General features: G+C 70.7%; 47 protein-coding genes and 4 pseudogenes (2 of these 51 only partly in view). 18 read left to right on the top strand and 33 right to left on the bottom strand.

The window, feature by feature from the left end; all coding sequences use genetic code 11:
• Positions 1-1,030, top strand: partial view of a hypothetical protein gene (locus ACFE8Y_RS01135; RefSeq protein WP_375462535.1) — the 3' portion only. It extends 260 nt beyond the left edge of the window; the window shows 1,030 of its 1,290 coding nt (coding positions 261-1,290); its start codon lies beyond the left edge, outside the window; its stop codon occupies positions 1,028-1,030.
• A 190-nt stretch (positions 1,031-1,220) separates the two neighbouring features.
• Positions 1,221-3,011: an HAD-IIIC family phosphatase gene (locus tag ACFE8Y_RS01130; RefSeq protein ID WP_375462534.1), complete on the top strand. Its 1,791-nt coding sequence runs from the start codon at positions 1,221-1,223 to the stop codon at positions 3,009-3,011.
• Positions 3,012-3,113: 102 nt separating this feature from the next.
• Here the strand turns inward: ACFE8Y_RS01130 and ACFE8Y_RS01125 are convergent, their stop codons facing one another.
• The 5 genes from ACFE8Y_RS01125 to ACFE8Y_RS01105 all read right to left on the bottom strand — a co-directional run bounded on the left by ACFE8Y_RS01125 (position 3,114) and on the right by ACFE8Y_RS01105 (position 8,777).
• Complete coding sequence (locus ACFE8Y_RS01125) at positions 3,114-4,151, bottom strand: tlde1 domain-containing protein (RefSeq protein ID WP_375462533.1); 1,038 nt, start codon at positions 4,149-4,151, stop codon at positions 3,114-3,116.
• Positions 4,152-4,683: 532 nt separating this feature from the next.
• Positions 4,684-5,403, bottom strand: a complete 720-nt coding sequence (locus tag ACFE8Y_RS01120; protein ID WP_375462532.1) for a DUF1194 domain-containing protein — start codon at positions 5,401-5,403, stop codon at positions 4,684-4,686.
• A gap of 129 nt (positions 5,404-5,532) precedes the next feature.
• Complete coding sequence (locus ACFE8Y_RS01115; protein WP_375462531.1) at positions 5,533-7,722, bottom strand: helicase-related protein; 2,190 nt, start codon at positions 7,720-7,722, stop codon at positions 5,533-5,535.
• Between the two features lie 50 nt (positions 7,723-7,772).
• Complete coding sequence (locus tag ACFE8Y_RS01110) at positions 7,773-8,147, bottom strand: thiol-disulfide oxidoreductase DCC family protein (RefSeq protein ID WP_375462530.1); 375 nt, start codon at positions 8,145-8,147, stop codon at positions 7,773-7,775.
• A gap of 99 nt (positions 8,148-8,246) precedes the next feature.
• Entirely contained in the window at positions 8,247-8,777 is a 531-nt protein-coding gene (locus ACFE8Y_RS01105) for a hypothetical protein (protein WP_375462529.1), read from the bottom strand.
• Positions 8,778-8,860: 83 nt separating this feature from the next.
• On the opposite strand from ACFE8Y_RS01105, the gene ACFE8Y_RS01100 reads away from it, so the two are divergent.
• Entirely contained in the window at positions 8,861-9,118 is a 258-nt protein-coding gene (locus ACFE8Y_RS01100) for a DUF6894 family protein (RefSeq protein WP_375462528.1), read from the top strand.
• 41 nt (positions 9,119-9,159) lie between these two features.
• On the opposite strand, the gene ACFE8Y_RS01095 is transcribed toward ACFE8Y_RS01100, so the two are convergent.
• The 4 genes and pseudogenes from ACFE8Y_RS01095 to ACFE8Y_RS01080 form a co-directional block, all read right to left on the bottom strand.
• Positions 9,160-9,618 carry a GNAT family N-acetyltransferase gene (locus tag ACFE8Y_RS01095; protein ID WP_375462527.1) on the bottom strand — a complete coding sequence of 153 codons (459 nt, stop codon included), beginning with the start codon at positions 9,616-9,618 and terminating at the stop codon, positions 9,160-9,162.
• Positions 9,619-10,174: 556 nt separating this feature from the next.
• Positions 10,175-10,618: a DMT family transporter gene (locus ACFE8Y_RS01090; RefSeq protein ID WP_375462526.1), complete on the bottom strand. Its 444-nt coding sequence runs from the start codon at positions 10,616-10,618 to the stop codon at positions 10,175-10,177.
• 94 nt (positions 10,619-10,712) lie between these two features.
• Positions 10,713-11,480 carry a trypsin-like serine protease gene (locus ACFE8Y_RS01085; protein ID WP_375462525.1) on the bottom strand — a complete coding sequence of 256 codons (768 nt, stop codon included), beginning with the start codon at positions 11,478-11,480 and terminating at the stop codon, positions 10,713-10,715.
• Positions 11,481-11,771: 291 nt separating this feature from the next.
• A pseudogene (locus ACFE8Y_RS01080) lies at positions 11,772-11,966 on the bottom strand (aspartate aminotransferase family protein); the annotation flags it as partial.
• A gap of 254 nt (positions 11,967-12,220) precedes the next feature.
• On the opposite strand from ACFE8Y_RS01080, the gene ACFE8Y_RS01075 reads away from it, so the two are divergent.
• Entirely contained in the window at positions 12,221-12,436 is a 216-nt protein-coding gene (locus tag ACFE8Y_RS01075; RefSeq protein ID WP_375462524.1) for a hypothetical protein, read from the top strand.
• A gap of 93 nt (positions 12,437-12,529) precedes the next feature.
• Here the strand turns inward: ACFE8Y_RS01075 and ACFE8Y_RS01070 are convergent, their stop codons facing one another.
• Complete coding sequence (locus tag ACFE8Y_RS01070; protein WP_375462552.1) at positions 12,530-12,811, bottom strand: transposase; 282 nt, start codon at positions 12,809-12,811, stop codon at positions 12,530-12,532.
• 47 nt (positions 12,812-12,858) lie between these two features.
• On the opposite strand from ACFE8Y_RS01070, the pseudogene ACFE8Y_RS01065 reads away from it, so the two are divergent.
• From ACFE8Y_RS01065 to ACFE8Y_RS01050, 4 genes and pseudogenes are all read left to right on the top strand, one after another.
• Positions 12,859-13,083, top strand: a pseudogene (locus ACFE8Y_RS01065) (HAMP domain-containing protein); the annotation flags it as partial.
• A 185-nt stretch (positions 13,084-13,268) separates the two neighbouring features.
• On the top strand, positions 13,269-13,556 hold the full coding sequence (locus ACFE8Y_RS01060) for a hypothetical protein (protein WP_375462523.1): 288 nt from the start codon (positions 13,269-13,271) through the stop codon (positions 13,554-13,556).
• Positions 13,557-13,695: 139 nt separating this feature from the next.
• Complete coding sequence (locus ACFE8Y_RS01055; RefSeq protein WP_375462522.1) at positions 13,696-14,994, top strand: efflux RND transporter periplasmic adaptor subunit; 1,299 nt, start codon at positions 13,696-13,698, stop codon at positions 14,992-14,994.
• 10 nt (positions 14,995-15,004) lie between these two features.
• Positions 15,005-18,256 (top strand): efflux RND transporter permease subunit, encoded by a 3,252-nt coding sequence (locus tag ACFE8Y_RS01050; protein ID WP_375462521.1) that lies wholly within the window; start codon positions 15,005-15,007, stop codon positions 18,254-18,256.
• A gap of 452 nt (positions 18,257-18,708) precedes the next feature.
• Here the strand turns inward: ACFE8Y_RS01050 and ACFE8Y_RS01045 are convergent, their stop codons facing one another.
• The 11 genes and pseudogenes from ACFE8Y_RS01045 to ACFE8Y_RS00995 form a co-directional block, all read right to left on the bottom strand.
• On the bottom strand, positions 18,709-21,876 hold the full coding sequence (locus ACFE8Y_RS01045) for an efflux RND transporter permease subunit (RefSeq protein WP_375462520.1): 3,168 nt from the start codon (positions 21,874-21,876) through the stop codon (positions 18,709-18,711).
• Positions 21,873-23,342, bottom strand: coding sequence for an efflux RND transporter periplasmic adaptor subunit (locus tag ACFE8Y_RS01040; protein WP_375462519.1), 1,470 nt, complete (start codon positions 23,340-23,342; stop codon positions 21,873-21,875). Before ACFE8Y_RS01040 ends, ACFE8Y_RS01045 begins: the two co-directional genes overlap by 4 nt.
• Positions 23,339-23,734: a FixH family protein gene (locus tag ACFE8Y_RS01035; protein ID WP_375462518.1), complete on the bottom strand. Its 396-nt coding sequence runs from the start codon at positions 23,732-23,734 to the stop codon at positions 23,339-23,341. The genes ACFE8Y_RS01040 and ACFE8Y_RS01035 overlap by 4 nt, the downstream gene beginning before the upstream one ends.
• Before the next feature lie 80 nt (positions 23,735-23,814).
• Positions 23,815-24,102, bottom strand: a complete 288-nt coding sequence (locus ACFE8Y_RS01030; protein WP_375462517.1) for a hypothetical protein — start codon at positions 24,100-24,102, stop codon at positions 23,815-23,817.
• 368 nt (positions 24,103-24,470) lie between these two features.
• Positions 24,471-24,701: pseudogene (locus ACFE8Y_RS01025) on the bottom strand (MFS transporter); the annotation flags it as partial.
• Between the two features lie 154 nt (positions 24,702-24,855).
• On the bottom strand, positions 24,856-27,333 hold the full coding sequence (gene gyrB, locus ACFE8Y_RS01020) for a DNA topoisomerase (ATP-hydrolyzing) subunit B (protein WP_375462516.1): 2,478 nt from the start codon (positions 27,331-27,333) through the stop codon (positions 24,856-24,858).
• Between the two features lie 179 nt (positions 27,334-27,512).
• The gene (locus tag ACFE8Y_RS01015; RefSeq protein ID WP_375462515.1) at positions 27,513-28,487 is read right to left on the bottom strand and encodes an aldo/keto reductase; all 975 of its coding nucleotides are present in this window, start codon (positions 28,485-28,487) and stop codon (positions 27,513-27,515) included.
• Between the two features lie 7 nt (positions 28,488-28,494).
• Positions 28,495-29,139, bottom strand: a complete 645-nt coding sequence (locus ACFE8Y_RS01010; RefSeq protein WP_375462514.1) for an MBL fold metallo-hydrolase — start codon at positions 29,137-29,139, stop codon at positions 28,495-28,497.
• A 103-nt stretch (positions 29,140-29,242) separates the two neighbouring features.
• Positions 29,243-29,608: a hypothetical protein gene (locus ACFE8Y_RS01005; RefSeq protein ID WP_375462513.1), complete on the bottom strand. Its 366-nt coding sequence runs from the start codon at positions 29,606-29,608 to the stop codon at positions 29,243-29,245.
• Between the two features lie 55 nt (positions 29,609-29,663).
• Positions 29,664-31,330: pseudogene (locus ACFE8Y_RS01000) on the bottom strand (alpha-amylase family protein).
• Positions 31,331-31,636: 306 nt separating this feature from the next.
• The gene (locus ACFE8Y_RS00995) at positions 31,637-32,641 is read right to left on the bottom strand and encodes a hypothetical protein (RefSeq protein WP_375462512.1); all 1,005 of its coding nucleotides are present in this window, start codon (positions 32,639-32,641) and stop codon (positions 31,637-31,639) included.
• Positions 32,642-32,902: 261 nt separating this feature from the next.
• On the opposite strand from ACFE8Y_RS00995, the gene ACFE8Y_RS00990 reads away from it, so the two are divergent.
• Positions 32,903-35,902 (top strand): penicillin-binding protein 1A, encoded by a 3,000-nt coding sequence (locus tag ACFE8Y_RS00990; protein ID WP_375462511.1) that lies wholly within the window; start codon positions 32,903-32,905, stop codon positions 35,900-35,902.
• 30 nt (positions 35,903-35,932) lie between these two features.
• Positions 35,933-37,000: a hypothetical protein gene (locus ACFE8Y_RS00985; RefSeq protein WP_375462510.1), complete on the top strand. Its 1,068-nt coding sequence runs from the start codon at positions 35,933-35,935 to the stop codon at positions 36,998-37,000.
• 65 nt (positions 37,001-37,065) lie between these two features.
• Here the strand turns inward: ACFE8Y_RS00985 and ACFE8Y_RS00980 are convergent, their stop codons facing one another.
• Positions 37,066-37,278, bottom strand: a complete 213-nt coding sequence (locus ACFE8Y_RS00980; protein WP_375462509.1) for a hypothetical protein — start codon at positions 37,276-37,278, stop codon at positions 37,066-37,068.
• A gap of 245 nt (positions 37,279-37,523) precedes the next feature.
• On the opposite strand from ACFE8Y_RS00980, the gene ACFE8Y_RS00975 reads away from it, so the two are divergent.
• A complete protein-coding gene (locus ACFE8Y_RS00975) occupies positions 37,524-37,772 on the top strand; it encodes a hypothetical protein (RefSeq protein ID WP_375462508.1) in 249 nt (82 codons plus the stop codon).
• A gap of 173 nt (positions 37,773-37,945) precedes the next feature.
• Positions 37,946-38,554: a hypothetical protein gene (locus ACFE8Y_RS00970; protein ID WP_375462507.1), complete on the top strand. Its 609-nt coding sequence runs from the start codon at positions 37,946-37,948 to the stop codon at positions 38,552-38,554.
• A 24-nt stretch (positions 38,555-38,578) separates the two neighbouring features.
• On the opposite strand, the gene ACFE8Y_RS00965 is transcribed toward ACFE8Y_RS00970, so the two are convergent.
• The gene (locus tag ACFE8Y_RS00965) at positions 38,579-39,262 is read right to left on the bottom strand and encodes a hemolysin III family protein (RefSeq protein ID WP_375462506.1); all 684 of its coding nucleotides are present in this window, start codon (positions 39,260-39,262) and stop codon (positions 38,579-38,581) included.
• 148 nt (positions 39,263-39,410) lie between these two features.
• Positions 39,411-40,547, bottom strand: a complete 1,137-nt coding sequence (locus ACFE8Y_RS00960) for a COX15/CtaA family protein (RefSeq protein WP_375462505.1) — start codon at positions 40,545-40,547, stop codon at positions 39,411-39,413.
• 144 nt (positions 40,548-40,691) lie between these two features.
• On the opposite strand from ACFE8Y_RS00960, the gene ACFE8Y_RS00955 reads away from it, so the two are divergent.
• A complete protein-coding gene (locus tag ACFE8Y_RS00955) occupies positions 40,692-40,898 on the top strand; it encodes a DUF2842 domain-containing protein (RefSeq protein WP_375462504.1) in 207 nt (68 codons plus the stop codon).
• A gap of 158 nt (positions 40,899-41,056) precedes the next feature.
• Positions 41,057-41,434: a hypothetical protein gene (locus ACFE8Y_RS00950; RefSeq protein WP_375462503.1), complete on the top strand. Its 378-nt coding sequence runs from the start codon at positions 41,057-41,059 to the stop codon at positions 41,432-41,434.
• Between the two features lie 65 nt (positions 41,435-41,499).
• Here the strand turns inward: ACFE8Y_RS00950 and ACFE8Y_RS00945 are convergent, their stop codons facing one another.
• Positions 41,500-42,561 (bottom strand): polysaccharide deacetylase family protein, encoded by a 1,062-nt coding sequence (locus ACFE8Y_RS00945; RefSeq protein ID WP_375462502.1) that lies wholly within the window; start codon positions 42,559-42,561, stop codon positions 41,500-41,502.
• Between the two features lie 295 nt (positions 42,562-42,856).
• Here ACFE8Y_RS00945 and ACFE8Y_RS00940 point away from each other — a divergent pair, with 295 nt between their 5' ends.
• Positions 42,857-44,059: a GNAT family N-acetyltransferase gene (locus tag ACFE8Y_RS00940; protein WP_375462501.1), complete on the top strand. Its 1,203-nt coding sequence runs from the start codon at positions 42,857-42,859 to the stop codon at positions 44,057-44,059.
• Between the two features lie 54 nt (positions 44,060-44,113).
• Here the strand turns inward: ACFE8Y_RS00940 and ACFE8Y_RS00935 are convergent, their stop codons facing one another.
• The gene (locus ACFE8Y_RS00935; protein WP_375462500.1) at positions 44,114-46,420 is read right to left on the bottom strand and encodes a GumC family protein; all 2,307 of its coding nucleotides are present in this window, start codon (positions 46,418-46,420) and stop codon (positions 44,114-44,116) included.
• Between the two features lie 187 nt (positions 46,421-46,607).
• Between ACFE8Y_RS00935 and ACFE8Y_RS00930 the strand changes: the two genes are divergently transcribed.
• The 3 genes from ACFE8Y_RS00930 to ACFE8Y_RS00920 all read left to right on the top strand — a co-directional run bounded on the left by ACFE8Y_RS00930 (position 46,608) and on the right by ACFE8Y_RS00920 (position 50,537).
• Positions 46,608-47,243 carry a polysaccharide biosynthesis/export family protein gene (locus tag ACFE8Y_RS00930; protein ID WP_375462499.1) on the top strand — a complete coding sequence of 212 codons (636 nt, stop codon included), beginning with the start codon at positions 46,608-46,610 and terminating at the stop codon, positions 47,241-47,243.
• Positions 47,244-47,603: 360 nt separating this feature from the next.
• Positions 47,604-48,812, top strand: a complete 1,209-nt coding sequence (locus tag ACFE8Y_RS00925; RefSeq protein ID WP_375462498.1) for a glycosyltransferase family 4 protein — start codon at positions 47,604-47,606, stop codon at positions 48,810-48,812.
• A 201-nt stretch (positions 48,813-49,013) separates the two neighbouring features.
• On the top strand, positions 49,014-50,537 hold the full coding sequence (locus ACFE8Y_RS00920) for an undecaprenyl-phosphate glucose phosphotransferase (RefSeq protein WP_375462497.1): 1,524 nt from the start codon (positions 49,014-49,016) through the stop codon (positions 50,535-50,537).
• 36 nt (positions 50,538-50,573) lie between these two features.
• Here the strand turns inward: ACFE8Y_RS00920 and ACFE8Y_RS00915 are convergent, their stop codons facing one another.
• The 7 genes from ACFE8Y_RS00915 to ACFE8Y_RS00885 form a co-directional block, all read right to left on the bottom strand.
• Positions 50,574-50,930 (bottom strand): hypothetical protein, encoded by a 357-nt coding sequence (locus ACFE8Y_RS00915; protein ID WP_375462496.1) that lies wholly within the window; start codon positions 50,928-50,930, stop codon positions 50,574-50,576.
• A 190-nt stretch (positions 50,931-51,120) separates the two neighbouring features.
• The gene (locus tag ACFE8Y_RS00910; protein WP_375462551.1) at positions 51,121-53,679 is read right to left on the bottom strand and encodes a TonB-dependent receptor; all 2,559 of its coding nucleotides are present in this window, start codon (positions 53,677-53,679) and stop codon (positions 51,121-51,123) included.
• Positions 53,680-54,003: 324 nt separating this feature from the next.
• Positions 54,004-54,627, bottom strand: a complete 624-nt coding sequence (locus tag ACFE8Y_RS00905; RefSeq protein WP_375462495.1) for a hypothetical protein — start codon at positions 54,625-54,627, stop codon at positions 54,004-54,006.
• Entirely contained in the window at positions 54,624-55,514 is an 891-nt protein-coding gene (locus ACFE8Y_RS00900; RefSeq protein ID WP_375462494.1) for an ABC transporter permease, read from the bottom strand. Before ACFE8Y_RS00900 ends, ACFE8Y_RS00905 begins: the two co-directional genes overlap by 4 nt.
• 53 nt (positions 55,515-55,567) lie before the next feature.
• Positions 55,568-56,314 (bottom strand): ABC transporter ATP-binding protein, encoded by a 747-nt coding sequence (locus ACFE8Y_RS00895; protein WP_375462493.1) that lies wholly within the window; start codon positions 56,312-56,314, stop codon positions 55,568-55,570.
• On the bottom strand, positions 56,311-56,547 hold the full coding sequence (locus ACFE8Y_RS00890; RefSeq protein WP_375462492.1) for a hypothetical protein: 237 nt from the start codon (positions 56,545-56,547) through the stop codon (positions 56,311-56,313). Before ACFE8Y_RS00890 ends, ACFE8Y_RS00895 begins: the two co-directional genes overlap by 4 nt.
• 176 nt (positions 56,548-56,723) lie before the next feature.
• Positions 56,724-57,003, bottom strand: the 3' portion of a protein-coding gene (locus tag ACFE8Y_RS00885) for a hypothetical protein (protein ID WP_375462550.1). The gene runs 116 nt beyond the window's last position; 280 of the gene's 396 nt are visible here — the last part of the coding sequence; its start codon lies beyond the right edge, outside the window; its stop codon occupies positions 56,724-56,726.

Genomic DNA, 57,003 nt, shown 5'->3' with positions numbered 1-57,003 from the left:
GCAGTTCCAGCGGATCGCCCGGCTGGCGCGGGGCGGCTACCGGTTCAGCCTCGTCTTCTACGACGGGCTCGATGCCGCGCCGCTCACCCCACCCCGGCGCTTTCCCGACATCGCCGCGTGGTGCGAGGGCGGCCTCGCGATCGTCGAGGGCAGCAACGAGCCCAACATCGCGACCGGGGGGAGCGAGCGGCCGCACGCGTCGGCCGAGCACCAGCGCGCCCTCTACCGGGCGGCCCGCGGCGATCCGCGGTTCCGCGCCGTCCAGGTCGCCGGCCCGAGCTACATCTTCGGCAACGTCGCGGCCGCCGAGAACCTCTCGGGCGCCGTCGATTTCGGCAACGTCCACGCCTATCCCGGCCTCGAACATCCGGAGACCGAGGGCAACGGCGACCTCCGCCGCTTCGTCGCGGCTGTGCGTCCGGTCTACGGCGCCGCGCCGATCCTCGCCACCGAGAACGGCTACCACACGGCGCTCGCCACCGGCAGCTTCCACCTGCCGGTCTCCGAGGCGATGCGGGCCCGATACATGCCGCGCCTCCTCCTCTGGAGCTTCCTCCAGGGCGTGCGGCGCACCTACCTCTACGAGCTGATCTGCTCGAACGATCGCGGCGAGGCCGACCCGGAGAGCCGCTTCGGGCTCCTGCGCTACGACGGATCGCCGACGCCGACCTTTCAAGCGGTCGCGAACCTGATGCGCCTGTTCCGGTCCGAGGGTGCCGCGACGAATGCCCCGGTCGAGGTCGCCCTGGAGGCCGGCCTCCCCGACCTGCAGGCCGCCCGCTTCCTGCGCCGCGACGGCACGATCCTCGTGCCGATCTGGCTCGGGGTCGGCAACTGGGACCGGGTGCTGCGCCGGCTCAAGGCCGACCTCGCCCCGCAGCCCGTCGGCCTGCGGCTCACGCGCCCGCCGCGGGCGGTGCGGCTCCATCGCTTCGCCGATGACGGCTCCGTGGCCACGGAAACCCTCGCCCCGGCGGAGCGCCTCACGTTCGGCGTCACGGACCGGCTCAGCGTGCTGGAACTGCGATAACGGCCTCGATCCCGGCGCGCCGCATCCGGGGCTTCGGAGGGGGGCATCCCGCGGCCCGGATTCCCTTCCCGACCCCGTCCCGCTAAGGCAGGGCCCGGAACGGGCGTGACCGGGACGGCGATCCGGACGGAACTTCAGGCAGCGCATGAACGTGCTTCGGAATCTGTGGCCGAAATCCCGGTCGGGACCGGTGAGCGCGCAGTCCCATCCGGAACCCGCGTCCGGAGCGCTGCCGAAGCCGAAGGCCGCCGACGAGTTCCGGGTCCCGCGCGATCTCAGGGTGAGCGCGACCGGCCTGAACCGCCTCCTCGTCGTCGGGTCGTGCCTCGTCGAGAACCTCCTGGCCGAGGTCGGACGCGCCAAGCAGCTCCACGGCGACTTCGTGCTGTTCAACAACCTCGGCGAGCTTCCCGCGAGCCCGCCGCAGGCCATCGCCGCCTACGACCTCCAGATCGTCCAGATCCCCCTGCGCAGCATCCTGCCGGACGTTCAGTTCGCGCGTCTCAAGCATCACCGTCCCGAGGATTACGAACTCGTCTTCCGGGAGACCGAAGAGCGCCTATCGCTATTCCTCGACGCGGCGATGCGGTGGAACCGGGAGACGGGCATCACCACGTTCGTCGTCAACTTCTTCAGGCCGCAGCAGGACCCGCTCGGGCGCCTGATGCCGCGGAACGACCTGCGCAGCTTCAGCCACTTCATGGAGCGGCTCAACGCCCGCCTCGCGGACGTCGTCGCGACCTACGCCAACAGCCACGTCCTAGATTTCGACGCGATCGCCGCCACGATCGGGCGCATGCACGTCCAGGACGATCATCTCTGGATGCTGAACCACAGCTCGACGCTGAGCGACTTCGACAGCGCCTACGACCGGAACCGGCTCGATCCGCCCCCGGCGATCAGCCGACAGTTCGATCTTAGGATCGCACCCTTCTTCGACGCGGTCTACGCCGAGATCGAGGCCATGGTCCGGACGCTGCGCGGGATCGACGCCGTCAAGCTCGTCATCGTCGACCTCGACGACACCCTCTGGCGCGGCGTGATCGCCGAGGCGGGCGAGCCCGATCCCTGCGCCTGCGAGGGCTGGCCGCTCGGGCTCGTCGAGGCGCTGTGCGTCCTCAAGACCCGCGGCATCGTCCTCGCGATCGCGAGCAAGAACGACGAGGCGATCATCCGCGGCCTGTGGGACGGGCTGTTCGGCGAGCGTCTGCCCCTGGAGCAGTTCGCCGTCGTCCGGATCAACTGGAACGCCAAGGCGGACAACGTCGCCGAGATCCTGGAGCAGGTGAACGTCCTGCCCGAAAGCGCGGTGTTCATCGACGACAACCCGGTCGAGCGGGACGCCGTGCGCCGGGCGTTCCCGGGCATCCGGACGCTGGGGGCCGACCTCTACGGCATCCGTCGGACGCTGCTGTGGTCGGCCGAGACGCAAGGCCCCTTCATCTCCGACGAATCCGGCCGCCGCACCGAGATGATCCAGGCCCAGGTCCGGCGCGAGGACACCCGCAAGGCCCTCTCGCGCGAGGAGTTCCTCGCCTCGCTCAACATCAGGATCACGCCCTGCGCGATCGGCGACGCGCAGCACGGTCGCTTCAGGCGCGCGTTCGAGCTGATCAACAAGACCAACCAGTTCAACACCACCGGCCGGCGCTGGACCGTCGAGGACATGGGGGCGGCCTTTCGCGACGGCCTGACGATCCACGCCTTCGAGGTCGCCGACAAGTTCACGGATTACGGCCTCGTCGGCGCCGCCGTGGTGATGGGCGACGCGATCGTTCAGGTCGTGATGAGCTGCCGCGTCTTCGGCCTCGACATCGAGACCGCGATGCTCGCGCACCTCACCGACGGGCTGCGCCGAGCCGGCCACGCGCAGGTCTCGGCGCTGTTCGTTGCCACCGACCGGAACAAGCCCTGCGCCGACCTCTACGCTAAGGCGGGGTTCGACCCGGTCGGCGATCGGTGGGTGCGCGCGTTGACGTGATGGCTCGGGCGGCTGTTCGGGCGTGAGCTTGATCGGGGGATGGTCGGACGGGGCCCAGCATCGTCCTCGATCGCTTGGCCGCGTTCGGCGCCCGCGTTCCGCTCAGCCGTCGCTGCGGCGAGCAACCGAGCGGCCGAACAGGCCGCCGAAGGAATGAGCCGGTCCGTCCTGCCAGCGCCCGGCGACGACGATCAGGCGCCGGACCTCGCCCCTCAGATAGGCCTGCAAGAACCGGTTGTAGTCGCGGAAGGACACGCAGCCGTTCGAGGCACCGCCGGGGCCGAGCATGTAGGTGTGGGCGAGCAGGCCGTCGCGGCCGTGAATGACGGCGCTGCCGCCGACGGGGTTGAGGCGGAGCGCCCGCACCCCGTGGAAGAGCTGCTCGCGCTCCGTGAGGTCGTAGGTGCCGGGCGGTGTCACGCCGCGCATCCGCAGGTGCGCGGAATCCGGGTTGTCCTGCCCTGCGCCGAGACCGGAATGGGCTTCGAGCACCTCGCCGCTCGGCAGGCGCACGATCCGGGCGCTGATGTCGTAGATCGCGGTTCCCGCCGTCGCCGCGGGATCGGGTTGGGGGATGAGCCGCCCGCGCGCACCGCCGATCGCGCCGTTCTCCAGCGCGGCGTAGGCGAGGGCGGGTGCCGGTTCCTTCCGCGCGCCGAACAGTTCCTCGAAGAACGAGGGGGCCTCGCCCGTCGCCGCCGGAAGCGCCGCGGTCCGCGTGCGCCGCGGGACCCGCCGCTCCGCCACGCGCGCGTCGAGGGTTTTCGCCAGCAGCTCGGAGGGGCGCGGCATCGGCAGCGGCACGATCCTGGCGACCTGCGCGGCCTCCGGTGCCGGCGACGGCCGCACCGTCCGGACGGCCTCGTGCGGGACGGGCGCGAGGGCGGCGAGGGTGACGGCGTCAGAGGTGACGCGGGCGGGTGCGGACGCCACCTGCAACGTCGCTTCAAGGGGAGCGCCCTGCCAGCCCCTGCGCGCCTCGGCTTCCAGCGCAGGGTTGGGATCGAACATCCAGTCGAAGCGCCCGGACTGTACGCGCGCGTCCCGCGCCGGCGCCGCGGCGTGCCGGTTGCCCGGTGCGGCCTCGTCCGCGGGCGGAAGGCCGGCCACGGTGACGAGGCAGAGTGTTGCGGCCAGCACGTTCCTCAGGAGGGAGCGGCGGCGCGCCCCGCGTCGGCGCGCGTTCGAGGCGAAACCGCATGACGGACGCGAAGGGTGGGGCATGCGGGCGCTACTCGGGATACGCGGTCCCCGCGCATGCGTCCTCCGACCGTTGCTGCGCGTGCCGAACCGTGCGGAGGTCTCGGCGCGCGAACAACGGAGCGGCGGGCTCGCCCGTGCAGGGATGGATGACCGTTGACTGATGCCGATTAGACGCGCGTTTGGTTAATCCCGGATAAATCGCGGGCACCGTTCGAACCGCGGTACGGGATCTTGCGCGGCCGCATTCGGGCCGGAACTTGGCGTCGGGTCCTTGGCTTGTCGCGGTTCCGGAGCCGAGAATGCGGGCGATGCACCGAGCGGACGGAGGCGGCTCTCAGTGCGCGCGGGCCCTCATAGCCGTTGATAGGCGCAAGAGCCGTCCCGCCGGATCGTGCGCCGGTCGATGTCTCCGACGACAGGCCGTCCCGCCCGGACGTCCTGCTCCCGGAACAGGAGCCGCCGCACGCGCTCAGGAGATCTCGCGCACGAGCTTGGCGATGAGCGCCCGCCCGAAGCTCTCGAAGCTCTCCGCGCTCATCACGAACGCGCCCTCGCCCCCGATCACGGTCTCGCGGTAGTAGGCCGCCAGCCCGCCCGGCGGGTTGGTGTGGGCGACGAGGTAGGGGGAGAGCCCGGTCGGATCGGTGAGGATCACGATGCCGTTGATCGTGATCCCCTGCGCCACCGCCGCGTCGCGCGCCTCGGAGATCGCGCGGCCGCCGTTGCTCGTCCCGTCGCCGGACACGTCGATCACCTGCCGGTCGGCCTGGAAGGGCGCGCCCGCGATGAGGCCGGCGGCGAAGTCGATGGCCGAGCCGACCGCCGTGCGGCCGGAAAACGAGCGCGGCGCGGCCTGGAGCTTGGCCGCGAAGGCGCGCGCGTCGGCGGCGCCCGCGATGATCGTCCAGTCGACGACGACGGTCTGATCCTCGGGACCTGCCCACTCGACGAGGGCGACCGCGATGCGTCCGGTCCGGCCCTCGGCGATGGCCCGCAGCACCCGCGGATCGCTGAAGGCGTCGGCGTAGCCGCGGCGTTCGAGCTGGAACTTCGGATCGTCGATGCTGAGCGACACGTCGACGGCGAGCACGAGGAGCACGTCCACGGTCTCCGCGGCGCGGGCGCCTTGACTGAGCCATGTCGCGAGGAGGATCAGGCCCAGCAGGGCGGATCGGAGCGGGCGGCGCATGGGTGAGCCTCGGGTGTCGCGGTGCGCAGCCAACGATGCGGCCGTCCGACCGATGCATCGAACCTGCCGCGGCGCCGGACGGGAGGGAATGCCGACCTCCGCATCGTCGTCCACGGCTGCTCCCCGGTGTCAGGCCGTCGCGCGCGACCGGCGCGGACCGGCCTCCGCGCCGGCTGCGGGGACGCGGGCGGCATCCGGGTCAGGTCGGGCCGCGAGCCTGCGCGTCGCCGTCTCGCGCAGGTGCTGCTCGATGGCCCCGTTTGCGCGGGTGCGCAGGGTCCGGGTCGCTTCGACGTCGTCGAAGGTGTCGGGGAAGCGCCGCGCCAGCCAGAGGTAGGCGCTGGCGAGCTTCACGGTCCGCTCCTGGTAGTCCAGCTCGCCGGCCGGGTTCGCGCGCAGCGCCGGCACGGCGGCGCCCGCGGCCCGCGCCTGCACCCAGCGCTCCAGCACCCCGGTCGAGGCCGGGTCGCGCCGGTCGATCGGGCAGACCGCGAAGGCGAACTTTTCCGGGATCGGCAACCGCGCCCGGTCGACGGCGCGCGCGGCCTCCAGGGCCTCCTCCATCGCCGAGGGCTGGAACGGCCCGCCCTCGTAGAAGGTGGCGCGGGCAAAGTGCGCCAGCACCGCGCCCAAGGATTCGGTGCCGAGTTCGGCCGCCGCCGCCTCGATGGCGACGAGGTCCGGGCGGACGTAGAACCGGGTGTCGGCGGCCGGCGCCGTCGGCGCGCCGGCGAGCGCGTCGCGGATCGGCCCGAGGGCGGTCGCGTCGGTGGCCGAGACGTGGCCCGCGTCCTGGTGGCCGAAGCGGCCGGCCCGGCCGGCGATCTGGCGGATCTCGGCGCTGGTGAGGGCCCGCTCTGCCGTGCCGTCCCACTTCGTCACCGCGGAGAAGACGACGCGCTTCAGCGGCCCGAGGTTGAGGCCCATGCCGATGGCGTCGGTGGTGACCAGCACCTCCGCCGCGCCGTCGCGGAAGCGCTGGGCCTCCGTGCGCCGCACCTCCGGCGAGAGCGCGCCGTAGATCGTGGCGACGCTGCGGCCTGCCGCGACCAGAACCGCGCGGTTCTCGTGCACGGCGCGCCGCGAGAACGCGACGACCGCGTCGCCCGGCTGCACCGCCTCCAGAGGCACGGGCGCGGCCAGCGCGACGAGCGGCGTCTTGCGCGAAAACGCCACCACGTCGAGGGACTCGCCCGCGGCCTCCGCCGCCCGGCGCACGTGGGACAGCGCCTCGTCCGAGCCGCAGACGATCACGGTGCGGGCCGGAATCCCGAACAGCGCGTTGGTCCAGGCCCAGCCCCGGTCGGGGTCCGACAGCATCTGGATCTCGTCGATCACCGCGACCTCGACCGGCCGGCGCAGGTCCGCGGTCTCGATGGTGCGCGCGGTGTGGGTCGGGTTCGCCGCGCCCAGCACCTCCTCGCCGGTGACCATGCCGGCGCGCAGGCCCCGCTCCAGCAGGGCCTCGTAGTTCTCCAGGGCGAGCAGGCGCAGCGGCGCGAGGTAGGTGCCGGTGGCGGCCTCACCCAGGGCCCGGAGCGCCGCGTAGGTCTTGCCCGAGTTCGTCGGCCCCATGTGGAAGACGATCCGCCGGTTCAGCCGGCGGGCGGGTACGAATTTCTCGATGTAGGCGCCGAAGCCGGCCCGGTCGCGCAGCCGCCGCCGGCCGGATTCCTCGCGCGCCACGACCTTGGCCCGGGTGCGCACCGCCTTGAGGGCGTCGGTGATGGCGTGCGCGAGGTTCGGCGCGGGGGAGAAGGTGCGCGCGCGCAGGGACCGGTCGAGGTGCGCGACGTAGGTCGGTGCGTCCGCCCCGAGGGCGAGGAGGTCGTCGCGGACCTGCTCGCGCAGGCGGGCCACCACGCGGTTGAGCGATGCGTCCGTGCGCGCCGCGGTCTCGCCGAGCGCGGTGCGCAGCGCGTCGCGGCGCCAGCCCGCATCGTTGCGCAGGCTCATCGCCTCCAGGATCGCCCCGGCCTCGTCGCCCGGGGCGACGTCGACGCGCAGGTCGAGCCGGCCGTCGTCGAGGAGCGGGAGCGTGACCCGGAGCCGCCAGTGGATCTCGCCGTCCCGTACCTCGGCCCGCAGCGCGGGGAGCGCTGCCCGAAGCGCCGCGACGCCGGTCTCGGCGAAGGCGCGGCGCGCGTCCACCGCGCGGAGCGCTGCCGCCACGATCGCGTCCTCGACGAACCCGTCGTACTCGGGGAGGTTCATCCGGGCACGCAGCGCGTCGCGGTCGACCGCGCGCGCCGGGATGCCGAGCCGGTGCAGGGCGTCCGCCAGGATGTCGGTCGTCAGGTGGATGCGCTTGCGTGCCATGCTCCACCCTCTCGGCCTGGACGCCCGGGATCAAGCCCGCGCAGGACTTGTCAACGGGCGCGCACGAGCAGCCGGGCAAGGCGCGGCCGCAGGGGCAGGAAGGCACGGTAGGCCGCCTCGGCCAGGGGCAGCACCGGCGCGAGCCGCACGAGGCGCCCGAGCCAGCGCCACGCGGGCAGGACGCTCCACAGCCGGGCGAAAGCCGCCGCCCCCGAGCACAGGCGGCCGTCGGCGTCGCGGACGTGGAAGCGGCGCCGCGCCGCATCCGGATCGAGTCCGGGACCGAGACGGCTGTCCGGGATCTCCGGAGCGACATCGACGAACGCGATGCGCTCGGCCCCGCGGCAGCGGCGGTAATGCCCGATCTCGGCCCGGCAGAGGGGGCAGGCCCCGTCGTAGTAGACAGTCAGCGTCTCGTCACCCACGAAGGACATCCCGCTGCCTCGACATCGGCGAGATAGGGTTTCACGCCGCCGCCCGCAGCGCGTCCGGACGCCGCGCGAGGTGGGCCGCCCGGACTTGGCCTACCGCAGATCGTAGGGATTGAACGGATCGAGCGCATCCCGCACGGCCGTGGCGGCCGGGTCGCGCCGCAGGGCGAGTTCGCGGTCGAGGCCGCGCACGAACGCCTCGCGTCCGGCCTCCAGCTCGCGCCCGAGGCCGGACTGAGCATCCGCCACCTCGACGTGGGCCGGGTCCGCGCTGACGAGGTAGTCGATCCCGCAGACCGGCTCGGCCGGTCGTCCCGGCGGCCGGAGCCGGTAGCAGAGGTGGACCCGCGTGAACGGCTCGTCCGCGCGCCGCTCGGCCCAGATCCGGGCCATGCGGAAGCTCCGCGGCCGCGCCCGTTCGGCGAAGGCCAGGGTCTGCGCCACGGTGACGTATCCGTCCGTGCGGTGGCTGCGCACGAGGCCGATCGTCCGCGCGGCGGAGGGATCGACCGGCTGCGCCGGCGCCCCCACGATCCCGGCGAGGACGACGACACCAATCCCGCCTCCGAGCCGGAGCCCGCGACCTCCGCGGGATCGGGTGCCGTGCGGGGTTGCTGCGCTCATGCCCATCACCATGTCCCGGCTCGCTCCCCGTCGGTTCGCGTCGCGGGCCGAGCGATGACCCGCATCCCGCGCGAGACGCCATCATGCCCCGTTACTTCTTCAACACCCAGATCGGCGCCGAGCGCATCGCCGACCCGGACGGGACGGACCTGCCCGACGCCGACCACGCCTGGGAGACGGCGCGGGACACGATCCGGGCCGCCCTGCGCGAGACGAACGATCAGGCGCGGCTGATGGCGGCGAGCCTCCTCGTCACCGACGCGACCGGCGACGTGGTGCTGGAGTTTCCGTTCGCCGAGGCCGTGCCGCTCTCCGGTGGCCGGGACGGCCTCGTGCCCTGAGACGCCGTGAGCCGGTCCCCGTGCGGCGTCTTTCCCATGGCCTACGCGCCGGGTCCCTTCTTGCGCAGGGGCCGCGTGACGCAGGTGCCGGCCTCGACGAAGCCCGCGGCCGCGCAGAAGGCGCGCAGGTCCGGCCGGTCGGCCGGCATCGTCATCTCCATCGCGTCGCAGCCGGCGACGCGGGCGGCCTGCGCGGCCGCCTTGAGCAGCAGGCGCCCGAGCCCGCGCCTGCGGTCGTCGGCGCCGACGTGCAGCATCGTGATCTGCGCCGTGCGGGCGGCGCCGGTCAGGGTCCGGTACCAGTGCAGCGCGACGAGGCCGCTCGGCGGTCCCCATTCCACCGCGACGAGCACCGCGCCCGGATCCGCGCGCAGCGCCTCGATCCGTTCCGCGAGGGCGCGGGGGTCGATCGACGGCCCGTCGCCGCCGAGCCATCGGGCGAGGCTGGCCGCGTCGGCGGCGGTGGCCGCCCGGATCTCCAGTCCGTAGCGCTGGCTCAAGCCCGTTCCCTGCCCTGCTCCATCTCCGTGCGGCCACGGCGGCCTCGATCAGCACCGGCAGGCGTTCCGCCGGCCGCGCGGCAACGCGTGCCTCGTCAGGGCCGCAACGCGGAATGCCGTCCGCGCGGCCCTCGGTGGAGGCGATGTGCAGCGCACCAGGACGGGACGGCAAGCAGGCCTTCCCGGATGCGCGATCCGGTGAATCGACCGGCCTCGCAGGTCCGGCTCGCCAAGGCGTAGAGGATGGAGGAGATCAGCGTCACCCCGGCTATGGCGCAGACAGGTGGGGCGAGCAGCAAGCCGATCACGAAGCGGGCCGCGAGCCGCTCCCCGAGGCGACGTTCCAGCGCCATGCTCGGCGCAAGATCGAGGATTCGTTCGTAGAGCATGGTCGGCCCGCCCGGTTCACTGCCGCCAGCGCGGCTCTCATGACGCAGGTCCGCAGCGCAGGGTTAACGATGCCGGTCTCGGGACGTTGCATCCTGCGGCCTGGATTTCGCCTGCGTGGCCGATGTCGACGCGGGTGAGAGCAGGACCTGCCGCGGCCGCGGGCGCGTCAGAAGAGCGCCACCAGGACGACGCCGCCGATCATCAGCGCGCCGCCGACGACCCGCCAGAGGCTCGCCGGATGCACCTCGAACCCGACCCATCCGAAGTGGTCCAGCAGGATCGAGGTGATGACGCCCGCGGTCACGAGGAGACTCAGGAAGGCCCCGGCGCCGATCTGGCGGGCGATGAGCAACTGCGTGATGACGACGATGCCGCCGAGGCACCCGCCGAGCCACGCCCACCACGGAACCTGGACCATCTCCTCGTGCGAGGGCCACGCCAAGCGTCCGAACACGAGGCCGATGGTCAGGATGCTGAGGAGCGCCCCGGTCCCGACGACCAAGCCGGCCATGAGGGGTTGGGAGAAGCTCTTGGCGAGGGTGGCGTTCTGTCCGGGCTGGACCGCGTTGGCGATGCCGGCGAGCAGCACCAAGCCGTAGGAGTACCACATGGTCGGGATCCTGACTTGAGAGATACCGCAAGGTAGGGCGCGCGCCCGCCTTCTGCCCGCCCCAGGCCCGCCGGGCGCCCCGCACGTCGCGGCGTCAGCGCAGACCGCTGCCGGCGAAGACCTGGGCCACCGGCGCGATCACGACGAGACCCCCGCAGGGCGCCTGCCGGGAGATCACGGCGCTCGCCACCCCCCAGAGGATGAGGCCGCGCCTGTCCTGGCCCACGACCGGGCCGCCCGAGTCGCCGAAGCAGACCCGCCCCCCGTTGACGCGGGCGATCGTCAGTCCCGTGCTCGTGGCCGCGACCGGGGTGAGGCCGGCGGTGCGCAGCCGGCCCACCACGCGGCCGGATAATCCGGCTCCGGCGATGCGCAGGGCCGCCGGCACGCGGCGGGGATCGACCGCCAGCGGCACGGGCACCCGGTCGGTGACGGGGGCGGACAGGCGCAGGACGGCGAGGTCGAGCGACAGCGCGTTCAGGTCGACGCCGACCGCGTGCGAGGTCAGCTCGCCGGGGTCCGGGCTGTAGCGCGCCAGCACGCGCGCGGTCCGCACCGGCCGCACCGGCTCGCCGCCGCGGTAGAACACCACCACCGAGCCCAGCGGATCGCCGTTGACGCAGTGGGCCGCCGTGAGCACGAGGTCGGCGCTCACCAGCACGCCCGAGCAGCGCGAGACGCGCGGCACGTCGTCGGGCACGGTGACGGTGCCGATCCCGACGGTGGCCTGCGCGAGCCGGTCGCCGGCCCGCGCCGCCGCGCCGCCCTCGATGGCGGAGGCCGGTGCGCCGCCGAGCAACGCGACGAGAAGGGACAGGCCGAGGCGTATCGCTCGGGACTGGCTGGCGGGTCGGGCAGTCACGGATCGAATCACGCCGTTCTCCAAGCCGAGGCTCACTGAGCGACGACACAGGACCTTCGGGCGCGGCGGCGCAACCGGACGCGAGGACGCAAGGGGCGCGTGTCATGGCCGGGCTCAGCACCCGGCACCCGCTGAACTCTGCGTCGCTCAGCAGCCTCGTGACGAGGCGCAGGTGGTCGCCCGCCATCGAGACCGAACAGCCGCCGCACGCGTACCGCCCAGCTCTCGTCGAAGCCGGCTCTCCGGTTCGCGTGGCGCTGCGCGCCGCCGGAGCCGACCGGACGGTGCCGGTCAGTGCGGCCGCGCGAGCGCCGCATCGAGGCCCACGATCGTGTCCACGGTCGCAGTATCGACGATGAACGGGGGCGCCAGCAGGACGTGGTCGCCGCGCACGCCGTCCACCGTCCCGCCGGCCGGGTAGACGGCGAGCCACCGCGCCATCGCCGTGCGCTTGATGTGGGCGCGGAGCTTCAGGCCCGGGTCGAACAACCGGCCAATCCCGACACCGACCTCTACGCGTTCGAGTCACCGATGCCTGATTCGCTCAAGGCCTTGGTCGCGCACCCGAACGGCACGGCAGTAGGCTGCGCGAGCAGACCGTGCCGACGCCACCCACGTCGCCTCGATCGGCGCCCCGCTGCCTCGGACGCGCGAAGCCTCGGCCTTTCGGGCTGACCGGAACCTGCCCTCCTGTGCGAGGTTCTGTACCGGCGGCGCAGCGCCGCGGAAGGTTAGGACGCATGAACAAGCTCATCCTCGGCGCGACGCTGACCCTCGGCCTCCTGCTCGGTGCCACCGGCATGAGCTTGGCCGCTCCGGGCGACGGGCTGGACCGCAATGCCGGCGCGACCGGGAACAGCAACATGGGCGGGATGCATCGCAATGCCGGAGGCGGCATGAAGGGCCGCCGCATGGGCGGGATGCACATGCGGCGCCATCACCGCCGCCACCGCTGATCGCGCTCTTCGGACACCGTCGCGCACGAGCCTCTCGGGTCGCTCCGGAGCGGAGGCAGGGGGGCCTCGCTGGCCGCCACCGCCCGCATCGTCCTAGGTGGTGTGGACGGATTTGATGATGATGAATCCGAGAGCGAGGGCGACGCAGGCTGAGAAGCTGGCCTTGGTTTTCCCGCAGCGGCGGGCGATGCGCTTGAAGCGCTTGAGCTTTCCGAAGGTCCGCTCGATCCGGGCTCTTGTTCGATAGAGGGCTTGGGGAAGAAGGCGGGCCTCTTCTTGGCGTGGGCTTTGTGGGGAATGATGGGGGCGATGCCGCGCGTGCGGGCGGCTTGGTTGCGTTTGCTGTCGTAGCCCTGGTCGGTGATGGCAGCGCAGGGGCTCACGTCCGGTCCGAGACCCAGCCGCGTCTCGAACAGCGGGCTGTCGCGGGTCCGCTCCGCGATCTCACCCGCGCCACAGGAAAGATCGGACACGGTGCCGTCGTCCCGGTCCGGAAGGCCGGCCCCGACGAGACCCGCGAGATCGCGCGGGCGCTCAACGCGATGCAGACGCGCATCCATCGGCTGGTGACGGAACGGACGCAGGCGTTGGCGGCCGTCTCCCACCACCTGCGCACCCCAATCGCCCGGCTTCGCCTGCGCCTCGACGGTAGGTCCGGCGAAGGTCTCGTTCAGGCGTTCGGGGACCAGGAACAACTCCGGTCGGTGACCTCTCGACATGGATGACGGCTTGCGGTGCCGAGCCCAAATCGCTCATAAGCAGCTTGATGGATTGGGCGCGTCGCAACAGGGCTTTCGGGGCGAAGCACGGGTGGTGGGCGACCGCTTCCTGCATGCTCGTCCTCGCCCTGGCGCTGATGGCGCCTGCCGCCGGGTGGGCCGAGGACGCTGCCTTCCACGCGGACCAATCGTCGGTCTCGGCCGGTGCGAACGGTTCCGCCGACAACGACGCCGACCCTTGCGTCGCCCTTCACCTGAATTGTTGCCCGCACCAAGCCGTCGCCGTGACCGCCGATGCCGGCGAACCGGTCGAGACGGTCGAACGCACCGTGTACCGCACGCTCGATGTCGCGGTGACCACGGTGTTCGCCGAGAGACTGCCCGAGCCTCCTCGCACCTGAGGTGACGGCGCCACGTTCGTGGCGCGTCCTGCCCGGTCGCCGGCTCGGCGTCCGGGTGCCGTTCCCTCACGTGATCTTACGGGACTTAGCCTGACCGCCCCGACTTCGGGCGGCCGGCGTCCCGGTCGAGTTGGCATCCATGCGCATTGTCCTGTCCATGGCCTTGCTGGCCATCGGCATCGCCGTCGGCGGTGCCTCCCCACCCGTGTCCCGGCTCGTCCAGACCGCCCTTGCGGCCGCCGGCATGGCCGAGACTTCGCCGAAAGCTTCGGCGGAGAAGTCCGATCAGCCCGCCGCGAAGCCCGCGGAGGGCGAGGCCGGCCACGGGCACGGCGCCGGGGAAACCGAGGAGGGCGTCGTCAGGATGACGCCCGAGCAGGCCGCATCCCAGGACATCGCCGTCGCGCCGGTCGCGGGCGGCACCATCCACCGGCACCTGCTGGTGCCGGGCTCGATCACCACGGACACCGACCGGATCGCACGGGTCCCGGCCCGGGTGGTCGGCACCGTCGCGGAGATGCGCAAGCGTCTCGGCGACAGGGTCGAGAGGGGCGAGGTCGTCGCGGTGCTCGACAGCCGCGAGGTCGCCGACGCCAAGAGCGAGTACCTCACCACCGCGGTGCGGGCCGACCTGGAGAAGACCAACTTCGACCGGCAGCAGGCGCTCTGGGACAAGCGCATCTCGGCCGAATCCGCCTTCCTCAACGCCAAGGCGGTCTACGCCGAGGCGACGCTCCGCCAGGACCTTGCCCGGCAGAAGCTGTCGGCGCTCGGCCTGAACGCGGCCGAGGTGGCCAAGCTCGCCAAGCGGGACGAGACCACCCCGAACGGCTCGACCCTGCGCCAGTACGAGCTCCGGTCGCCGCTCGCGGGCCGCATCGTCGAGCGCAGGGTCGACGTCGGCACCGCCGTCGGCAAGGAGGGCGACCCGGCCGACGTCTACACCGTGGCCGACCTCTCGACCGTGTGGATCGAGCTCGCCGTCCCGACGGTGGAGCTCGCCAAGGTCAAGGAAAGCGCCCGCGTCGTGGTCACGCCCGGCCCCGGCGACGACGACGGCAAGCGCGCCGAGGGCAAGGTGGTGTTCGTCAGCCCGCTCCTGAACATGGAGACCCGCTCGGCCCGGGTCATCGTCTCACTGCCCAACCCCGACTTCGCATGGCGTCCCGGGACCTTCGTCACCGCCGAGGTGCAGATCTCCGAGGATGCCGTGAAGGCGCGCGTGCCCAAGCAGGCGCTGCAGACGGTGGAGGGCAGGCGGGTGGCGTTCGTTCGCACGGACGAGGGCTTCGAGAAGCGTGAGGTCGAGACCGGCAAGGCGGACGACGACGCCATCGAGATCACCGCCGGACTGAGGCCGGGCGAGGAGATCGCAGTCGCCAACACCTTCCTGCTCAAGGCCGAGCTCGGCAAGGGCGAAGCCGAGCACGGGCACTGAGGATACGACCGTGATCAGCCGCATCCTCGCATTCTCCGTCCGGCAGCGATTCCTCGTGCTGCTCCTGTCGCTGCTCGCGGCGGCCTTCGGCGCCTATTCCCTGACGAAGCTCCCCATCGACGCGGTGCCCGACATCACCAACAACCAGGTGCAGATCAACACGGTCGCGCCGTCGCTCTCGCCGTTCGACATCGAGAAGCAGGTCACCTACCCGGTCGAGACCACCCTCGCCGGCATCAAGGGACTGGAATACACCCGCTCGCTCTCGCGCAACGGCTTCTCCCAGGTCACCGCGGTCTTCGACGAGAAGCTCGACATCTACTTCGCCCGCCAGCAGGTGGCCGAGCGGCTGCAGACCGCGAAGGCGTCGATGCCGCCCGGCATCGAGCCGAAGATGGGCCCGATCTCGACGGGGCTGGGCGAGATCTACATGTGGTCGATCCGCTACGCCGAGCGCGAGCTGGACGCCAGGGTGGAGGACGGCAAGCCCGGCTTCCAGTCGGACGGCAGCTACCTGACCCCGGAGGGCCAGAGGCTCGGAAACGAGATCGAGCGCACCGCCTACCTGCGCACCATCCAGGACTGGGTGGTCAGCCTCCAGATCCGCACGGTGCCGGGCGTCGCCGGCGTCGACACCATCGGCGGCTTCGAGAAGCAGTACCATGTCCAGCCGGACCCCTTGAGGCTCGCCTCCCTCGACCTGTCCTTCGCCGACGTCGCCCGGGCGCTGGAGGCCAACAACGCCAACCAGGGCGCGCGCTACCTGGAGGAGAACGGCGAGGGCTACGTCGTGCGCGCGTCCGGCCGCCTGGAGAGCATGGACGAGATCGGCAACGTCCTCCTGGCCAGCCGCGGCGGCGTGCCGGTGCGGGTCAAGGACATCGCCGAGGTCCGCATCGGGCGCGACCTGCGCACCGGCTCGGGCAGCGAGAACGGCAAGGAGGCCGTGATCGGCACCGCCCTGATGCTGATCGGCGAGAACAGCCGCACGGTGGCCGCGGCCGTCGATGCGCGCATGGCCCAGATCCGCAGGTCGCTGCCCCCCGGCATCGCGGTGCGGACTGTGCTGGACCGCACCCGCTTGGTCGAGGCGACGGTGAGGACGGTGGCCAAGAACCTCGCCGAGGGGGCCGGCCTCGTCATCCTCGTGCTGTTCCTGCTGCTCGGGAACATCCGCGCCGCCGTCATCACCGCCATGGTCATCCCGGTGGCGATGCTGATGACCATGACCGGCATGGTCGAGGCGAAGATCTCCGCCAACCTGATGAGCCTCGGCGCGCTCGATTTCGGGCTCATCGTCGACGGCGCCGTCATTATCGCGGAGAACTCGCTGCGCCATCTCGCCGAGAGGCAGCAGGAACTCGGGCGGCGACTGGAGACCGAGGAGCGCCTCGTCACCGTCCAGGCGTCGGCCGAGGAGATGATCAAGCCGTCGCTCTACGGGCAGGCGATCATCATCCTGGTCTACGTGCCGCTCCTCACCTTCACCGGCGTCGAGGGCAAGATGTTCCAGCCGATGGCGCTCACCGTCATCATCGCGCTGGCCGCCGCCTTCGTCCTGTCGCTGACCTTCGTGCCGGCGATGATCGCCATCGTCATCACGGGCAAGGTGCAGGAGAAGGACAACCCGTTCGTCCGCGCGATCAAGGCTGCCTACCGGCCCGCGCTGGCCGGGGCGCTCCGGGCTCCGGTCACCTACATCCTCGCGTCGGTCCTGCTGCTTGCCGGGGCGGGCGCGGTGTTCACCCGTCTCGGCGCGGAGTTCATCCCGACGCTGGACGAGAAGAGCATCGCCCTGAACGCCCTGCGCATCCCCTCGACCTCGCTGACCCAGTCGCAGGCGATGCAGCTTCGGGTCGAGCAGGCCATCGCGAAGTTCCCGCAGGTCGCCTACGTCTTCTCGAAGACCGGCACCGCGGAGGTCGCCTCCGACCCGATGCCGCCGAACTCCTCCGACACCTTCGTGATGCTCAAGCCGCAGGAGGCGTGGCCGGACCCCGAACTATCGAAGGCCGAGCTCCAGGAGCGGATCGAGAAGGCGCTCGGGCAGTTGGCGGGCAACGTCTACGAGTTCTCCCAGCCGATCCAGCTCCGCTTCAACGAGCTCATCGCCGGCTCGCGCGGCGACCTCGCGGTAAAAGTGTTCGGCGAGGCGTTCGAGCCGATGACCCGGGCCGCCAACCAGATCGCCGCCATCCTGCGCGGCCTCGACGGGGCCGAGGACGTCAAGGTCGAGCAGACCTCGGGCCTGCCCGTCCTCGAGGTCAAGATCGACAAGGCCGAGGCTTCGCGCCTAGGGCTCAGCACCGCGGCGATCCAGGAGGTCGTCGGCGCCGCCATCGGCGGCAGGGACGCGGGCGTCGTGTTCGAGGGCGACCGGCGCTTCCCGATCGTCGTGCGCCTGAACGACAAGGTCCGCGAGAGCCGCGAGGACCTGGAGAACATCCCGGTGCCGCTGCCGCCCGGACCGATGGGCAGGGCGGCCTCCGTCCTGCTCAAGCAGGTCGCGAGCTTCGTGGTCACCGAGGGTCCGAACCAGATCAGCCGCGAGAACGGGAAGCGCCGGGTCGTCATCAGCGCGAACGTCCGCGGCGGCCGCGACATCGGCTCGCTCGTCGCCGAGGCCCAGGCCAGGACGGCCGAGCAGGTGAAGCTGCCCGCCGGCTACTCCGTCACCTGGGGCGGGCAGTTCGAGAACCTCGCCTCGGCCCGGCAGCGCCTGATGATCGTGGTGCCGGTGTGCTTCTTCCTGATCTTCCTGCTGCTGTACTCTGCCCTGGGCTCGCCGCGGGACGCGCTCCTCGTGTTCAGCGCGGTGCCCCTGGCGCTCACCGGCGGCATCGCGGCGCTCTGGCTGCGCGGCATGCCGTTCTCGGTGCCGGCGGCGGTCGGGTTCATCGCCCTGTCCGGCGTGGCGGTGCTAAACGGCCTCGTGATGCTGACCTTCATCAAGCAGCTCATTGCGGAAGGACGCCCGAAGGCGGAGGCGATCTACGAGGGGGCGATGACCCGGCTCCGGCCGGTGGCGATGACGGCGCTGGTGGCCTCGCTCGGGTTCGTGCCGATGGCGCTGGCCACCGAGACCGGGGCGGAGATCCAACGGCCCTTGGCGACCGTGGTCATCGGCGGCCTGATCAGCGCGACCCTCCTGACCCTGCTGGTCCTGCCGGCCCTCTACGCGCGGTTCGCCAAGGCGGAGCCGGCCAAGCCCGCGGTTCGGGTGCCCGAAGCCCCGACGCCGCAGCTCAAGGCGGCGGAGTAGGCCGATGGCTCTCCGGCGCTCCCCGGTCGTCGCGCTGGTGACATGGACCGGCGCGGCCACTGGCGGCGGACCCGCCCGCCGGCGAGGTGCCCTTCGGACCGGCTTGGGGCCCAGTGGATCAGGTCGAACCCCCTTCGATGGTCGACCGCGAGGCCAACCTGACCGGGTTGTACGACTTCCACGAACGGCCGCTCGCCGTGGGCCGAGACACCGTCGAGGTCGTGCCGGTGGTCTGCCGGGAGCAAGGCAGCAGGTCGTCTGGGTCGGGCGTCCGCTCGACGACACCTCCGCCACCGCGGCCAGGCAGGTGATACGGCGCGCCGGCGTGAGCCGCTACGGCGAGACTCGGGCGGCCCGTTCCCCGACTCCCTCGCATGGCCGGCCGCGCGCACGGTCCTCGCGACGCGGGCCAGTCCCATCGCATCACGCGTGTCCGCTCTCCTGTCGTTCGCTCATTCGGCTGCCAAGGGCATCGTCGCCTCAGGAATCAGCGCACGCTGCACCTCGGCATCCGGGAGTCTCCACCCCTTCACCAAGCCGTAGACCGCGGGGATCACCAGCAGGGTCAGCACGGTCGAGGAGACCATGCCGCCGATCATCGGCACGGCGATCCGCTGCATCACCTCCGAGCCGGAGCCCGTGCTCCAGAGGATCGGCAACAGCCCAGCCATGATGGCGACCACCGTCATCATCTTGGGCCGCACCCGCTCGACCGCGCCCACCATGATGGCCCGCCGCAGGTCTTTTCGCGTGAGGGCGCGCGTCTCGCGCTCGCATGCGGCCCCGATCTCGGCCAGCGCATGGTCGAGGTAGACCAGCATGATCACGCCGGTCTCCGCCGCCACGCCCGCCAGGGCGATGAAGCCGACGGCAACCGCCACCGACATGTTGAAGCCCATCCACCACATCAGCCAGATGCCGCCGACCAGGGCGAAGGGCAGCGACAGCATGACGATGAGCGTCTCGGTGAGCCGGCGGAAGTTGAGATAGAGCAGCAGGAACACGATCAGCAGCGTCAGGGGCACCACGATCCTGAGCCTGGCTGTCGCGCGGTCGAGGTATTCGACCTGCCCGCTCCACTGCACGAAGGTGCCCTGCGGGAGGGTCAACGCGTTGGCCACCGCCGCCCTCGCCTCGGCGACGTAGCCCCCGAGATCGCGACCGGCGACATCGACATAGATGAAGACCGCGAGCTGCCCGTTCTCCGTCCGGATCTGCGTCGGGCCCCGGTTCAACTGCACCTTCGCCACCTCGCCGAGCGGCACGGCGCCCCCGCTCGGGATCGGCACCTGAACCTCGTTGGCGATCGATTGCGGGTTGGAGCGGAAAGCGCGGGGGTACCGCACGTTCACGGTGTAGCGCTCGCGGCCCTCGACGGTGTTCGTCACGCTCTCGCCGCCGAGTGCCATCGCGATGACGTCCTGCACGTCGCCGACCGTCAGCCCGTATCGGCCCAAAACCTCGCGGTCGGGGCTGATGTCGAGGAAGTAGCCGCCTTGCACCCGCTCGGCGTAGGCGCTGGAGGTGCCCGGCACCGCCCTGACCACCGCCTCGACCTGGCGCGCGACCGTCTCCATCACGGTCAGGTCGGTGCCCAGAACCTTGATCCCGACCGGCGTGCGGATGCCGGTCGCGAGCATGTCGATGCGGGCGCGGATCGGCTGCGTCCAGGCGTTCGAGACGCCGGGGAACTGGAGCGCGGCATCCATCTCCGCCCGCAGGCTCGCCGTCGTCACGCCCGGACGCCACTCCTGCCTCGGCTTCAGGTTGACGATGGTCTCGAACATCTCGGACGGTGCCGGGTCCGTCGCGGTGTTGGCCCGTCCGGCCTTGCCGTAGACCGAGGCCACCTCGGGGAAGGACTTGATGATCCGGTCCTGGGTCGCGAGCAGGTCCCCGGCCTTGGTCGCCGAGATGCCCGGCAGCGTCGTCGGCATGTACATCAGCGTGCCCTCGTCGAGGTCCGGCATGAACTCCGAGCCGAGCCGGGACGCCGGCCATGCCGTCGCCGCGAGCACGGCCGCCGCCAGCAGGATCGTGAGGATGCGCGCCCGGAGGACGCCGGCGATGAGGGGCCGATAGAGCCAGATCAGGAAGCGGTTCACCGGGTTGCGGTGCTCCGGAACGATCCGCCCCCGAACGAAGAGGACCATCAGGGCCGGGACGAGGGTCAGCGACAGAACCGCCGCCGCGGCCATGGCGAAGGTCTTGGTAAAGGCGAGCGGCCCGAACAGCCGCCCCTCCTGGCTCTCCAGGGTGAAGATGGGGAGGAAGCTCACGGTGATGATGAGCAGGCTGAAGAACAGCGAGGGGCCGACCTCGCCCGCGGCCTCGATCAGGATCTCCGTCCGGGGCTTTCCGGGGTCAGCCCGCTCCAGGTGCTTGTGGGCGTTCTCGATCATCACGATGGCCGCGTCGATCATGGCGCCGACCGCGATGGCGATGCCGCCCAGGCTCATGATGTTCGCCCCCAACCCCAGCGCCTTCATGCCGGCAAACGCCATCAGGATGCCGACCGGCAGCATCAGGATCGCCACGAGCGCGCTGCGCACGTGGAGCAGGAACACGATGCAGACGAGGGCGACGATGACGCTCTCCTCGATCAAGGTGCCCTTGAGGGTCGCAATGGCGGCCTCGATCAGGTGCGAGCGGTCGTAGACCGGCAGAATCTCGGTCCCCCCTGGCAAGCTCTTCGCGACCTCGGCGAGACGCGCCTTGGCGCCCTCGATGACGTCGAGGGCGTTGGCCCCGAACCGCTGGAGGATGATCCCGCCGGCGACCTCGCCGTCGCCGTTCATCTCGGCGATGCCCCGGCGCTCGTCAGGGCCGAGCTCGACCCGTGCGACGTCCTTCACCCGCAGCGGCGTGCCTGCCTCGGTCCTGAGGACGATGCTCTCGATGTCCGCGACGCTCTTGAGGTAACCGCGGCCCCGGACGACGAACTCGAACTCGGACAGCTCGACGGTGCGCCCGCCGACGTCGGCGTTGCTCGCCCGAACCGCATCCCGGAGCTTGGAGAGCGTGATGCCCTGCGCCCGAAGACGGTTCGGGTCGACCACGACGTTGTACTGTTTGACAAAGCCGCCGACGCCCGCGACCTCGGCCACGCCCTCGGCCCGCGACGCCCCGAAGCGCACGACCCAGTCCTGGAGCGAGCGAAGCTCGGCAAGCGTCCGTTCCTTCGCGACCACCACGTACTGGTAGACCCAGCCCACGCCCGTTGCGTCTGGGCCCAGGGTCGGCGTCACGCCCGCCGGCAGGCGCTTGGCCACCGTGTTGAGGTATTCGAGAACCCGGCTGCGCGCCCAGTACGGGTCGGTGCCGTCCTCGAAGATGACGTAGACGAACGACACCCCGAAGAAGGAGAAGCCGCGCACCACCTTCGAGCGCGGCACCGTCAGCATGGCGGTGGTCAGCGGATAGGTGACCTGATCCTCGATCACCTGGGGCGCCTGCCCGGGGTACTCGGTATAGACGATGGTCTGGATGTCCGAGAGGTCGGGGATGGCATCGAGCGGTAGGGTCTTGAGGGCGTAGAGCCCGGCCCCGACCGCGAACACGGTCCCGATCAGGACCAGCATCAGGTTCCGTGCGGACCAAGCGATGAGGCGGGCGATCATGGTGCCTTCCCCTCTGCCGCAGCCTGGATGCCCTGGGTCGGCTTGGGCTCCGAGAGCCCCTGCAGGGCCGCCTTCAGGTTGCTCTCCGCGTCGATGAGGAAGTTGGCCGAGGTCACCACCCGGTCGCCAGCCGCGATGCCGTCTCGAACCTCCACGTAGCCGTCGCCGCGGGTGCCGAGCCTGACTGAGCGCGGCTCGAAGCGACCCTCGCCCTTGTCCAGGAGGACGACCTGCCTCGTGCCGGTATCGATGACTGCATCGTCGGGCACTGCGACCACGGGCTTCTCGGCGCCGGTGGCGATCTCGACGTCGGCGAACATCCCCGGGCGCAGGTCTCCGTTCGGGTTGAGCAACTCGATCCGCAGGCGGGCGGTCCGCGTTCCGATGGTGAGGTGCGGGTAGATCCGCGCCACGGTTCCCGTGAACGGGCGAGCCGGGAAGGTCCTGGAACGAACGGTCGCCGTCTGCCCCTCCGCCACGGCCGCCAAGTCGCGTTCGGACACATCGGCAACGGCCCAGACCCGGCTGTGGTCGACGAGGCGAAAAAGGGTGTCGCCGGACTTCGCGCGCATGCCGTCGGAAACGTTGCGCTCGACGACGACGCCGTCGCTGGGCGCCGACCATGTGATGGTCGCGGGCACCTTCCGGGCGCGTTCGATCTCGTCGATGACCTCGGGCGGGATGCCGAGGTTTTCCAGACGTCGGCGCGCGCCCTCGTAGCCGATGCCGGTCAGGTACTGCGCGGCCGCGGCGTTCATCTCGGGCGAGAACAGCCGCAGGAGGGGCTGGCCCTTGTGAACGTGGTCGCCGGTGGTGATGCCCTCGACCTTTTCGATGAAGGCGTCGGTACGCATCGCGATCACCGAGACCCGGCGCTCGTCCTCCTCGATGGCACCCGGTGCCCGAACCGGCATCGACAGCACGCGGCGCTCGGCGACCTCCGTGCGCACCCCCGTGCGCTGGAGCTTTCCAGGCGAGATTTCCACCGTACCGCCGTCGCTGTCCTCGCCCTCGTAGACGGGGAGGTAGTCCATCCCCATCGCGTCCTTTTTCGGGGTCAGCGAGCGATCCGGCAGGCCCATGGGATTGCGGTAGAAGCGGATGCGCTTGGCCACCGCCGTCGCCGAGGACGCCTGCATGGGCGTCTCAATCTCAGGCTCGTTGGTCTCGAACCGAACATCCTCGCCCGCATGGACGGCGCGATAGGCACGCCCGTCCGCGGTACGCGCGGGTTCGCTGGCGTAAGTGGGCTTCCCGTCCGGGTCCCTGTAGTAGACCACCGGCCCTGTCGCCCCGGCGGGGGGCGAAGTCGGCTTCTCTGCGGGATGCGGCGCCCAGTGCAGAAGCTCTGTCCGCGCCTTCTCGAAAAGCGCAGGCACGGGCACACCGTCCTGCCCCGCCCAATAGCCGGCGCCCCCCGCCGCGACGGCGGCGAGGGTTCCGGCCCGCCATGCCGACCGGCTCATTTGACGGCCTTGAGAACCAGCTTGTTTTCGACCGTGCCAGTCTCACCCTGGACCTTCGCCCCGAGCGAGAGGCGCCAGCCGCCGGCCATCGTCAGCTTCACCTTGAAGCGATAGACGCCCGGCTCGGGGGACGGCATCTGCTCGATCTTGGAGGTCATCTCCTCCATGCTGTCCGGGGCCATGTCGATGCGCTTGGCGAAGATAACGGCATCTGGCACGGGCTTGGCCGTGCGCTTGTCGATCAGCCGCACGTCGAGAACGGCCTCGCCCTGCTTCACCTCGTTCTTCACGAGCTGAAACTCGTAGTCCTTGGTGTCGGCCCGAGCCGGGGAAGTAAGGGCGAGGCCGAGCAGCGCCGCCGTCATGGCGCGCGTGAAAGGGTTCTGGGTCACGGTCGGAAATCTCCTGAACACGATGAGGCCCGCGCGAGGGCGCGCGGAAACTGCCGGCGCTCACGCCGGCGGCATCGGGTTCAGGATCGGGGGGGCTCGGGAAGCGGTCTCGGTGCCAGGCTGTCGAACGAGGCGGTGATGGCCCAGGCGGCGCCTTGGACGACGGCGACACGCGCAGGGAGGCCGATCCCGCCCGGCAGCCCCAAGGCCACCTTGGCAAGACAAAGCGCCATGAGCGGACAGCCCTTCGAGCAGTCCGGCATCGCCGGCTCCTCGTGCGGGCAACACGGCATGACGTCCATGGCCATGCCGGCCATGGTGCCTATGCTCTCGTCGGGCGCCGCCATGGTGTGGGCTTCGACCGCCATCGGCGCGCGCATCCCCCCGGCGGCCGCGGATGCGGTCACCGGAGCGAGGGCGAGGCTGAGAACCGCCAGGAGCGGAAGCAGCCGCCGAAGGGCAAGCCAGACGGTCACGCCATGAGGATGCCACATCCCGGGACTGCGAGAAAGGGTGCGGCCTACCTGAGTCGCCAAAGCGACAGGGCGAGGCCGACATTCGCCAAGGCGAGGACGATGAGCAGGCCGTAAGTCGCGTCGGCGCCCCAATGGGTGATCACGAACGCGCCGACTAAGCAAACTTGCGTTGGCAGGCCAACGCTTCGTCCGCTTAGCTTCCTGTTTTGTTGCAGGTTTTTGTCGGAAAACCGCGGGGCACTTTTCCGAAACCTGCTCAGCGGCCCAGCGGCCTGCGCCGGAAGCCCCGGGCGCGCGAGGCGCCCCACCAGCGGCGCGTAGCGCCCTGCTTCGAACAAGGCGAGCGGCACGGTGCCTCGCGCGATGGAATAGATGCCGTTGCCGGCGCCGTAGAGGACCAAGGCCAGCGCCACCATGGGAAGGCCGAGGGCGAGCATCGCGATGCCGACGGCGACGAGGACCATGGCCACCGTCAACGTCCAGGGTGGGTGATCGAGGGCCCCCGGGTCGGTCTAGCGGCCGCGCTCAACATGGCTCACCGAACGAGGTCGCCCATAGCCATCCGGTGGTGTTTTTCGTTCAATCGCTTTCAGAGATAGGCTTATTCGCTTTCTTCGTTGGCAGGATCTCTTCCACCCAGAACGGTCAGACATCCAGGTTGGCCACGCTCAGGGCGTTCTCCTGGATGAACTCGCGCCTTGGTTCGACCACGTCGCCCATCAGCTTGACGAAGAGGTCGTCGGCGTCGGTCGTGTCCTTGACCTTGACCTGAAGCAGCGAGCGGATGTCGCGGTCGAGCGTCGTCTCCCAGAGCTGCTGGGCGGTCATCTCGCCGAGGCCCTTGTAACGCTGGAGCTGAAGGCCCTTGCGGCCGAACGCCATCACCGCCTCGAACAGGGCGGCCGGCCCGTGCAGGGTGGTCGCCTCGCCCTTTCGCGAGAACGTGACTGGCTCGCCGTAGATCTCGCGCAACGCGTCGGCCCGGTCGTTCAGGCGCCGCGCCTCCTGCGAGGCGATGAGGCCGGCATCCAGCGTCGCGACCTGACGGACGCCGCGCAAGGTCCGGCCGAACAGGTAGCCGCCCTCGAACGCCTCGCCCTGCCAGCCCTGCTCGATCTCGTCGGCGATGGCGTCGAGGCGCTTGGCGGTCGTGTCGGCCAGCACCTCGGCCTCGCCGACGTGCTCGGCGGCCTCCGGCCGGAAGGCGCCCGCGAGCACCGCCTGCTCGACCACCGAGCGGTCGTAGCGGGTGTGCAGCCCCAGCAGGATGCCGCGGAAGGTGCGCGCCTCCTCGACCAGCACCTTGAGCTGCGGCCCCGAGAACGCGGCTCCCGAGGCGAGCGTGAGCGTCGCGCCGTCGACGCCCTGGTCGATCAGGTAGTCCTCCAGGGCGCGCTCGTCCTTGAGGTAGAGCGCCTTGCGGCCGCGCTCGGCTTTGTAGAGCGGCGGCTGGGCGATGTAGAGGTGCCCACGCTCGATCAGCTCCGGCATCTGCCGGAAGAAGAAGGTCAGGAGCAGGGTGCGGATGTGCGAGCCGTCCACGTCCGCATCCGTCATGATGATGATGCGGTGGTAGCGCAGCTTGTCCGGGTTGAAGCCCTCGCGGTCGGTGGAGGACCGCCCGATGCCGGCGCCGAGCGCGGTGATCAGCGTGCCGATCTCGGCCGAGCCCAGCATCCGGTCGGCGCGCACCCGCTCGACGTTGAGGATCTTGCCCCGCAGCGGCAGCACCGCCTGGAAGGTCCGGTCGCGGCCCTGCTTGGCCGAACCGCCGGCCGAGTCGCCCTCGACGAGCAGGATCTCGCACTTGCTCGGATCGCGCTCCTGGCAATCGGCGAGCTTGCCCGGGAGCGAGGCGATGTCGAGCGCGCCTTTTCGCGTCACGGTCTCGCGGGCCTTGCGGGCCGCCTCGCGGGCGGAGGCCGCCAGGATCACCTTGCTCATCACCGAGCGGGCCTGGGCCGGGTTCTCCTCCAGCCAGTTCGCCAGGCCCTCGTTCAGCACGTTCTCCACTGCAGGACGGACCTCGGAGGAGACGAGCTTGTCCTTGGTCTGCGAGGAGAACTTCGGGTCCGGCACCTGCACCGAGATCACCGCCGTCAGGCCCTCGCGGCAATCCTCGCCGGTGAGCGTGATCTTCTCGCGCTTGGCGATGCCCGACGATTCCGCGTAGCCGGTGATCTGGCGGGTCATCGCGGCGCGGAACCCCGCCATGTGGGTGCCGCCGTCGCGCTGCGGGATGTTGTTGGTGAACGGCAGCACGGTCTCGTTGAACGAGTCGTTCCACCACAGCGCGACCTCGACGCGGATGCCCTCGCGCTCGGCGCGCACCATCACCGGCTTGACGATGCCCTCGATGGATTTGCGCGAGCGGTCGAGGTAGCGCACGAACGCCTCGATCCCGCCCTCGTAGTACAACTCCTCGCGCCTCGGCTCGGGGTGGCGCGCGTCGGTCAGCACGATGCGAACGCCGGAATTCAGGAAGGCGAGCTCGCGCAGGCGCTTCTCCAGCGTCGCGAAGTCGAACTCGATCATCGTGAAGGTGCCGGTGGAGGGCAGGAAGCTCACCTCCGTGCCGCGCCGGCCGTGGCCGGGGCCGAGCACCTTGAGCGGGGCCACGGCATCGCCGTGGCGGAACTCCATCGTGTGCTCGCGGTCGTTGCGCCAGATGCGCAGGCGCAGCCACTGCGACAGGGCGTTGACCACCGAGACGCCGACGCCGTGCAGGCCGCCCGAGACCTTGTAGGAGTTCTGGTCGAACTTACCGCCGGCGTGGAGCTGGGTCATGATGACCTCGGCGGCCGACACGCCTTCCTCCTTGTGGATGTCCACGGGGATGCCGCGGCCGTTGTCCGACACCGTGCACGAGCCGTCGGGGTTCAGCGTCACGGTCACGAGGTCGGCATGCCCCCCGAGCGCCTCGTCGATGGCGTTGTCCACCACCTCGTAGACCATGTGGTGGAGCCCTGAGCCGTCGTCGGTGTCGCCGATATACATGCCGGGGCGCTTGCGCACGGCATCGAGGCCCTTGAGCACGCGGATCGATTCTGCGCCGTAGGCATCGACGAACTCGGCCAGCGGCAGATCGGTCGGAGGTAGGTCGGTCCGGGAATTGTCAGCCATCAAGGTCCTCGGGCAGGCGGCGCTGAGCACGCGGCTCCTGCGCCCGTCCGGGGGCGCCCGCACCTGCGATTCGTTCAGTCCACCTCATATAGGCGTTCCGCCTTGAGATTGCATCGTTTCCGGGCCCGACACGGCCAAGCTCGACGGTGGATTGCCGGCGTCTTCGCGTTAACGTCGCGTTAGGCGCGGATGCCTCCGGCGCTCGCGGCATCAAGGCGGGCAATCGCGTCCGCCGACAGGCTCACGCGCGCCGCGCCGATCAGCTCGTCGAGCTGGGCGACCGAGGTGGCGCTGGCGATCGGCGCGGTGATGCCGGGCCGCGCCATGATCCAGGCAAGCGCGACCTGGGCCGGGGTGGCGCCGTGCGCCTCACCCACGGCGTCGAGGGCGTCGAGCAGCGCGAAGCCGCGGGGCGTGAGATACATCTCGACCCGGTTCTCGCGGGCGCGGCCCGCGGCCGACCCGGCCGCCCGGTACTTGCCGGTGAGGAAGCCCGCGGCCAGGGAGAAGTAGCCGATCACGCCCACGTTCTCCGCCCGGCAGAGCGGTTCCAGCTCGGCCTCGTAGCCGCGCTCGGCCAAGCTGTAATCCGGCTGGAGGCATTCGTAGCGCGGCAGGCCTTCGCGCTCGGAGAGGCTGAGCGCCTCACCCAGGCGCCGCGCCGAGAAATTCGAGGCGCCGATCGCCCGCACCTTGCCGTCCCGGATCAGGCGCTCGTAGGCGCGCAGCGTCTCGTCCTGGGGCGTCCCGGCATCGTCGGCGTGCGACTGGTACAGGTCGATCCGGTCGGTCTGCAGGCGCCGGAGCGACGCCTCGCAGGCCTGCGCGATGCGGGCCGGCGCGAGGCCGACCCGGCTCCCCCCCGAAGGACCTGCCCCCATATCCATCCCGACCTTGGTCGCGAGCACCACCCGGTCGCGCGCGCCGCGGGCCTTGAACCAGCGGCCGATCACGGCCTCGGACTCGCCGCCGGCGTGGCCCGGCGCCCAGCGCGAGTAGACGTCGGCCGTGTCGATGAAGCCGAAACCGGCCTCGACGAAGCGGTCGAGGATGGAAAACGAGGTGGCCTCGTCCGCGGTCCAGCCGAAGACGTTGGCGCCCAGGCACAGCGGGGCGACGGCGAGGCCGGAGCGGCCGATCGGGCGCTTGTCCATGATGCTCTCAGGCCTGAAGGAAGGGGTTGGTCAGGCGCTCCTCGCCGAGCGTGCCCGTGGGGCCGTGCCCAGGGATGAAGGCGAGGTCGTCGCCCAAGGGCAGCACCTTCTCCCGGATCGCGCGGATGAGCTGGTCGTGGTTGCCGCCGGGCAGGTCGGTGCGGCCGACCGAGCCCTTGAACACCACGTCGCCGACCAGCGCGAAGCGCGCGTCGCGGCTCACGAACACCACGCTGCCCGGCGAGTGGCCGGGGGCGTGCAGGATGTCGAAGGCGAGCGGGCCGACCGTCACCGCGTCGCCCTCGTCGAGCCAGCGGTCCGGCGTGACGGCCCGGGCGTCGTCGATCCCGTAATTGGCGCCGGTCTCGGGCAGCGAATCGAGCAGGTAGCGGTCGGCCTCGTGCGGGCCTTCGATCGGCACGCCGAGCCGCTCGCGCAGTTCCGCCGCGCCGCCGGCGTGGTCGATATGCCCGTGCGTCAGCAGGATCTTTTCCACCGTGACGCCCTGCTCTCGAATCGCCGCCTCGATCCGGTCGAGGTCGCCACCGGGATCGACGACGGCGCCGACCTTCGTGGCCTCGTCCCAGATCAGGGTGCAGTTCTGCTGGAAGGGCGTGACCGGGATGATCCCGACGCGGGGCGTTCCTGGCATCGTCGTCCCATGGCTCACCGCGCCGCACGGGGCGCTCGGAGCGGTGTTCTAGCGCAGATCGCGGCACGCGGCACCACGGCCGTCCGTTTCGGCCTTCGGCCGTTCAGTCCTCGTCCCTAGGCCGGCGCAGGGCGTCGCGGAGCTTCAGCATCGCGTCCATGCCGAGGGCGCGGCTGCTCCAGCGGGTCTCGGCCGTGTTGATCGGCGTGAACCGGTCGTGCGACTTGCCGCCGTAGGCGCCGAACACGGCGGTTCCGGCGGCGGAGTCCGACGCCGGGTCGGGGCGGTCGATCCGGTAGGACGGCGTGCCGGCCTTGCCCGTCACGCCGATGCGGACCCAGGCGTCGCCGTAGTGCTTCTGGCACATCCGCATCGTGGCGAGCACGTGGCCCAGGTAGGCCGGCCCGTCCTCCAGCCCGGGCAGCACGTCCGCCAGCGTCGCGTCGGACGCAAGATGCTTCTTGATCATGGCGTGGTCTCCTGCCCCCGCCTACCGCGCCGGGCGCGCGCAGGCGAGGGGTCGGTCAGGCCGGGCTGCGCTTCAGCGGCGCGTCGAGGCCGCCGATCCGGAACCAGTGGTAGCCGTAGCCTTCGAGGAACAGGCCGTGACGCCCCTCCGCGTCGGCCTCGCTGCGCACGCCCGTGAGGAGATCGATCAGCAGGCGGCCCTCCGGCGGGTCGATGCCCGTCGCGAGGCTGATCTCCGCCGGGCCGGGGGCGAGGTTGTGGACGCACAGTACCGCGTTGTTGCGCCAGTCGTAGCGCAGTGCCAGCACGCTCGGGCGGCCCGTGGCGAGGGCCGTCACGTCGCCCCAGCCGATCTCCGGCGCCTCTTTGCGCATCCGGATGACGCTCTGCATCCAGTTGAGCAGCGAGTCGCGGCCGTGGCGCTGGTCGGCGACGTTGACGTGCGCGTAGCCGTAGGGGCCGTGGTCGATCACCGGCGTTACCGGCCTGTCCGAGTCGGTGAAGCCGCCGTGCGCCTCGCCCGTCCACTGCATCGGCGTGCGGGCGCAGTCGCGCTCCTTCAGGGACAGGTCGTCGCCCATGCCGATCTCGTCGCCGTAGCGCAGCACCGGCGTGCCGGGCAGCGTGAACATCAGCGAGTAGGCCAGCCGGATGCGGCGCGGGTCGCCGTCGAGCATCGGCGCGAACCGGCGGCGGATGCCGCGGTCGTAGAGCTGCATCCCCGTCTCCGGTCCGAATTTTTCGAACACCAGCGCCCGCTGCTTCTCCGTCAGGCGGCGAGGTCGAGCTCGTCGTGGTTTCGCAGGAAGATGCCCCACTGGCAGGAGAGCGGGCGGGGCTTCGTGCGCGCGATCGCCTTCACCAGCGGTCGGGCGTCGTGGGCGGCGAGCGCGTAGAAGGTCGCCTGGTTGACCTGGAAGTTGAACAGCATGTGCGCGCGGTCGGCGTCGTCGCCGAAGTAGTCGAGGTCCTGGCCCGGCAGGATGTTGGCCTCGGCCAGGATGATCGCGTCGCCTTTTCGCCATTGCAGGAACTCGCGAAAATCGCGCAGCATGTTGAACTGCTCGACCGGTGCGCCCTTCACGTCGGCGCCCTTCTTGGCGATCACGAAGGGCACCGCGTCCATGCGGAAGCCGGAGACGCCGAGCTCGATCCAGAAGCCCATGATCTTGAGGATCTCGGCGAGCACGGCGGGATTGGCCGTGTTGAGATCCGGCTGGAAGTCGAAGAAGCGGTGGAAGTAGTAGGCGCCCGCCTTGTCGTCGAAGGTCCAGGTCGTCTCCTGCACGCCGGGAAATACCATGCCTTCGCCGGCGTTGCCCGGCTTGTCCTTCGACCACACGTACCAGTCGCGGTAGGGCGAATCCGCGTCGAGCCTCGCGGACTGGAACCAGCGGTGCTGGTCGGAGGTGTGGTTGACCACGAGGTCGATCAGCACCCTCAAGCCCCGCTGCTTGGCGGCGTGGGTGAAGGCAACGAAGTCGCCGAGCGACCCGTAATCCGGATCGACGCCGTAATAGTCCGAGATGTCGTAGCCGCCGTCGCGCTTGGGCGAGGGCTGGAACGGCATCAGCCAGATCGCGGTGACGCCGAGCCCCTGGAGGTAGTCGAGCCGCCGCTCCAGCCCGGCGAAATCACCGATGCCGTCGCCGTCCGCATCCATGAAGGTGCGGACCGACAGGCAGTAGATGACGGCGTTCTTGTACCAGAGGTCGTTGATCATGCAGCGCCCGCCGGCAGGAATGCCCCCTCCTCTGGTCGACAACGCCTTGTGCGTCAACGCCGACGCGGTGAGATCGATTGCTGCGGGCGGTTACGATGTGCTCAGGGGTTAAGGCCAATCGTGAAAAGCGAAAGACATTATTTTTGCCGATCATGATCGCGTTATCGCAACGTCTGATTCATCCGGTCTAGTGTGCGTTTGAGCGCCCGAGGCCGAACGCGCTGCCAAAGCCCGGTCGAGGCTTCGGCAGCGCGAATCCGAAAATCGGTCCTCTTGAATACGCGTGGGATCCTTCCCAGGGTAGGTTCACCGACTGAGACGTGAGATGCCCTCGCCGATATCGATGACCGCATCCCGGAATCGGCGCTCTCTCTGAGAGTCGATCGATGCCCGTGCCGTGAGAAGACGCTCGTCATCGGTCGGCTGTTGTTTGACCGCTTTCCCGGCGCGCGTACGGCCGATGACCGCCTCCCGCGCGGTACTGACCGTGACCGTCACCATGTGCGTATCTTCCCGGTAGTTTTCGTTCGTCAGAGCCAGGCTGGAGACGAGAAGTCCCGATCCAATCGGATTGTAGTTGAATGTCGGGGTCATGTTTCCAACCAGTTTCGTCCTGAAGCTGATGATGTCCCCCATTTGCGGGATGGCAGGGGCTTCCTCGGTTCCACGGACGTTTCCAGCGTCTTTGGGTTTCGCTAAGATTTCGAGATTGTTTGCAGAAATATAGTTCGATATGAGATCGTAAATGGGCATCGATCCTGTTATAGAATAGACAAGATTGACTATTTTTGCTTTATCGCAATATGCATTGGGAATATTAATGACTGTCTCAAATCTGTCCCACGCCCAGAATCCGCGTGTGACTTGGCGCTGGCGTTCGCTGCTGTCTTTGAAGCCCAACGTGTCTTTGCGTAGGCCGAAATTGCGTACCAGTGCGAGATCGAAGCCTTGTGTGTTCGATACGTCGCCTTTCAAGCTAAAATCATAAGCAATTTGAGTATTCCTATAATACTTGAACGGTTCATATGCCTTGCCTTTCAGGTCGTCGATTCTGATCTCCGAGAATGGCTTTCGGCCGTATTCCAGTGCTTCCGCCAACTCCGGTCCGGTCATGTCGCGATAGACAGGCTCCTTGAAGGTTTTCAAATTTGCGATCACCGCATCTCTCACCGCATCGCGTGCTTCGCATCGGACGTTCGCAATGATTGCGGCGGTATCGAAGCCGGAAACGTCTTGCGGCAACGGATAGCTCGAGCAGGCCGAGAGGCAGCATGCCAGCAGAGCGAGGCACAAAGCATTGATCTTCGACATGTTGTTTAGTCCGGAGTTCGGATCTGACATCCCACAGCCGATGACTTGGATACAATCTATGATCCGTACGAAGTGTTGTATAAATGTGACATTTGGAACAGAATACGATCCTATCGACTGATTTTCGAATGTTCGTCGCTCGCTCAGGTTGTTCCGTCCGCCCGTCGTCAAAACGCCGCGTTGTGCACGCCCTGTTCAGCCGCGTGCGCCCAAGATCGACGCGCGCTGCTAAACCCGACACGTCCCGGTGCCCCGATCCGAATGAACACGATCCTGATCAAGCTGTTCGCGACGGCGCTGACGCTCAGCCAAGTCACGACCCGGCCGGACGCGGTGAAGACGCAGTTCGACCCGGCGACGGACGGGCCGCAGGTGGTGCAGATCCTGCGCGACGGCTGCGCGCACATGCGAAAAGCCTTCGACATCGAGGACATCAACCTCGACGAGCTGATCTCCACCGCGATGGAGGACCCGAGCGCGGTGGCGGGGGCGAACGCTCCGAAGATCCTGCACGGGCTCGACATCGCCGAGCTCAACACGAGCTACCGCCAGTTCTGCAAGGGCGAGAGCCCGAAGGACTCGCCCTTCGACGCGCGCGCCGTGATCGACTTCTACAACCGCGCCACCACCGACCTGCCCTCGGCCGAGGCCCTACGGGACAAGGCGCTGCCGGGCCTGACCCGCATCCTCGACGCGTCGGGCCAGCCCTTCGCCGAGACGTTCGAGCCCAACGGGCGTCGGCTCAGCGTGCCGATTGCCGACGTGCCCCCCCTCGTCCAAAAGGCCTTCATCGCGGCCGAGGACAAGCGCTTCGAGAGCCACCACGGCATCGACGAGCGCGGGGTGATCCGCGCCTTCATCGGCAACCTCGCCTCGCCGGGGCGCCCGGCCGGCGGCTCGACCATCACGCAGCAGGTGGTGAAGAACCTGTCCGTGGGCGACGACGTCACCTACGAGCGCAAGATCCGCGAGATGATCGTGGCCGCCCGCCTCGAGCGCATCCTGGCCAAGCCGCAGATCCTCGGGCTCTACCTCAACGGGATCTACCTCGGGCGCGGCGCCTACGGCATCGAGATGGCCGCGCGCAGCTATTTCGGGAAGTCGGTCGGGCAGCTCACCCTCCCCGAGGCGGCCCTGCTCGCCGGCATGCCGAAGGGGCCGAACTTCTACAGCCCCGACAAGTACCCAGAGCGCGCCCGCGAGCGCAGGGCCTACGTGCTCGCCCGGCTGAAGGAGGAGGGCGCGATCACGGAAGGCCAGATGGCCTCGGCCGTGACCGCCGATCTCGGCCTGAAGCCGGTCGAGACCGCCCGGCGGGATTCCGGGTTCTACCTCGTCGATCACCTCGCCCGCGAGGCGCGCACCGTCGCCGGCCTCGACGCGCTGACCGCCGCCTCGCTCACCGTGCGCTCGACGGTCAACGCCGGGCTCCAGCGCGCGCTCGAAGGCGCGTTGCAGGACGGGCTCGCCAACTACGAGCGGGCGACGGGGCGCCAGACGTTTCCAGGACCCGAGTTCAACCTCGCCGACAGCGTGCGCAAGCTGCAGATTGCGGCCGCCGCGCCCGAGGCCTCGCCGCAGGCGCTGCCCGGCGTGACCGGTGCGGAAACGAAGCCGGCCACCGTCCCGCCGGCCGGCAAGGGTTCGCGCGGAAAGGCGTCCGTCCCGGCCGGACCCGTGACGAAACCCGTATGGCTGCGGGCCCTGGAGGGCGCGCGGCCGGTGCTCTACGACGTGCGCTGGCCGCTCGCGGTGGTTCTGGAGACAGGCCACAACGGGGTGAGGGTCGGCCTCGCGGACGGGCGCGTCGCGTCCCTCGATCCCGGCATCGCGCGGGGGCGGCTCCAGCTCTACGACGTGGTCCGCGTGAAGCTGCGGGACGGCAAGGCCTCACGTGCCGAGATCCGGGTGAAGCCGACGGTCCAGGGCGCGGCGCTCGTGCTGGAGAACCGGACCGGCCGCATCCTGGCGATGTCGGGCGGGTTCTCGTACCCGGCGAGCCAGCTCAACCGGGTGACGCAGGCGGTGCGCCAGCCGGGCTCGACCCTCAAGCCGCTGACCTACCTCGCCGCGCTGAACGCCGGATTGCAGCCGAACACCCTGGTGATGGACGCACCCGTCACCCTGCCGCCGATCGGCGGGGTCGGCGATGCGTGGTCGCCGAAGAACTACGAGGGCGGCGGCTCCGGCCCGACGACGCTCCGGCGCGGCCTCGAATTCTCGAAGAACCTCGTCACCGCGCGCCTGCTCCAGGGCGGGATCGCGGACAAGGCGCCGGCCAGCCTCAAGCGGGTCTGCGAGATCGCGCTCGAAGCGCAGATCTACGCCGCTTGCGAGCCGTACTACCCCTTCGTGCTAGGCGCGCAGCCGGTGCGGATGCTCGATCTCGCCGGCTTCTACGCAGCCGTGGCCAACGAAGGCGTGCGGCCTGCCCCCTATGCGCTGGACAGCGTCGAGCGCGACGGCAAGGCCGTCTACGCCCACGCGCCCCGCGAGCCCATCCGGATCGGCTCGGCCGACCGCGTCGCGTTCTACCAGCTCAAGACCATGCTCCAGGGCGTCACCAATCACGGCACGGCGGCTGCGCTCTCGCGCGTCTCGCAATACGTCGCCGGCAAGACTGGCACCTCGGAGAACGAGAACGACGCGTGGTTTGCCGGCTTCACCAACGAGATCACGGTGGTGGTGTGGGTCGGCTACGACAACGCCGACGGCGCGCGCCGGACGCTGGGCCGCGGCCAGACCGGCGGGCACGTCGCGGTGCCGATCGCGAGCAGCATCTTCCAGGCCGCCTGGGCGAACGGCGTGGCGAAGACCCCGCTCGGGCCCCCCTCCCCGGAAGCCCGGCCGATGCTGGTCGACATGACGATCGACCCGCGCAGCGGCGAGCGCGTCGCGGGCGGCGGCTTCGTCGAGCACTTCCGCCGGGGCGGCGACGGGCGCACGGCCGACACCCAGTACCGCCTCGTGCCGCGCGAGACCCTCTACGCGATGCGGCCCGACGCCGAGGACGGCGACCTCTCGGGCGCGGAGGACGGCGCCAGCGCCGCGGGCGACGCCGACGGCAACCGCGCGCCCGACGCGGACCTGCTCGACCCGTTCGGCGACCTCCGGCCCCAAGTGCGCAGCCGCCGGGCGCAGGGCGACGACGGCTACAGGCCCTGGCCCGGCCGGACCGCCCGCTCGCCCTTCGGCGACGACGAGGACCGCCCGCGCCGCCGTGACCCCGACTACCTGTTCGGCGACGACTCGCGCTACTGACACGGCCCCCATCGCATCGAGGTTCCCGACGTGCGGACGCTGCTTCCGGCTCGCTTCTCCGCGGCCCTCCTCGCCCTCGCCTGTCCGGCGGGCGCCCTCCCCGCCACGGCGCAGGCCCTCGCGCAGCCGGGCATGGCCGCTGCGCCCGGGCGCATCAAGGAGGTGCCCTCGGTGACGGCGGTCGATCCGGCGACGCTGACGCCCGGCACGATCCTGGTCGCGGACCGCCGCGACAGCCCATCGGCGCCGGAGAACGGCCTGACGCCCTACCTCGACTGGGTGCGGACCAAGCCCGCGGAGGCGGCTGCGCTCGCGCCCTATCCCGGCTACCGGGAGCCGGACTACACCGTGAGCGTGAACGGCGTCGCCAAGCCCCGGCACGAGGCGCTGAAGGTCTACGTCGCCGAGGGGCGCTTCGTCGTGGCGCGGCCGCCGGAGGCGATCGACCTCGCGGCGCTCGCGCGTCTCGGCTTCGTCCAGGCCATGGACCCGGCGATCAAGCACAGGGCGCTCGACCCGGCCGAGGCGACACCGACCCGGGACCCGGCCGCCGCCTTCGCGCGGCGCCCCGACCGGCCGTGGTGCGAGCCCGGCACCGTCTGCATCGAGTCCCGCTACGACCTCGAGGGCAAGCTGCCGCTCGGCGTCAAGCTCGCCAACAAGCTGGAGGAAGGGGGCTCCAAGAAGATCGCCGAGTTCGTGTCCTTCCAGAGCGAGCTGCGCATCCTGCCGCCGGAGCGGGCCGCCGCCCTCGGACCGCTCACGAAGGTCGACACCGCGGCGACCGGCGGGCTGGAACAGACGATCTTCTGGGTCAACCAGATCCTCCGCTTCGGCAAGTTCCTGGCGGTGCTCCAGCCGATGCCGGGGGACCCGATGAAGACCATCGTCACCACCTACATGGCGCTCGCCATCAAGGCCGACGTTCTCGACCGCAAGGCGGAATACGCCCGGGTGCCGGTGCTGAAGAACCTGCTGCCGGCCCAGGTGCTGATGGGCAATTCGAGCTTCAACACCGGCACCTCGATCAGCGCCGGGCTGCCGACCTACGCTCGCAACCGGATCACGGCCTTCGCCGACGCGCTGGCTAAGCGCTGAGCGCCCCGGGCTCGCGGATCGAGCTGATCCCGCCGGGTCGGGGGCGGCCTGAAACCGTCAGGGGATCAGAAGCCGCGGTTGGCGATCGAGGGGAGCGACGGCTGCGTGTAGGCGCGGTTCACGTCGGGGCGGGTCTGAGTGCCGTTGGTGTCGTTCGAGCGCCGATAATTGTCGGTGTTGAAGGTCTCCGCCAAGCCGCTGCGGGTGTCCGAGCCGCCGTTGCAGGCGGAAAGCCCTGCGAGGAGGGCGGCTGCGAGGACGAGGGGGGTGAGGCGCATCGCGATTCCTGGGGTGTCGGACGGTGCTTCGGGCGGGCCCCGTTCCGCGGCCGAGGTGGTCCCGCCGCGGGTCCCGCGTCAAGGCGGCCGGCTGCACGCCGCCGAAGGGTGCGGAGGATGTGATGTCCCGGAGCCACGAAAGAGTCACCACGGCGTGTCTTCGCGGCAGCGCTCCGCGGTATTCGTGTGGAGGGCCGCCCTGCCGGCCCTGGTCAATTCCGCCGCACCGGGCGAAGAAGGACCCGATGAGCAACGTCCTGCCCTTCCGTGCGCCCACGCCCGTGCAGCAACTCGCCCGCTGCGAGGTCGTCGCGGTGGCCGGCGACCTCCTCACGCTGCTCGACCGGCTCGAAGAGGTGAGCGCCCGCGCCGCCGCCATGGGGCGACCGGCCCTGGAGGTCGAGCGGACGGTCCAGAACCTGCTCGACGCGGTGAGCGCCGTCGAGCGCGCACTCGACTGCATCGGCGAGGGTGAACAGGCGGCCCCGGGCTGACGGCTGCTGCGGCCTCGGCCGAAACGATCGCCCGGACACGCGAACCTGTCCGCCTCGGGCCCATTATCCTGGGTCCGACCGGAACTGGCCAACGTCACGATCTGTTAAGGTTTGGACACCGCGCCGCGGGCGGCCCTTGGCCCTGCGGTGCCCCCTACGCCGAGGATGCCTCGATGACGCCGCCCCGGAAGCTCCATGTCGTCCTCCTGGCGGCCGGCGGTCTCCTCGTCGGCACCGCGCAGGTGCAGGCGGCCGAACTCGGGTTCTTCGAAGCCTTGTTCGGTGTCCGTCCTGCTCCGCAGGCCGCGCCGCCGAATCAGGCGGTCTATGCCGGCGAACAGCGCAGGCATACCCGTCGGGCCTATCACCCCCGCCCACGGGCCCGCTACGCCGCCCTGCCCGGCTCGGAACCGCTGAAGGTCCGGATCACCGACCGGCAAACGCCCCTCGACATGAAGGCCGGTCCGGTCGCCGCCTTGATGAAGGACGAGACCCTGCGGCCCGGGGACATCGTCGTGCTCAGCACCGGCGCGCGGGTGTTCACGGGCGATCCGGATGCGGCCCACGCCATGCGCGACTTCGTCCCCGTCGAAGGCTCCGGCTACCTCGACCGCGCCACCCGCCGCCAGCTCGCCGCGCTGATGGCGCCGCGGGCGGCGCTCCCGGCCGATCAGGCTCGGAAGTTCGTCGAGCGATTGAAGAGCACGCCCCGAACCCCGGCCGCGCTGATTCCGCAGCAGGCCTCCATTCGCGTCATCAACCCCTGGACCGTCGCGCCCTGAAGCGACGTACCGAGCAGCCGGTGCTCAAGTCACTGCAGCGCCGCTGAGACTCGCCCACACCGTGCCGTAGTGGCAGGCCGCTGCCGCGAGCACGAAGGCATGCCAGATCGCGTTCTGGAAAGGGAGATTCCGCCAGACGTGGAAGACGACGCCCACCGAGTAGAGCAGGCCACCGATCGCCAGCAGCCAGAGGGCCGTCGGCTGGAGAGCGGCGATCACCGCTTCGTAGGCGAACACCCCGCTCCACCCGAGCAGCAGGTAGAGCCCGATCGAGACCCGGTCGTAGCGGCCCGGAAGCAGCAATTTCACGGCGATGCCGATGCCGGCGACGACCCAGATGAAGGCGAGCAGCCCCCAGGCGACCGGGCCGGTGCCGACCAGCGCGACCAGCGGCGTGTAGGTGCCGGCGATCATGAGGTAGATCAGGGCGTGGTCGGCACGGCGCAGGAGCCACTTGCGCGGACTCACCGGGTAGAGGTTGTAGGTAGCCGATACGGCCAGCATCGAGACCAGCGCGGTGGCGTAGACCGCCACCGAAATCCGCTCTCCCCAGCCAAGGTGCTCGGTGAGCGCCACCGCCACAAGGGCGACCGCGCCGATCAGCCCGAGCAGGACGCCGAGGCCGTGGACGACGCCGTCGGCGAGCACCTCCTGCCGAGTGTAGTGCCACGTCAGCGTCAGCGGTCGTCCGTCTTCGGCCAGGGACATCTCAGCCTCCTGCAACGCACGAAAGCTAAGCTTTTCCTCGGACACTCGTTCCCTGGGCGGACTGCGCAAAACCCGCCTGTCCCAGGCTTTTTGCCGCGCAGCCTTAAGATCGATGCTGAAGCGATCCTTCCGTCGTCCTTGGGACCTGTCAGGCCCGACGCCCGGCGAGCCCTTCGAAACCGAAGGAGGGCACGGTCCGCACAGGAAGCGGCGCTGTCCGGACGAGGCCGCGGCTCAGGCGGGCGTGGACGGTCGCCATCACCAGGACGGCCATGGCCAGGACCTGATGCGCCAGGGCGAACCAGAGCGGCACGCCGAGGAGCAGCGTCGCGACGCCGAGGCCGGCCTGCGCCAGCGCGAGGCCGGCGACGCCCGCCGCGCGCCGCGCCTCGGGCCTGCCGGGCTGCGCGATGCGGGCGTCGAGAGCATGGAGGAGCGCGACGCCGAGGAGCAGGTAGGCGGCCAGCCGGTGGTTGAGCTGCACCAGGGTGGCGTTGTCGACGAAGTTCTCGATCCACGGCCTGACCGGGAACAGGGCCGCGGCCGGCGGGATCAGGTCGCCGTCCATGGTCGGCCACGTGTTGTGGACGAGGCCCGCGTGGGAGCCGGCCACCAGCCCGCCGAGGAAGATCTGCGCCAGGACGAGCACCGGCAGGGCGAGGGCCACACCCCGCAGGCGTGTCGGCGCGGGGGACACCGTCTCCGCGCGCGCGCCGGCGGCGAGCCAGACGAGGCCGGCCAGGATCAGGCTCGCCATGGTCAGGTGCAGCGCCAGCTTGAGCGGGGCCACCGCGGTCATGCCGGGCTGGAGGCCGGAGGCCACCATGATCCAGCCGACCGCGCCCTGCGCGGCCCCGAGGATGCCGAGCGCCAGCAGGCCGAGGCCGAGGCGGCGGCTGATGCGCCCGCGCCACCAGAACGCGACCAGCGGCAGGAAGAACGCGAGGCCGACGATCCGCCCGAGCAGCCGGTGGCCCCATTCCCAGGCGTAGAGCACCTTGAAGTCGGAGAGCCCCAGTCCCTGGTTGAGGATGCGGTACTGCGGCGTGTCGCGGTACTTCTCGAACTCCGCCGCCCAGTCGGCGCCAGACAGCGGCGGGACCACGCCGGTCACGGGACGCCACTCGGTGATGGACAGGCCGGACCCGGTCAGGCGGGTCGCGCCGCCGACCGCCACCATCGCCACGACGAGGGCTGCAAGCAGGTAGAGCCACGCGCGGACGGCGCCGTCATGGCGCGGGGTAGCGGCGGGCTTCATCGCGATCATCTCGGTCGCCTCGAACATGCGAGACCGAGTTAGGCGCGGCCGGTCCCGGCCGCAACGCCCGGCTTTGCCGCAGGCCCGCGCAAATGCCGCGGGCTTGCGAAAGCGCCACGTTGCCATCCCGTCCCGCCGGCGCTACGCCGCCCCGGACACCAGAGGAACCGCATGCGCCGCCGCGTCCGCACCCTGATCGGGACGATCGGGATCCTAGCCTTCGTCATCGTCTACGCGCCTGTGGCGATGGCGCTCGCCGACAGCCGCATCGCCGAGGCTCCGGCCCTGGTCCAGACCCTCCTCTACAGCCTCCTCGGCATCGCCTGGATCTTCCCGCTGATGCCCGTGATCAAGTGGATGGAGCGGCCCGACCGCTGAGGGCGTCGCCCGTCGACCGGGACCTCCGTCTCCGGCACCGACGATCGGATGAAGGCTCGGCGCAAAGCCTCAGGGCGCCCGCGTTTTCGCCGCACTCGGGCGCGAGAAGCGGCGGGCCTTCAGCCCGACCGTTCCGCCACGCGATGCCGATGCCGCCCATGCCCTCACCGCTCCCGCGACTTGCCGCGTTGGCCGCCCTGCTCCTCGTCGGGCTCGCGGGCGCCGCCCTGGCGCAGGGGATGCCGCGCTCCGTCGGCGAGTGCGAGCGCCTGAAGAACGATCTGGCCTACAACCAGTGCCTCGCGATGTTCGGCCCCACCGCCAAGAATGTCGCCGGCGGCTACGCCACGGGCGAAGCGTCGAGCGCACCGGCGCTTCCGCCGACCGCGGTGGCGCTCCCGCAGGCCGAGGCACCGGCCGAGGAGGCGCACGGGGGCCGGCGCGGGCGCTACCGCGTCCGCCGCGGCCGGCAGAGTGCGGTCTTCACCGCGGGCAGCGGCGAGGTCCGCGCGTACCGGCACCGCCGCCGCCGGTAGGTCTCGCCGTATCGAGCGTCGTCGGATCTGATTCGGATCGCTCGCCCCGCCAGCGACGAGCGGTGTCAGGCGACGTTGAGCCGCCTGCCGCGGTTCCAAGCCATCAGCGGCACCCCCGAGAGTAGACCGGCGAGCGCCGCCCGCGACTGGTGGCAGCCGTTCACCGAGACCCGCGGCAGGGCGTGCAGGTGGCCCGCATGGCCGCCGAACAGGTGTCCCGGACGGGTCGTCACCGCTGTGTCGAAGCCGAGATCGCGCGCGAGAGCGAATTCTCGTTGGCCCGCCGCGGTCGGGTCGCCGACCGGGTAGGACAGGTGCCGCACCCGCCGCCCGAGTTCGGCCGCCAGCCGGTCGCGCCCCTCCCCGATCTCGTGGGCGGCGGCGCGCGCCTCGTGCTTGGCCAGCATGGGATGGCTCCGGGTGTGTGCCCCGAAGGTCACCGATGGGTCGCGGCCCAGCGCCCGCAGATCGCGCCACGACAGGCAGAGCTCGTCCGCGATGTCACCGGCGCGGAACCCGGCCTCCGCGCAGAGCGCCGCGATCCGGTCGAGCAGGCGCGCCTCCGACCCGCCGCGCAGGTCGCGGTAGATCGCCTCGTAGGCGAGCGTCTTCTGTTGCGGGCTGCGCGCGGGCAGGTCGAGGCTGCGTCCGCCGATGTCGATGCGGACCCGGTCGAGCCGGGCGATCGCCCGCTCCAGCTCGATCCACCACAGCCGGCCGCGTCCGTCGGCGAAATCGCTGGTGACGAACAGCGTCCAGGGTGCCCCGTGCCGGCGCAGCACCGGGGCGGCGTGCTCCAGGTTGTCGCGGTAGCCGTCGTCGAAGGTCAGCACCGCGAAGGGCGGCCGGTCGTCCGGCGTTACGAGGCGCTCGGGCACCGCGTCGAGGTCCACGATCTCGAACCCGCGGGCGTCGAGTTCGCACAACGTCGCGTCGAGGAAGTCCGGGGTGACGGCGAGCAGGCGGTTCGGCGCATAGGGGCCGGGCTCCTCCGGGCTGACGTGGTGGAACGTCAGGATCACGCCGAGCCCGCGCGCGGCCGGCGCCAGCCAGCGGTCGGCGCCCGTGGCCGACACGGCCCGGAACCCGGCCTCGAACAACCGGTGTCGGTTTCGGGACGACAGCATGCGCGGCCTCGGCGCGGGAACGGCGACGCCGCGGCGTCTGACAACGCCCCACTCTTCCGGGCGCGGCGTAAACAAAGGCTGAGCCGCCGACGGGACCGCCGCGGCGCGCGTCCGCGTTGCCCGGGCGGCGCGGCGATGGTGGACGGTTGCACTGCCCGCGCAACGGTCCGTTACCCACGCCCGCGCATCTGCCCTGCCGGGAAGCCCGCGTACACCGCGGCTTAGGAGCCCGGGTCCAGAACTCGGCCCCGACGATGCCGTCCGCCGCGCGGCGCGGCGGTCAGGAGGATGCGCGATGACGGTTCTCGCACAGGGGCCGATCGGACGGGATCTCACGGGGGCGAGCATGGTCCGCGCGCGGATGTCCGGCAGCCTGACGGCGGAGGTCTTCCGGGATCTCGGTGCCGTCGAGGCTCTCTGGCGCGGCCTCGAGGCGGAGGCCGGCTGCCTCGCGACGCCCTATCAGCGCTTCGACTGGGTCTCGGCCTTCCACCGGGCCCACGGGACGGCCGACGCCCTGCGCATCCTCGTCCTGCGCGACGCGGGCGGGCGGCCGCGCATGCTGCTGCCCCTGGTCGTGGCCCGCGCGCACGGCGTCGCCGTGGCCCGCATCGTCGGGGGCGACCACGCCAACTACCACCTGCCGCTGTTCGCCTCCCGCGACGCCGCGGCCGTCCCGGCCGAGGCGGTGATCGGCGCCCTCGTCCAGGCCGGGCGCGCGGCTGGCATCGACGTCTACGCCCTCGGCCATCAGCCCCGGACCTGGGACGGGGCGGTCAACCCCCTGGCGCTCACGGGCGAGCCGGCCGCGAGCGACGGCTACGGGATGATGCTCGGCCCCGACCCGGAGGCGACGGTGCGCCGCGCCTTCAGCGCCGATGCGCGCAAGAAGCTGCGCTCGAAGGAGAAGCGCCTCATCGAGGCGCACGGCCCGGTCGCCTACCGTCAGGCCGCCGGCCAGGAGGAGGCGGAACGGTTCCTCGCCGCCTTCTACGCACAGAAGGCCGCGCGCTTCTCCGCCATGGGCATCGCCGACCCTTACGCCGGGCCCGCGATCCGCCGCTTCCTCGCGGCGGCGACGGCGGGCGAGCGGCCGGCGATCGAGATCCACGCCCTGGTGATCGAAGCGAGCGGCCGGGTGCTCGCGACCTTCGGTGGGGCGGTCGACGCGGGCCGCTACAGCGGGATGATGACCGCCTTCGACGCCGACCCGGAGATCGCCCGCTACAGCCCCGGCGACCTGCTGCTCAGCCACCTCGTGCGCGCGCAGGCCGCGCGCGGCCGCCGGGCACTGGACCTCGGCGTCGGCGAGGCGCGCTACAAGGCGAGCATCTGCGACGAGACGATCGAGCTCGTGGAGGCGATGCTGCCGGTCACCCTGCGCGGCCACGCCTACGCCCGGATCGCCGCGCGGATCACCCGCCTCAAGCGCCGGATCAAGCGCGATCCGCGCCTGTTCGGGTACGTCCAGCGGCTGCGCCGATTGAAGGCCGCCTGATGGTCGCGACGGGCTGATCGGCTTCCCCCGGTCTCCCGCCTCATCTCGGTCCGATCACGCCGCCGACAGCCGGAGCGGCATCGGCTCGGGATGCGCGGCGCGCCCCCCCGCGGCGCGATCCTGGGCGACCAGCACCTGCCCTGCCCCGGCCTCGTCGGCCAGCGCGAACAGGTCGCCGAGGTCGGGGTCGTCGACCGCGGCGTTCGAGGCGATGACGACGCTGTCCATCCGGGGCGCCACGGCTGCGAGCAGGTCGAGGGCGCCGGGCTCGGCGCGAAGGCGGCACACGACCCAGTCGTAGGCCTCGGCCATCGCCTCCAGCGTGATCGCCAGGGCGTCCGGCTCCTCGAACAGCACCTCGGTCTCGACGTGGCCGGTCGCGATCCGGTGCAGCCCGGAGCCGGCCGCCTGGATCACGTCGAGGAAGGCGGCTTGGCCCGCGACGAGATCGGTCAGTCCCGGCGCGTCGATACCGGATTCCGGCCCGTTCAGGTCGACGCCGAGGGTGGCGGCGCGGGCGCCGAGCGCCCCGGCGAGGGCCTCGGCGAGGCCGGTCTCGCCCGGCGATGCGGCGCGGCCGTCCCGGCGCGTCTCGACCACGAGGACCGTGCGTGCGCCGCCGACGCGCGGACCGGCTTCCAGGCGCGCGATCAGCGGGGCGAGGTCGAAGCCCCGAGGCGCGGCCGGCCGCGGGAAGGCGTGGATCGCCGCCGCGGGCTGGACGGCCGCGGGCGACGCCTCGGTGGGCGGCACCGGCCGCGCTTCGGCCAGGACCGGCTCGGCCTCGGCGGCGGCCCAGTGCGCGGGCGGCGCGGCCTCGGGGAAGGCGAAGCGGTCGGGCCGCGCCGCGGTCGCGCGGTCCGTGGTCCCGGCCGTCTCCGCGTGGTCGTCCGTGCGCGCCGGATGGCCGTCCGGATCGGACAGGAGGCGGCGGGCGATGATCGCGCCGACGGAGAACATCAGCGTCAGCAGCGTGGCGAAGGCCACGATCGGCAGCTTCCTGGGGAAGGACGGGACTTCCGGCGTCACCGCCCGCGAGACGATGCGGGCGTCGGCCGGCGTCGCGCTCTCGCCGTCGCGCGCGGCGGCCTCGCGGTAGCGCGACAGGTAGGATTCGAGCTGCTCGCGCTGGACCCGCGCCTCGCGCTCCAGGGCGCGAAGCTGGATCTCGCTCGCGTTGCCCTTGACCACCACGTCCCGCTGCCCGTCGACAGCCGCCTGCAGGCTCTCGACGCGGGAGGCCGCGATCTTGGCATCGTTCTCCAGCGTCCGCCCGACACGCTCGGCCGAGGCCTTGATCTGGGCGTCGAGGTCGTTGAGCTGCGCGGTCAATTCCTTGATGCGCGGATGCGCCGGCAGCAGCGTGCGCGCTTCGAGGGCGAGCTGCGCGCGGACCGTGATGCGGTTCTCGACCGTGCGCCGGATCACCTCGTTGTTGGCCACGTCCGGGATCTCGAAGGCGCGCCCGTCCTTGATCATCTCCCGGACGGCCTTCGCCCGTCCGGCCAGATCCGCCTTGAGGATGCGCGCCTGCGAGAGCTGGGTCGAGAGTTCGCCGAGCTGCTGCGCGTTCAGCGGCTGGCCCGTGCTGCCGGTGGAGCCGACGAGCCCGTTGCCGGCGCGGTAGGCCTCCACCCGCGCCTCGGCCTCGGCCACGCGCTTGCGCAGGGACTCGATGTTGCCCCCGAGCCAGGTCGAGGCGTAGCGGGCGGTGTCGACCTTGGCCGCCTCCAGCGCCGCGATGTAGAGTTCGGAGACGGTGTTGGCGCCGCGCGCGGCGAGGTCGGCGTCCTTCGCGCGGAACTCGACCGAGAGGATGCGCGACTTGCCCGCCGGGAAGACCAGCAGGTGTTCGAAGTAGGCCTCCAGCACCCGGTCCTCGGCCGGGCGGTCGAGGGGGTTCCTGGCCAAGCCCAGCATCATCAGCGTGCGCTGGACCGGGCCGATCGTCCCGGCGCTCGGGTCGAATTCCGGGTTGCCCACGAGCTTGAGCCGGCGGATCGCCTCGCGGGCGACGTCGCGCGACATCATCACCTGGACCTGGCTCGCCACCGCCTGCTCGTCGATCGGCGGGGTCTGCTCAGCCCGTTCCTGCGCCGTGCGGGTGAAGGCGGCCTCGCGGTTCTCCAGGAGCAGCTTCGCCTCGCCGGTGTAGCGTGGCGACACCACCTGCACGAACACGGTCGACAGGCCGGCCGCCAGCAGCGTCGGCACCGCGATCCACGCCCACGACCGGCGCAGGAGCGTGGACACCTGGGCGAGGCCCAAGCCCTCGGCAGGCTCCTCGGCAGGCTCCTCGGCGAACCGGGGTCGGTCGGCGGCGGTCGCGCGCGGGACGACGCGCGGCAGGATGCGGGACATGGCACGATCTCTTCGCGATGCCGGACTGCGACGAGCCCGCGCATCCGTCAGTCCGTGCAGTAGAACCCGTTAAGGTTGCCCGAGCGTTAAGAGGCGCCGCCGGCCCGGCCGCCCCTCGGCGCGTCAGCATTCCTTAACCTTAACGGTTTACGCACTGGGCAATCAGGCAATCACGACGGCTGTGGTGATGAACCGACGCGCACTCCTCCTCGCCCTCTCGACCAGCCTCGCGCTGGGCGGCTGCCTGCGCCCGGATTTCCGCACCGACCAGCTCGACGCGACCGGCACCGGCTCGATCGGCGCCCGCTACGCGCTGGCCGCCGGCGACCGCCTGCGCGTGATCGTGTTCGGACAGGACAACCTGTCCAACATCTACGCCGTCGACGGCGGCGGCCGCATCGCCATGCCGCTGATCGGCGTGGTTCAGATCGGCGGACAGAGCACCGGTCAGGCCGCGCGCACCATCGAGGGCAAGCTCGCGGCGGGCTTCGTGCGCGAGCCGCACGTCACCGTCGAGGTCGACGTCTACCGCCCGTTCTACATCCTCGGCGAGGTCACCACCTCGGGCCAGTATCCCTACGTCAGCGGCATGACGGTGGAGACCGCGGTCGCGATAGCGGCCGGCTTCGGGCCGCGGGCGGCGCGCGACTACGCCGTGCTCACCCGCGAGGCCAAGGGCGGCGAGAGCAAGGGCGGCGAGAGCAAGGGTGGGCTCGGGCTGACGGGCGAGCCGGGACGCGACGGGCTCGTCTCGGGCATCGTCCCGATGACCTACCCGGTGCGGCCGGGCGACACGATCGTCATCAAGGAGCGGTTCTTCTGAGATGGCCCGGCAACGCGGCTCCTTCGCTTGACGCCGTTCCGGCTTGAGCGCGCCTCGCGACATCCTGTTCGACCGCCGCCGACGGTCCGGCGGCGCTGCGTCGGGCATTTCGCAAGGCGCTCTTATCCCAGACCTCGATGAGCCCGACTCATCGAGGTCTGGCCCCCGCGACTGCGGGGCGGGGGTCGTCCGCCGAGCCTCATGGGTCATGACCCGTGAGACTTGGTATTAGCCAAGCGTTGACGCTTGCCCTGGAAAGACCGGGACCGGCGACGCGGCGTCCGGCGTCCTTAACCGCCTCAACAGGGCTCACGCTTACATTTCTGCGGGCCGGCCGTAGGCCGCCTGGAGAACCTTGCCGTGGTCGAGTCCGCCAGCCCGCCCGACGTCGCGTTCCGCCGCATCCTGCACGTGTTCCGGGCGCCCGTGGGCGGCCTGTTCCGGCACGTGGTCGATCTCGCCCGGCTCCAGGCCGCAGCCGGCCATCGGGTCGGGATCGTCTGCGATGCGTCCACCGGGGGCGACCGCGCCGTCCAGGCGCTGGCCGACCTCGCGCCCTGCCTCGCCCTCGGCGTCACGCGGCTGCCGATGCGGCGCAACCCGCACCCGTCCGACCTCGCGGCGCTGCGGGCCGTGGCGCGCCGCACGGATGCCGTCGGCGCCGACGTGCTGCACGGGCACGGCGCCAAGGGCGGCGTCTACGCCCGCTTCGCCCCGGTGCGTGCCCGACGAACCGTGATCCGGGCCTACACGCCCCACGGCGGCAGCTACAACTACCGGCCGGGCACCCTGCTGCACCGGCTCTACATGGGCGCCGAGGGCATCCTCGCCCGCCGCACCGACGTGTTCCTGTTCGAGAGCGAGTACGTCGCCGGGCGCCACCGCGCCTACGTCGGCACGCACGATGGCGTCAGCCGCATCGTCCACAACGGCCTGAGCCAGGCCGAGTTCGGCGCCGTGACGCTCGGCCCCGACCCGTTCGACCTGCTCTACGTCGGCGAGCTGCGCGAGGCCAAGGGGCTTCCGGTCCTGCTCGAAGCGCTGGCCGGCCTGCGGGCGGAAGGGCGCACGGTGCGGCTGCTGATGGTCGGCTCCGGTCCCGACGCGGGGCTGCTCCAGGCCAGGGCCGAGGCGCTCGGGCTTGCCGGCGCGGTCGCCTTCGAGCCGGCGCAGGGCATCCGCTCGGTGCTCGCCCGCGGGCGCATCATGGTGGTGCCGTCGTTTGCCGAATCCCTGCCCTACGTCGTGCTGGAGGCCGCCGCCGCGGCGCACCCCCTCGTCGCCACGAACGTCGGCGGCATTCCCGAGATCTTCGGGCCGGCGGCCCGCGACCTCGTTCCGGCTCGGGACCCGGCCGCGCTCCGGCACGCCATCGCCCGCGTCCTCGACGAGGCTCCCGAGAGCCGGTCTGCCCGCTTCCGGGCGCTCAGCGACTCCGTGCATCGGCGCTTCTCGATGGAGCGGATGGGCGCGGACGTCCTGTCGGGCTACGCCGCCGCCTTCCGCGCACGGACCGGGGGCGCGGCCCTGGGAGCGGGCCTCGACGCCGGGAGGGCCGAGACCGCCTGACGCCATCGTCGGAAGCCTTCGTCCGGAGCTCCGGGGGAAGCAGCCGACGCCCGAGGCACGTCTCGCGAACGTGATCCGGGTTTGGTCGGCCCCTGGCCGGACGATCTCCTCAAGTTTCCCCGGTTTAAGCTTTCAGACAGGCTGCCTTGCGACACTTCCCCGGACCGGGAAACAGGCCGCAAGACTTGGGGGATGTGACCGATGAGCGCCTTCGACGTTCGTGATCTTCTCAAGGCGGCCGGACAAGCCGAGGGGATGGGTGCGGGCGTCGGTGCGGCGGGCACCCCGCTCGCCGAGACCGTGGTGGCGCTGCCGGCCAAGGCGATCTCGCCCGTGGTCGTCGCCGGCCTCGTGCGCGCGGCCGAATTCGGCCTGATCTGCGCCCTCGGAGCGGCCCTCCACCTCGTGCTGCTCCGCGGCGTCGTCCCGTTCGGCATCACCTATGCCGGTGCCATCGGGGCGGTCGCGATCCTCGCGGTCGCCGCGTTCCAGGCCGCCAAGACCTACCGCATCGGCGCCTTCCGCGCGTTCTTCAAGACCGCGTCGCACCTCACCGCCGGCTGGACGCTGGCCTTCCTCGTCGTCGCGACCGCCCTGGTGCTGGCCAAGGTCTCCGACCACTATTCCCGCCTCTGGCTCGCCGCCTTCTTCGCCAGCGGCCTCGGGCTGCTGCTGGCCGGACGCTTTGCGCTGGCGGGCGTGATCGGGGCGCAGACCCGCAAGGGCCGGTTCGACCGGCGCACCGCCATCGTCGGCGGCGGCAAGGACGGCGCGGCGCTGATCGCGGCCCTGGAGGCGCAGGCCGACAGCGGCATCCGCATCGTCGGCGTGTTCGACGACCGCAACGACGACCGCTCCTCGAACGTCGTCGCCGGCTACCCGAAGCTCGGCACCGTCAGCGACCTCGTCGCCTATGCCCGCCGCGCGCGCCTCGACCTGATCGTCTTCACCCTGCCGATCTCGGCCGAGGGGCGCATCCTGCAGATGCTGTCCAAGCTCTGGGTGCTGCCGATCGACATCCGCCTGTCCGCACACGCGACGAAGCTGCGGCTTCGCCCGCGCAGCTACTCCTATCTCGGCTCGGTGCCGGTGCTCGACGTGTTCGACCGGCCGATCGCCGGCTGGGACGTGGTGGTGAAGACCGTGTTCGACCGCTGCGTCGGGACCCTGATGCTGATCGCGCTCGCGCCGGTGATGCTCGGCGTGGCGCTGGCGGTGCGGCTCACCTCGCGCGGGCCGGTGCTGTTCCGCCAGAAGCGGCACGGCTTCAACAACGAGCTCATCGACGTGTTCAAGTTCCGCTCGATGTACGTCGATGCCTGCGACTCGGGGGCCGCGAAGATGGTCACCAAGGGCGATCCGCGGGTGACCCGGGTCGGGCGCTTCATCCGCAAGACCTCCCTCGACGAGCTGCCGCAGCTCTTCAACGTCGTCAAGGGCGACCTGTCGCTCGTCGGCCCCCGCCCCCACGCCCTCCAGGCCAAGGCCGCCAACACGCTCTACGATCAGGTGGTCGACGGCTACTTCGCCCGCCACAAGGTCAAGCCCGGCATCACCGGCTGGGCGCAGGTCAACGGTTGGCGCGGCGAGACCGACACCTCCGAGAAGCTCCAGCGCCGGGTCGAGCACGACCTGTACTACATTGAGAACTGGTCGGTGCTGTTCGACCTCCAGATCCTGCTCACCACCCCGTTCGCCCTTCTGAAGACCGAGAACGCGTACTGATCGGCTGCGGTGTGCGATCCTCCGAACGCGAAGGGGCTACGGCAGCGCGCCGGCCTGCTCCTTGGCCTTCATGATCGTCTCGCGGCAGGCCTCCGCCTTGCCGGCCTTCTCCTCGACGCGAGCCTTCTCGACGAGGTCGCGCGCCGACTTGACGCCGCCGGCGGTGGCGGTGGTCGCCGGATCGCTCGGCTCGCCGGCCGGCGGCTTGTCGAGCGCCTTGCCGGAGTTGGACGAGGTCGCCCCGCCGGCCGGCTCCCTGCCGGTCACCGTCTCGGCGCCGGCGCTGTCGAGGCGCCGCTCCAGCGTCGCGATCTCCTCCGAGCAGGAGCTGGCGAGCGCCGGGGCCGCCGAGGCGAGGAGGAGGGCGCCCGCAAGGGCGTGAGCAAGTCGCATAATGCGTCGTCTCCCTGGTGCTGATCGAGGTCGCGCGGCGGGCGCGCCCGCGTCACACGGTCCGGCGTGGGGAAGCCGCGGCGCGCGGCCGTGTTCCGGTGACCTGAAGCCGCAGGTCGGTCGTTCGCGCGTGCGAAAAGGGCGCGGACCCTTCGATCCGCGCCTCCTTCCCCACCCGATCCGTTGGCTCTCAATACTTGCGGATGATCGGCTCCGGCATCGGCGCGGGGGCCTCGCCGAAGGCGTAGCGCAGGCCGCCGTAGATCGAGAGCGGCTGGGCGAGCGTCGTGGTGCGCGGATCGTTGATGGCGAGGTTGCCCACCACGTTGCCGCGCTCGGCGAAGGTGCCGAAGTTGGCGTAGCGGTTGTTGGTCAGGTTGGTGATCAGGCCGAAGACCTGAAGGTTCGGCGTGACTTGGTAGCTCGTGTTGAGGCCCAGCACGTAGTAGGCCGGCAGCTTCGGGTTCAGGTTCGACTCGTCGCCCCGGTAGTAGGCCGAGGAGAACGCCTGGAGGTTCATGCCGAAGCGCCAGCCCGGCAGGATCAGGGTGTCGAAGCCGACCTTGAACTGGTGGTCGGGGATCAGCGGCACCTTGTTGCCGCGCGTCACGTTGATCGCGCCGTCGTCCGACAGCGGGTTGTTGGGCGCGGACAGGGTGCCGTTGAACCGGAAGGTCGCGTCGATCAGCGCGTAGTTGGCGTAGACCGAGAGGTCGCCGCGGGTGTACTCGGCCCCGACCTCGACGCCCTGGCGCTGGGTCGCGGGCACGTTGACGTAGTAGCCGCGGGCGGCGTTGCCGGGGGTCGCGAGCTGGATGATGTCGTTGGCGAGATCCGTGCGGAAGGCGCCGACCTTGTAGGTCACGAGGCCGCCGTCATAGAAGTTCGGGATATTGCCGCGGATGCCGACCTCGTAGGTCTGGCCGGTGAGCTGCTTGAGCTTCGGGTCGGCGACGAGCGAGTTCGGCAGGAGGCAGGGCCGGTTCGGATTGGAGCAGGCGATCTCCAGCGGCGTCGGGGCGCGGTTCGATTCCGAGTAGCCGCCGTAGAGCGACAGGCCCGGCGTGAACCGGTAGGTCAGGCCGGCCACCGGGTTGATCTTGTTGTAATAATAGGTGCCGTTCACGTCGGGCGAGAAGCCGGTCTGGTCGGTCGTGGTGATGCGGGCGAAGTTCAGCCGCGCGCCGGCCGTCAGCGAAAGCTGGTCGGTCATGTCGAACGTGTCCGTGGCGTAGAGGCCGAGGTAGAGGTTCGAGCCGAGCACGTTCGAGGGCGCGATGCCGAGCGCGGCAAGCGTGCGCAACTGCGTGGTGCCGAGGCCGGGAATGGTGCCGTAATAGGGGTTGTTCGGATCGGTGGTCACCGACAGGTCAGAATTGATCACGCCGAGCGTGCTCGACGACTTGAAGGTGAAGTCGGCCGCGTCGATGCTGCCGCCGACGACGAAGCTGTTCCCAAAGCCGAAGACCTTGTCGCGGTTGGCCGCCTGGAGCGAGCCGCCGTAGCCGGTGGCCTCGGTCTTGGTCACGTCCAGCGTGCCGTAGGGTACGTTCGGCGTGAACGGGAGGCCCGGCGGGTTCACGCCCTGCCCGAGGATCAGGAACTGGTCGCGGAACTGAGCCTGCGTCTGGTTAGGCCCACGCACGAAGCCGTCGTCCTCGAAGCAGAGACGGCGGGGCGTGAAGAAGCTGCTCTGCCGGTTGCAGCCCTCGAAGTTGCCGTCGTTGCCGTCGACGTAGGTGTTGCTGAAGCGGCGGACGTAGGCGTTGCCGGCAAGGTCCCAGGTCGGCGAGATGTCGACCCGGCCGGTCACCTGCATGGTGCCCATCTCGGTCAGCGTGGTCTGCGGGTAGGTGAAGATCGCCCGCGGATCGACGTGGGTGAAGTCGACCGGCGCCGCGGCGGCGGCGCCGAAGAACGTGCGGGCGAAGTTGCCGATCAGGTGGAACTCGGAATCGAGCGTGCGGTAGCCGAGGTCGGTGTAGAGGCGGCCGATGGTGCTCGGGCTCTCGTAGCGCCAGCCGCGGTCGTTCAGGCCGTCGCCGTTGACGTAGAAGCTCCAGGGGCCGACCATCGTGCCGTATTCGAGCCCGCCGGCGATACGCCCGTCCGAGCCGCCGAGCGCGGTCACCTCCGCGCCCTGCCACGTGAAGCCGTTCTTCATCTGGATGTTGACCGCGCCGCCGATGGCGTTGAGGCCGAACACGGGGTTGCCGGTGACGATGTCGATGCGCTGGATCGCGGACGGCGGGATCAGGTCGAACTGGACGGTGTCGCCGAAGGCCTCGTTGATGCGCACGCCGTTCTGGTAGACGGCCAAGCCCTGCGGGACGCCCTGCACCGGCGAGGCGGTGAAGCCGCGGTAGTTCACGTCGGTGCGGTTCGCGTTGCCCTGGGAGTCCGACAGGTTGAGGCCGGGCGTGCGCCGCGCCAGCGTCGCGACCGCGCTGAAGGTGCCGCGGTCGATGTCGATGTCGGCCGCCGTCACCGTCTCGACGGTGCTCGGGATCTTGTCGAGCGGCTGCTCGCCGCCGCGCAGGCGCGGCATGGTCGCGGACGGAACCGCCTGCTGCGTGACGACGGGCGTCGCACCCAGCGGCGGAGCGGCCCGCGTCGTGCCCGAACCGGACCCGCCGACCGGCGTCGTGGCGACCACGCTGATCTCGCCCAGCGTCACCGAACTCTGGGCGTAGGCCGTGCACGGCAGCAACGCCACCGATGCGATGAGGCTTTCGCGAAGCACCCGCATGGTCATTCCCCAACCTTCTGGATCGAACCCGCGCCCCTTATCGTCCGGGGCTTACCCGGCACTCATGCAAGCGGCGGCGGGGTTCGACAATCGGGGAGCGGAGCGGCAAGGGTCGAATCAGGCATCCGCCTGCGGAGCACGGACGGAAACCGGCTGCACGTGACGTCTCGGCAACAGATTTGTCTTACGAATTCAACAGCTTAGGGCAGATTAGGCAATCCGGATCGGGAGCTTTCGGCAATTCGACGGGCTGGCGATTGCCGAGACCCCGCGCAGCGATCAACCCGTCGCAACCCGATCGCCGGACGGGTCGGCGCCCCGCCCTCAGAGCCGCGCCTGGATCTTCCGCGCGATCTCGCCGAGCCGCTGCTCCAGCAGTTGCGGCACCTCGCAGACGTAGGTCAGCGACTGGCTGCGCTCCTGGAAGATGCGCCGGTCCCAGGCGAACTTGGTCTCGATGTCGGACTGCTCCTTCGAGACCTCGCGGGCGTCGGCCGCGCTCGGCCCGTCCTTGGTCTGGCTGATGGTGTCGGCCTCCTCACGGATGCGCTCGGCCATGCGGCGCTGCCCCTGCGCGTAGCGGGTGATCCCGTTCATCACCTTGTTGCGCTCGCCGTTGAGGACCTCGAACACGCCGGCGTAGACGCGGGTCAGCCGCTGGCCCTTGTCCGCGGACGGCAGCGTGGCGACGTAGGCGTCGAGGAGCGGATCGACCTCGGTGAGCTCGGTGCGGCGCGAGGCGATCTTCTGGGCCACCACCGCCGCGTCGTTGTCGTCGCCCCAGGCGCCGGCGGCGGCGATGTCGGGCCCGGTCCAGAACTGGCCGGGACTCAGGGAGGCGACCTTGCGCTGAACGCAGGGCCAGTCGGGATCGCTCCGCGGCTGCGCGCGAGCCGGCCCGGCGAGGACGGCCGCCATCGCGAGGGCGGTGAGGAGAAGCTTGGTCATGCGGGGTCTCCGGCCGGGCCTCCGCGCCGGGCCATGATGCCGCGGCCTGGATCGTAGGCGACGACGGCGAGGGTGAAGAAGGCCAGCGTCACGCCGACGACGACGGCGCAGGCCACCGGCTCGAACTGCCCGTAGAGGGCGAAGCGCACGAGCTGGACCGCGTGGCTGAAGGGGTTCGCCTCGCAGATCCAGTAGAGCGTCTCGGAGGATTCGCGGATGCGCCAGAGCGGGTAGAGGGCCGACGAGGCGAAGAACATCGGGAAGATCACGAAGTTCATCACGCTGGCGAAATTCTCCAGTTGCCGCACCAGGGAGGACAGGAACAGGCCGATCGCGCCGAGCATCAGCCCCGAGGCGAGGAAGGCCGGCAGCGCCGCGAGGTAGCCGATGCCCGGGATGTCGGTCTCCCAGAACCACGCCACCGCGAGGAACGCGTAGGCCTGCACCACGGAGACCGAGACACCCGCGATCAGCTTGGCGAGCAGCAGCAGCCAGCGCGGGTACGGGCTCGTCAGCAGCACCTTCATCGAGCCGACCTCGCGGTCGTAGACCATCGAGAGCGAGGACTGCATGCCGTTGAAGAGCTGAATCATCACGGCCAGCCCCGGCACCACGTAGACCTCGTAGAGCACGTAGGTCTGGTAGGGCGGCTCGATCGAGACGCCGAGCGTGTTGCGGAACCCCGCCGCGAAGATGAACAGCCAGACGAGCGGCCGCACCAGGGCCGAGAAGAACCGTTCCTTCTGGTTGAAGAACCGCAGCAGCTCGCGGCGGACGATGCCGCCGAGACAGATCAGGTAGCCGATCGCGTCGAGCCGCCCGAGGTGAGCGGGAGCTTTCTCCGTGGGGGCTGTGGCCTGCGCCGCGATGGTCGAGGGCGTACTCATGAGGGTCTGCCCTTTGACGCTTGAGACGCGGGCGCTTCCAATCGATTTCGGCATCACGCCGCCGCCCTCACGGGCTCGGCGACCAAGCGCCGGAACGCGTCGGCCAGCGTCTCGTCCGCCTCGCCGATGCCCCCGGCCCTGCCCCGTGCCACGATACGGCCCCGGTGGAGCACAACGGCGTCGTCGTCGGCCGCGATTTCCTCGAAGATGTGCGTGGCCCACAGCACCGACAATCCCTCCTCCCGCACCAGGGCGCGGATGATGGCGACGATGTCGGCCCGCGATTCGAGGTCGAGGCCGACGGTCGGCTCGTCGAGCAGCAAGAGGCTCGGGTGGTGGACCAGCGCGCGCGCGATCTCGATCCGGCGCGACTGGCCGCCCGAGAGCGTCCGCACCTTGTCGGCGCACCGGTCGGCGAGCCCGACCCGGTCGAGCAGCACGGCGATGCGCGCCTTGGCGGCGGCCCGCGGGATGCCGTGCAGGGCCGCGTGGTACAGGAGGTTCTGCGCGACGGTGAGGTCGGTGTCCAGGGTCCGCGCCTGGAACACCACGCCGAGGCGGGCGAGCGCGCGCGACGGCTCCCGGTCGAGCGGGTGGCCGAAGATCGCGACCCGGCCGTGGCGGTTGTTGTAGAGGCGGGTGATCAGCGAGAACAGGGTCGTCTTGCCGGCCCCGTTCGGCCCGAGGAGCGCCACGAAGCGCCCGCGCCCGACGGTGATCGACACGTCGCTGAGCGCGACGCGGGCGCCGAAGCTGTGGCTGACGTGGGCGACCTCCAGCGCCGGTGCGGCCTCGCTCATCGGGGAAGCACCCGCCGGGCATCGCCGACCGCGTCGAGGCACTCGTTGAACTCGCCCTCGCCCTGCTCGCGCTCGGCCACGCGCAGGGCCTTTTTGAGCTTGGGCAGCACCGCCTCGGGTGGATTTTTGGCGACGGCGTCCCGGATCATCGCGATGCCCTCGGCGCAGGCGGCCTTGTCGTCCGCGAGCGCAGGCGTCGTCAGGAGGAGAAATGCTAGACCGAGGCACCGCACCTTCCCTCCCCCCTCTGCGGGGGAGGGTGGCCCGCGAGCTAAGTCGGGAGAGGGGAGCGCGTTATCAGGACAGGGCGCTCCCCTCTCCCGACCCTCGCTGACGCGAGGCCCACCCTCCCCCGCAGAGGGGGGAGGGAAAGGCGCGTTCAGGAGATCGTGGATGTCGCGAACACGCATCATTTCACCGTGATCGTGCCGGCCATGCCCTTCGGCTCCAGGCCGCGGGCGGCCCAGGTGTAGGTGCCCGGCTTGATCGCCACGAACTCGATCGCGATCTCGCCCGGATCGTCGAACTCCAAGTGGTCGGGCGGACCGCCGCCGTGGATCTCGAGATGGTTGATGACGATCTGGTTCCACCAGACGTAGCGGAAGAACTCGGGCGCGTAGAACTTGTACTCCTGGCGGCCCTTGGCGACGATGCGCAGCCGGTAGGCCCGCCCCGATTCCAATTCGATG

Source organism: uncultured Methylobacterium sp. (assembly GCF_964242245.1).
In the GTDB taxonomy this organism is placed as follows: Bacteria; Pseudomonadota; Alphaproteobacteria; order Rhizobiales; family Beijerinckiaceae; genus Methylobacterium.
The sequence above is the reverse complement of the archived record's forward strand: the minus strand, read 5'-3'. Positions and strand labels throughout refer to the sequence as shown.

Coding starts and splice junctions, on each gene's coding strand:
- ACFE8Y_RS00950 (WP_375462503.1), top strand. CDS start 41,057: ATGCCCTCACCGCTCCCGCGACTTGCCGCGTTGGCCGCCCTGCTCCTC.
- ACFE8Y_RS01040 (WP_375462519.1), bottom strand. CDS start 23,342: ATGAGCCGGTCGGCATGGCGGGCCGGAACCCTCGCCGCCGTCGCGGCG.
- ACFE8Y_RS00995 (WP_375462512.1), bottom strand. CDS start 32,641: ATGTCGAAGATCAATGCTTTGTGCCTCGCTCTGCTGGCATGCTGCCTC.
- ACFE8Y_RS01090 (WP_375462526.1), bottom strand. CDS start 10,618: ATGTGGTACTCCTACGGCTTGGTGCTGCTCGCCGGCATCGCCAACGCG.
- ACFE8Y_RS01105 (WP_375462529.1), bottom strand. CDS start 8,777: ATGAGCGCAGCAACCCCGCACGGCACCCGATCCCGCGGAGGTCGCGGG.
- ACFE8Y_RS01045 (WP_375462520.1), bottom strand. CDS start 21,876: ATGATCGCCCGCCTCATCGCTTGGTCCGCACGGAACCTGATGCTGGTC.
- ACFE8Y_RS00940 (WP_375462501.1), top strand. CDS start 42,857: ATGACGGTTCTCGCACAGGGGCCGATCGGACGGGATCTCACGGGGGCG.
- ACFE8Y_RS00965 (WP_375462506.1), bottom strand. CDS start 39,262: ATGTCCCTGGCCGAAGACGGACGACCGCTGACGCTGACGTGGCACTAC.
- ACFE8Y_RS01115 (WP_375462531.1), bottom strand. CDS start 7,722: ATGGCACGCAAGCGCATCCACCTGACGACCGACATCCTGGCGGACGCC.
- ACFE8Y_RS01005 (WP_375462513.1), bottom strand. CDS start 29,608: ATGATCAAGAAGCATCTTGCGTCCGACGCGACGCTGGCGGACGTGCTG.
- ACFE8Y_RS01030 (WP_375462517.1), bottom strand. CDS start 24,102: ATGGCGGTCGAAGCCCACACCATGGCGGCGCCCGACGAGAGCATAGGC.
- ACFE8Y_RS01100 (WP_375462528.1), top strand. CDS start 8,861: ATGCCCCGTTACTTCTTCAACACCCAGATCGGCGCCGAGCGCATCGCC.
- ACFE8Y_RS00970 (WP_375462507.1), top strand. CDS start 37,946: ATGACGCCGCCCCGGAAGCTCCATGTCGTCCTCCTGGCGGCCGGCGGT.
- ACFE8Y_RS00915 (WP_375462496.1), bottom strand. CDS start 50,930: ATGCGACTTGCTCACGCCCTTGCGGGCGCCCTCCTCCTCGCCTCGGCG.
- ACFE8Y_RS00900 (WP_375462494.1), bottom strand. CDS start 55,514: ATGAGTACGCCCTCGACCATCGCGGCGCAGGCCACAGCCCCCACGGAG.
- ACFE8Y_RS01120 (WP_375462532.1), bottom strand. CDS start 5,403: ATGCGCCGCCCGCTCCGATCCGCCCTGCTGGGCCTGATCCTCCTCGCG.
- ACFE8Y_RS00980 (WP_375462509.1), bottom strand. CDS start 37,278: ATGCGCCTCACCCCCCTCGTCCTCGCAGCCGCCCTCCTCGCAGGGCTT.
- ACFE8Y_RS00935 (WP_375462500.1), bottom strand. CDS start 46,420: ATGTCCCGCATCCTGCCGCGCGTCGTCCCGCGCGCGACCGCCGCCGAC.
- ACFE8Y_RS01010 (WP_375462514.1), bottom strand. CDS start 29,139: ATGCCAGGAACGCCCCGCGTCGGGATCATCCCGGTCACGCCCTTCCAG.
- ACFE8Y_RS01075 (WP_375462524.1), top strand. CDS start 12,221: ATGAACAAGCTCATCCTCGGCGCGACGCTGACCCTCGGCCTCCTGCTC.
- ACFE8Y_RS00945 (WP_375462502.1), bottom strand. CDS start 42,561: ATGCTGTCGTCCCGAAACCGACACCGGTTGTTCGAGGCCGGGTTCCGG.
- ACFE8Y_RS00990 (WP_375462511.1), top strand. CDS start 32,903: ATGAACACGATCCTGATCAAGCTGTTCGCGACGGCGCTGACGCTCAGC.
- ACFE8Y_RS00975 (WP_375462508.1), top strand. CDS start 37,524: ATGAGCAACGTCCTGCCCTTCCGTGCGCCCACGCCCGTGCAGCAACTC.
- ACFE8Y_RS00895 (WP_375462493.1), bottom strand. CDS start 56,314: ATGAGCGAGGCCGCACCGGCGCTGGAGGTCGCCCACGTCAGCCACAGC.
- ACFE8Y_RS00920 (WP_375462497.1), top strand. CDS start 49,014: ATGAGCGCCTTCGACGTTCGTGATCTTCTCAAGGCGGCCGGACAAGCC.
- ACFE8Y_RS00955 (WP_375462504.1), top strand. CDS start 40,692: ATGCGCCGCCGCGTCCGCACCCTGATCGGGACGATCGGGATCCTAGCC.
- ACFE8Y_RS00905 (WP_375462495.1), bottom strand. CDS start 54,627: ATGACCAAGCTTCTCCTCACCGCCCTCGCGATGGCGGCCGTCCTCGCC.
- ACFE8Y_RS01055 (WP_375462522.1), top strand. CDS start 13,696: ATGCGCATTGTCCTGTCCATGGCCTTGCTGGCCATCGGCATCGCCGTC.
- gyrB (WP_375462516.1), bottom strand. CDS start 27,333: ATGGCTGACAATTCCCGGACCGACCTACCTCCGACCGATCTGCCGCTG.
- ACFE8Y_RS00960 (WP_375462505.1), bottom strand. CDS start 40,547: ATGTTCGAGGCGACCGAGATGATCGCGATGAAGCCCGCCGCTACCCCG.
- ACFE8Y_RS01015 (WP_375462515.1), bottom strand. CDS start 28,487: ATGGACAAGCGCCCGATCGGCCGCTCCGGCCTCGCCGTCGCCCCGCTG.
- ACFE8Y_RS00910 (WP_375462551.1), bottom strand. CDS start 53,679: ATGCGGGTGCTTCGCGAAAGCCTCATCGCATCGGTGGCGTTGCTGCCG.
- ACFE8Y_RS01060 (WP_375462523.1), top strand. CDS start 13,269: ATGCTCGTCCTCGCCCTGGCGCTGATGGCGCCTGCCGCCGGGTGGGCC.
- ACFE8Y_RS00930 (WP_375462499.1), top strand. CDS start 46,608: ATGAACCGACGCGCACTCCTCCTCGCCCTCTCGACCAGCCTCGCGCTG.